Origin of the sequence: Acidovorax carolinensis, from assembly GCF_002157145.1 — a bacterium.
Classification (GTDB): Bacteria; Pseudomonadota; Gammaproteobacteria; order Burkholderiales; family Burkholderiaceae_C; genus Acidovorax; species Acidovorax carolinensis.
Map to the genome: position 1 here is coordinate 1,131,473 of NZ_CP021361.1, position 56,525 is coordinate 1,187,997.

Consider the following 56,525-nt stretch of genomic DNA (forward strand, 5'->3'; position numbering starts at 1 on the left):
AACCCCTACCTCTACAAGACCCTGCCCTACCACCCCATCAACGACTTCATGAACGCCGCGCTGGTGGCCTACACGCCGCTGGCCCTGGTGGTCAACCCGCAGAAGGCCGACGTCAAGACCGTGGGCGAGTTCGTGGCACTGGCCAAGACACGCGAGATGGAAAAGCGGCCGATGGAGTACGCCTCGGGCGGTTCTGGCGGCCCGCATCACCTGTCGATGGAAGCGCTGCGCATGCTGGCCGGAGTGGACCTCACACACATCCCTTACAAGGGCGGCTCACCAGCGTTGGTTGATGTGGTGGGCGGCCAGGTGACGACCATGTTCTCGGCGATCTCGACGGCTGTGCCGTTCGCCAAGGCGGGCAAAATACGCATCCTGGCCACGGGTGGCGCCAGGCGCTCGCCGATGGCGCCTGAGGTGCCGACTTTCGCCGAAGCCGGCTTCCCCGGCTTCGAGGTCGGCGCCTGGGCCGGCGTGGTCACCCCCAAGGGCACGCCGCAGGCCATCGTTGACAAGATCGAGGCTGACGTGCTGAAGATCGTGCGCGACCCGCAGTTCCAGCAGAAGTTGCCGGGCGTCGGTGCCGAGCCCTACCCTGGCACAGCAGCCGAGTTCCGCAAACTCATCGTCAAGGATCAGGCACGCTACAGCAAGCTCATCCGCGACCTCAACATCAAGGGCGACTGAGAGCCGCCGCCGAAAGAGGCAGGACCTGTGACTAAGACACAGAACCAGCCCACCTTGCCGTCGCTGATGTGGATGAACGCCGGAATCGAGCCAGGTCCAGCAGCGTATGCGGCTTGATGGCCGGCCTGCGAACGGCCGCCGCACTGGCCTCGGGAAGCGCATTCTTGTTAACCTGATACCTCGCTTTCACTAACCTACAACAATCGGAGACAAGCCATGAAGACATCCCTCAATTTCAAAGCCGCGCGCACGCGCCTGGCCATTGCTGCCGCCATCGGCGGCATGCTGCTCGCGCCTACCGCCTGGGCCCAGGCGAACGGCTACCCCAACAAGCCCGTCAAGCTGATCGTGCCGTTTTCGGCCGGTGGTTCTGTGGATGCGGCGGCCCGAATTGTTGGTCAGGGCCTGGCTCAGCAACTCGGTCAGCCAGTCATCATCGACAACAAGCCTGGAGCTGATGGCTCAATCGCGACGAACGAGGTGATCAAGTCGCGACCCGACGGGCACACGCTGCTATTTGCGACAAACACCGCCATTCTTGCGGTACCCACTTTGCGGCTCAAGCCCCCTTATGACCCGCTGTCAGCGCTAACACCGGTAGGCTTTTGGAGTCGTCAATCAGCGTTCTTTCTTTTCATGCACCCCAGCGTACCAGCGAATAATCTCAAAGAATTAATTGGTTTTGCGAAGGCCAACCCAGGCAAGCTGAATTACGCCACTGGCAACTCAACTGGGGAGTTAGCATTTGTACAAATGAGGCGCCTTGCTGCTATGCAGGTGACCAAGATCCCGTACAAAGGGGAAGCGCCTGCAGTGCCGGATCTGCTTTCTGGTAGCGTCCAGATCATGCTGGCCTCGACCATCAGCCTCCTGACCATGGCGAAGGAAGGCAAATTAAAGGTGCTGGCGGTCATAGGCGACAAGCGCAACGCATTGGCTCCTGAGGTGCCTACGTTTGCCGAGGCTGGCTTTAGCGGGATCACGGTAATTCCGTGGGGCGGAGTCTTTGCACCGACGGGAACTCCGCGCGACGTAATAGACCGCCTTTCAAGAGAGATGAGTGTGATCCTGCGACGTCCAGAGGTTGTTAAGCAACTGGAACAACAGGGAGTGTCTGTGCAAGATTCGTATCCTGACCCTGACGAAATGAAAAGTTTCGTGAGCTCGCAACTTGATATCTGGAGGCGCCTGGTGGCTGACGAAGGTATCGAACGCGAGTAACTCATCCCGAGTAAGAACTCAATCCTAAATCCGTGACCGCCAAACCAAGCACCGAATATTCATTGAATATCTCCTAGCGCAAAGCCGCCAAGGTACTTGCGAGCTTGCAGCACGTACACGATGGCCTCGAAGACCATGGGTGGGGGGCTTGGCCGGTCGTGACCCGCTTCCAAAATTCATCCTTCACCGCCCACGAGTCCCCGTGCCTGTTGGACATCCATCGCTTCTACCGCATCGATCTGACAGAGTCCACGCAATTTCAACGAGTTGCTGGAACTCACCGCTCGACAGGTTTATCCATGAAACGCATCGAAAAATCAACCGCAGTGATGTCTTTAATCAACGCACCAACAGATATGCGATCAACCCCTGTCTCCGCATAAGTTCTGAGATTTTCAAAGGTCACTCCGCCTGAAATCTCCAGACTACAAAGCCCTCGCGCAAGGTCAACCGCTCTTCGGATTTGATCCAGCGGCATATTGTCCAGTAACACCATGGCGACACCAGCTTCAAGAGCTTCCTCCAATTGGCTGAGCGTTTCGACTTCGACCTGTATGAATTTCGACTGAGCCGACATCCGTTGTGCGGCCTTGAAAGCAGCCGTCAAGCCACCGGCGGCAGCAATGTGGTTTTCCTTGATCAGGATGGCGTCGTAGAGGCCCATGCGGTGGTTCTTGCCGCCACCGCAACGCACTGCGTACTTTTCGGCCACCCGCAGTCCGGGAATGGTCTTACGCGTGTCCAGGATGGCGGCTTGCGTGCCTTCCACTGCCTTAACGTACTTAGCCGTCTTCGTGGCCACCGCGCTGAGGGTCTGCATGAAGTTCAGACAGGTGCGCTCGGCGGTCAACAAATCACGTGCGGGGCCGACGATTTCCACAACTTTTTGATTCGACCCACACCACTGACGGTCCTCGATCATCCACGTGGCAAGCGATGTGGGTGCGACTTGCTTGAGCACCTCCGTCACCCAAGGCTGACCACAGATGACCGCAGACTCACGGCACAAAATGGTCGCCTGCGCCATCTGCTCCGGCGGCACCAGCGCAGCGGTGAGGTCTCCGCTGCCTACGTCTTCTTGCAGCGCGCGGCGAACGTCTTCTTCAACTTGAACGTGAAATTTCTCTGAGTTCATTTTCGATTCGACTTCAGAAGTTATTCCGTTTTCAGATGAGATGCAGTCATGAGGCCCAAGTCGCGACGCAACACCACCGGTTTGCCACCCAGGCGCTGCTTGCAAATCCAGTGCGCCAGCGCCGAATCGAGGTAATCGGCGTGGCCGGGGAACCAGCGCGCCAACTCGTCGGCCAAGCGCCGGCATTCGGCAATGTTGCCCTGGGCCAGCAGTTGCCGCACCTGCTCCACAGAGGCCATCACGGCGGCGTGCTCTTCGATGTGGCATGCGCGCGCCGGGAAGTCGGTCTCGACCATCCAGAGGTCCTCGGTCTCGAAGTGCGAACGGGCGTGCGCGACGAGCGCCTCTAGGCAGCGTGGTAGATCCGCGTCCTGCGCGGTCTGCAACGCCTGCACGGTGTCGACGAATTCGCGGTGCACCGCGTCCATTGGGCCATAGCCGAGCAGCAGGGCATCGCTCCACTGCAGCGGTGCGACCGTTGAAGAATCCAAGTAAGTTTTCGTTTCCATATGCCTATTTCTTTTCTATTTACACACCAAGAGCAGTGCCAGCAACGTCAGAAAGGCCCGTAACAGAGGGCCAAGCGTGAGCAACCAATCGATTTTCAGATCGGCGGCCTTGCCGGCCTTGGACATCAGCGCGCGCGCGATCACCTTGCCGTATTCGGCCGGGGCCCGCGCCCACCGGATCGATCACGGTAGTGTGGAATGTCTTGATGACTTCGGGCATCTTGACCACTTCGGCGATGGCCGGAATGTCGGGCGCCTGGGTGAAGCGGGTGGGTGCGTTGCTGACCAGCACCTTGAACTGACCGCTCTTCACGAAACCTGAAATGGATGGCAGCGCCGCGACCGAGAACTCGACCTGACCACCCACCAACGCGGGGGTGGACTGACCGGAACTGCGGAAAGGCATGTGGCGCACATCCAGGCTCAACGCCGACTTCAAGGCTGCCATGGTTAGGTGGTGGGTGCTGCCAATGCCCGACGAGCCGTAAGTGAACTCACCCGGTTTCTTCTTGAGAAGCGACACGAACGCCTGCAGGGTGTTCACGCCGGTCTTGGGGTGGACCACGATGAAGCGCTGCGCGCGCGCGATCAGCGACACGGGGAGGATGTCTTTGCTCGATCGGTAGTTGGCGCTCGCTTTGAAATAACTTGAGCAATTCAGAGAAAATTTCACAGCGAAATACCTTTGTAAATTGAACAAATTATTTGTTATTGTTAACAATCCTTTGACGGCCTTGTTGATCTGCGGTGTGTGGACAGCATGGAGCCGTCCGAGACGATGAATGCATGCCCATCGGATGGATTGCTCTTCAGCAGTGCCTGGCAGGCAACCACGCCGTTGCCACCGGACTTGTTGTTCACTACCGCGGCCTGTCCCCGCCGATCCGTCAGGCATTGTGCCACCACGGGGGCCACCGTATCGGGAAGGTCGCCAACAGCGTAGGGCGCGATGAACTTGACAGCCTTTTTGGGGTAGGCGCCCTGGGCCATTGCAGCCAAAGGCGCCAATCCGATTACGAGGGCCATGGCGGCTAGGGTTCTGCGTTGCATGTATTGTCTCCATTCACAAAGGATCGAACCCGGTCGGTCGAGGAAAAGCCCATGGTGCGGGTTGCCCGCCACATGCTACAGAAAGCACGGACTGCGACTTACTGCACAACATGATGACTTGATTTTTTCTTAGCCATCTAAGATAATAATTGTCTCAGACCGCTTAATGCTTGTCAAGGTTGAAAACTCTTGGCCCTGATAATTACTTTTCACATCCACCTGGAGACATCCCCATGTCCACCGATACCGCCATGCTGCGCTTGCAGGTCGTCCGTGCTGAACCCGCCGCGCGCGGCATTCAGTTGTTCGAGTTTCGTCACCCAGCCGGCGAGAAACTGCCGGCCTTCACTGCGGGCGCCCACATCAAGCTCAGGACCCCCAGCGGCGCCACTCGCCAGTATTCCCTGAGCAACGACCCGGCCGAGCGCGACCGCTACGTGATTGCGGTCAAGCGCGAGGGCAACGGCCGTGGCGGCTCGCTGAGCCTGGTCGAGGGCGTGAAGGCGGGCGCAACACTGGAAGTGGGCGCGCCCGAGAACCTGTTCGAGCTCGACACCAAGGCCAGCAGCTTCGTGCTGATTGCGGGTGGTATCGGCATCACGCCCATGATAGCCATGGCGCGTTCGCTCCTGACCGAGGGCACACGCCGCTTCAAACTCTATTACCTGACCCGTGATGCCGAAGGCACGGCCTTCCTGGACGAACTGCGCGCTCCCGAATTTGCGTCGCACGTGGTGCTACACCATGACCAAGGTGACCCGGCGCGTGGCTTTGATCTGTGGCCTGTCCTCGAAAAACCCGGCAGCGCCACCGGCCAGCATGTTTACTGCTGCGGCCCCAAACCGCTGATGGATGCAGTGCGCGACATGACCGGCCACTGGCCCAGCAGCGCTGTTCACTTCGAGAGCTTCGGCGGCGACACCGCGCCCCACGCCGACGACCAGCCGTTTGATGTGCGCCTGGCGCACAGCGGCCTGACCCTCACCGTGCCGGTCGGCAAGTCCATTCTTGATATCGTGCGGGAACACGGCGTGAACGTTCCCAGCTCGTGCGAGAGCGGTACCTGCGGTTCGTGCAAGACACGCTTGATCGAGGGAGAGGCCGATCACCGCGACCTGGTGCTTCTGGATGAGGAAAAGACGGACCACATCATGGTCTGTGTCTCGCGCGCCAAGTCGTCCTGTCTGGTGCTCGATCTATGAGCCCCAGCGCCAATCCCGTTCGCCTGGGCGTGCTGGGCCTGGGCCGCGCCTTCACGCTGATGCTGCCCACATTCATGGCCGATTCGCGCGTAAAATTGGTGGCCGCATTCGATCCACGCCCGGACGCGCGCACCGCATTCGCGCAAACTTTTGGCGGGCGAGTCCACGAATCGGCCGAAGCCGTGTGCGCCGACCCCGATGTGGAGTGGGTTTATGTGGCCACGCCGCACCAGATGCATGCCGAGCAGGTGCAACTGGCTGCACGACACGGCAAACACGTTCTGGTGGAAAAACCCATGGCATTGAGCTTGGCCGACTGCGCCAAAATGATCGATGTCTGCGAAGTCGCCGGTACGCAACTGATCGTGGGTCACAGCCACAGCTTCAATGCACCCGTGCTGCTGGCGCGCCAGCTGATAGACAGCGGCGCGTTCGGCCGGGTCTGCATGGTGCACGCCATGCAATACACTGACTTCCTCTACCGCCCGCGCCGACCTGAGGAGTTGGATACTGCGCAAGGGGGCGGCGTGGTCTTCAGCCAGGCCGCGCACCAAGTGGACATCGTGCGCCTGCTGGCCGGCGGCGAGGTGTCCAGCGTGCGCGCACTCACCGGTCGCTGGGACCCGACCCGGCCCACCGAGGGCGCCTACAGCGCGCTGCTCACGTTTGCCAACGGCGCATTCGCCAGCGCCACCTACAACGGCTACGGCTTCTACGACACCGACCTATTGATGGACGGTGTGGGCGAAATGGGTCGACCCAAGAGCCGCGACGCACACTACCAGACGCGCGTACGCATGAAGACTGTGACCGATGAGGCCCAGGAGGCCGCTGTCAAGACCGAACGCAACTTCGGCGGCAGCCTGTTCACGCTCGCTGCAACCGAAGCGCCCGATGCCTGTCAGCATTTCGGCCCGGTGCTGGTGAGCTGCGAGCACGGCGACCTGCGTTTGACGCCGCGTGGCGTGCAGGTGTTCGATGAAAACGGTTCGCGCTTTGTGCCTGCCGTGGTGCCTGCCGTGCCACGCGCCGAGGTGATCGACGAGTTGTGGACGGTGGCGCGTGAAAGCCGTGTGCCGCTGCATGGCGGGCGCTGGTCGCAAGCGACAGTGGAGGTGTGCCTAGCCTTGCTTGAGTCGCAACGTGCGGGGCAGGATATCATGCTCAAGCACCAAGTGGCACTGCCCCGCCACTGAGCGCCAGGCCCCGATGTCACCTACCGAAAAAACCTACCACTACCTGCTGCGCCATTGGCGTGAAGCCGTCCCGGACGATCGTCTCGCCCACCTCATTCGCGATGTGGCGCGCGCACAGATGCGCGCCCTGCAACTGCGACTGGGCGCACACGGGGTGTCATTCGGTCACTGGACCTTTTTGCGCATCCTGTGGATCAAGGACGGGCTAACCCAGCGCGAACTCAGCGAACTGGCCGGCGTGATGGAGCCCACCACCTTCAGCGCCATGAAGACGATGGAAAAAATGGGATTCATTGAACGTCGGCAGTTGCCCGGCAACCGCAAGAACATGCACGTATTCCTCACGCCCTCGGGCCGCGCACTTGAGGGCGTGCTGGTACCTCTGGCCGAAGAGGTCAACCACATCAGTGTGAGCGGTCTCCACGAGAAAACCGTCGCCACGGTACGCAAGTGCTTGCTGACCATGATAGAGAACCTGGCGGCCGATGAGACGGTCGCAGCTGAGCCAGCGGTTGCTTCAGAGGGTGCGATAGGCCGCAGTATTGACGAGGTAAGAAGCCCGCCTGCTCGAACTGACAGTCCAAGCCAGTGACCCGAAGAATGCAGGCGCTGCCACCTTGCAGGAGGTGGCAGCGTGAAACATGAACTCAGTCAGATCGCGTAAGTTTCGTACGTCGCCGGATGGAATATCTCGTCGACTGACAACCGGCGCGATGACAAGCCCTGTGCATGGTGATGATGCAAGAAAGCCTCCAGCGTGGCGCGGTTTTTTTCGACACCGTAAGACCAGTAATCATGGCCCATGGTCTCTCGCGCAGCTTTCAGTTGCTCTTCCACAAACGGCAGCGTGACTTTGGTGGCCGAGGTATCAGACAAGGCTTCGAGCGCAGCCGCCTTGGACTGGCTGAAGGCCTTGAACACCGCGCCCGGCAACCAGGGGTGCCGTTCTGCCAGCGTTTTGCGCACCCCCAGCACGTGCATGATGGGAAACACGCTGGTGCGGCGGTAGTAGTCCTTGGCCACCGCGGTCGGGTCGTCGAACAGCCACCCCACATTCGGGTTGGTCAGCACGTGGGTGCTGGGCGGGCGGGGCGCCATGAAGCCGTCGATATCGCCCCGGTCGAGCAAATCGGAAATAGTCACCCCCTCGGGTGCGCTTTCCAGCTTCACGCCCGGGGGCAACTGCAGCGCAATCTTCTCGGGGCGACCTGGTGTCTCGATGCCGCCGCGCACCCAGGTCACGTCCTCCGGCGCCACGCCATAGTCGTCCTGCAGGATGGCGCGAGCCCACACGTTGGCACTCAACTGGTACTCGGGCAGGCCGATGCGCTTGCCCTTGAGGTCTTCCGGCTTCTTGATGCGGTCTTTGCGCACGTAGATGGACGTGTGGCGAAATGCACGCGACAGGAATACCGGAACAGCCACGTAGGGGCAATCGCCCTTGGCGGTCTTAACGGCATAGCTCGAAAACGACAGTTCACTGATGTCGAAATCTTGGCTACGCATCGCCCGGAAAAACATTTCCTCCGGGTTGAGGGTCATGTAGACCGGATCGACACCGTCAATCAATACGCGCCCGTCTAGCAGTGCACGAGTACGGTCGTAGTCGCCCATGGCGACGGAGAGTTGGAGCTTGGACATGCGTTTCCTGATGCCTCAGGCTTTGACGTTGTAGGAAGATTCGAACTCGCTGCGATCCATGCCATCTGCCCACACATAGGTGGTTTCGTATTCGCGCCAATCGGTGGTCTTTGGTACCACGCCCTGGAACGAACAGACGTTCTTCGGAATCGCCTGATCTCCGGTGCCGATGGCCGACTTGCCTGCCTGGAAATCGCGCACGGCTTCCACCATCTGCTTGCGGAACTCGACAACAGCCATGTCGCTGGCGCCGAGTCGGTCTTTGGTGCGGTCGGCAATCGGGCCCATGGTCAGCCACATCGCCACATCCTGGTTTGGAAATCCGGTGATCCCTGTGAAATTGCCAGCCTTCATGGCCTGACGGTTTTGCCAAAAGTTGTTTTCTTCGTTTCGCAGAGGGCGGTAGTGCTCGTCCAGATCGACTCCCATGGTCTGATGGAGAAATTTGCGCCAGGTTTCAGTCTCGGGTGTCTGCGATGGGTGGCCCCAGCCGATGAAATAAAACGCCGTGTTGGTGTCATCCATGGGGACGTTCACATTGGCAACGTTGTAAAGATTGTTGGGTGGAATCAACACCGTGTAGGGTGCGACAAACACCGTGGATCGGATGTAATCGTGTGTTGCTGCATTGTTGATAGGGCGGCGAATCGCCGCATATCGAAAGCCGTAGCCATCGCGCTGCACTTGCATACGCGGTGCCTTGTCGGTCGATGGACGCAGCCAGATTTGTCCGGTGGCCTCGGCACCGCTGACACGGGCAGGCACCATATCCGACGAGTGCAGGCTAGAGCTATGGGCCGAGTCAATGGCACCTTCCAGAATTTGCGCATAGTTGCAGGGCAGGTGCACCTTGGCGATGGACACGCGGGTGTTTGCGGTGGGGGCCCAAGGCGGCGGCACAAACTCTGGCACCGCATCAGCCGGGCCAAACCAGGCCCACACAAAACCGCCCCATTCCTTCACCGGGTAGGCCTTGTGCTTGACCTTCTCGGCAAAGCCACTGGCTGCTGGCTCGGATACCATCTCCAGCACGTTGCCGGCGACGTCCATCTTCCAGCCGTGATACAGGCAGCGCAGGCCACCTTCTTCGTTGCGGCCGTAGACCAGAGAAGGACCGCGGTGCGGGCATTTCTCGTCGAGCACACCTACACGGCCTTCGGTGTCGCGAAACACAACCAGCTCTTCACCGAGCACACGCGCCCTGACCGGGGTTCCATCGGCCTCAGCGACTTCCTCGATCAGGCACACGGGCGTCCAATGACGTCGCATCAACTGGCCCATGGGGGCATTGCCGCCGACTCGGCACAACAGATTGTTCTCTTCACTCGTCATCATAAAAGCACTCCTCAGAAATGGATGTAAAAAAATCAATTATTATTAGATACCTAAGCAATTTATATAAGGGGTAACCCTAATGATGGAAAATGAATCCGTGCCGATGCCGGATTCTTAGAGCCACCCATGTCTTTGATCTTTCGCCGCCTTGAGTGTGTGCGTCAATGCCGAATTGACCGTTCAGCATTGCATTTACCAACTTTTTGGTGACCACTTAATCTCCTGGTAGACAGGTTGCTGGCTATGGCCATTCGGAGATTTGGCCTGGTCACTTGGAGATCGGCACCCGATCAATTTTGGCTGTGCTGCAAAGCATGCGGACATCTATTTCTGAGACGAGTCGAGGTTTCATGCAGATACGGTGCAAGGCAAGACTTGGGGTGTAAAAGGCAAGGCACGCGCGATTGCGCGCTCTGGTCAATGCCAGTCAATATTGGAGGGTGTCTGCGGTCAAAGCCAACGGCGTCGTTGGATTCTCGTCGATGAACTGCGCTGCGCTACCCCCGCATGGGTGTGCGGCGCGGCTCTCTGAAGCCAGACTCACGTAGACGCTGTCGCTGTCGCTGTGGCATGCGCGGACGTGGAATCAACGTACAAATGGAAAGCATGCCTACAGGGATCAGGTTCGGACAGATTGCGGTAGTGCTCGGTGTCACGCTCGGCGGCATCTGGACAGCTACGCAATGGACGGCGGCGGCGCTGGGTTATCCGGCCCGGCTTGGGCTGCCCTGGGTCGACCTGTTCAGCGTCCGGATCTATCACCCGTGGCGGCTGTTCGAGTGGTGGTACTTCTTCGACGCCTATGCACCTGACGTTTTCCTGCGCGGTGGCATCATCGCGGCATCCAGCGGACTGCTCGCAACCGGTGCCGCCATCGCGATGGCCGTCTGGCGATCACGTCTAGCAAAGCGCGTCACAACCTATGGCTCAGCACGGTGGGCCGAGCCTGAAGATGTTCGGGCGGCGGGCCTGACCCAACCGGCGGGCGTGTTCCTTGGGAGGCTGCGGACCAAGGAAGGTGACTACCTTCGCCACGAGGGTCCCGAGCATGTGATGGCCTTCGCACCGACCCGTTCTGGCAAGGGTGTCGGCTTGGTGGTGCCGACGCTGCTTTCGTGGCCCGGCTCGGCCGTGATCCACGACATCAAGGGCGAGAACTGGACTTTGACGGCAGGCTGGCGATCACGTTTCTCGCACTGCCTGCTGTTCAATCCCACAGATGCACGCTCAGCGGCCTACAACCCGCTGCTCGAAGTACGTCGCGGCATGCACGAGGTGCGTGATGTGCAGAACATCGCCGACATCCTGGTCGATCCCGAAGGCGCGCTTGAGAGGCGCAACCACTGGGAGAAGACTTCGCATGCATTGCTGGTCGGTGCGATCCTGCACGTGCTCTACGCCAGTGACGATAAAACCTTGCGTGGCGTCGCCAACTTTCTGTCCGATCCAGCCCACCCGTTCGAGATCACGCTGCATCGGATGATGACGACGCGGCACCTGGGCGCCGTCACCCATCCGGTGGTCGCTTCGGCCGCCCGCGAAGTGCTCAACAAGAGCGATAACGAGCGCTCCGGCGTTCTCTCCACCGCGATGAGTTTCCTCGGCCTCTATCGAGATCCCACGGTGGCCGAAGTCACCTCGCGCTGCGACTGGCGCATCGCGGACCTGATCTCTGCGAAACACCCGGTATCGCTGTACCTGGTCGTGCCGCCGTCGGACATCAGTCGCACCAAGCCGCTGATCCGGCTGATCCTGAACCAGATCGGTCGACGGCTGACTGAATCACTGGACGGCAGCGACGGCATTGCCAGGAAACACAAGCTGCTCTTGATGCTTGATGAGTTCCCGGCGCTGGGTCGCCTGGACTTTTTCGAGTCAGCGCTGGCCTTCATGGCGGGTTACGGCTTGCGTGCCTTCCTGATCGCGCAGTCCCTGAACCAGATCGACAAGGCCTATGGCCAGAACCATTCGATCCTCGACAACTGCCACGTGCGCATTGCGTTCGCGACCAATGACGAACGCACGGCCAAGCGGATCTCTGAAGCCCTGGGCACTGCCACCGAACTGCGGGCGCAGCGCAACTACGCAGGCCACCGGCTGGCCCCGTGGCTCGGGCACCTGATGGTGTCGCGCCAGGAAACCGCACGTCCCTTGCTCACGCCCGGCGAAGTGATGCAGTTGCCGCCTGATGAAGAAGTCGTGATGATCTCCGGCCATCCACCGATCAAAGCCGCAAAGCTGCGCTACTACCAGGACCGGAACTTTATGCTGCGGATGCTGGCGCCGCCGGTGCTGGCACTGGAGGGCTATGCGGACAAACCCACTGCACGAATGGACGACTGGAGTGAACTGGCGATCCCTGCCATGTCTCAGGCCTTGACTGCAAACCAGTCAGGCGGCTTTGCCGACGAAGGCGGTCACCAGCTCAAGCCTGAATTGGACGTTGCGTTTGATGCCCAGCCCTTGATGGACATCGACGACCTGCTGGTGCTCGATGACGAGGACGACTTGCCGCCGCAACCGCACAGCCTGAAGCGGGATAGGCGGGACATTGGGGATACAGACCCAAGAATGCAGCGCAATGCGCGGCTCGCAGCATTGGATCCGGATGACGGGATTGCGCTATGACTCGGACCCGTCTCAATATCTTCATTGAGCCCGATCACGCGAAGCGGCTGGACCAGCTCGCCGCGCACAAGGGCGTGTCCAAGTCGGCGGTGATTGCCGCTGCTTTGGCTTCGTTCCTTTCACCCGATGCGGCCGACCAGCGCGAGGCGGCCATGGGCAAACGGCTGGACCGCCTCTCGCGCCAGTTCGACCGGCTGGAGCGTGACCAAGGCATTCTGATCGAAACGGTGGCGCTTTACATCCGCTATGTCGGCGCCGATCCAAATCTGAGCCACCGTGCCGACTGAATATTGAGCCAGGGGTGGAAGCCGACGTTTCAAGGGTCGGCTGTGGATAAGTGTAGGTGCTATCCTGGTTTGCTGATCTCCTTGCTGATGTGTTGAAGGCGCTGGGCAAGCCGCGAAGGGCGTAGCCCGTAGCGGCTTGCCCTGCGCGGTGCCTGCTCAGAATGGGTCGGGCTCAGCCTGCGTTGAGGCACTCTTTCGGTCCTGTTCCCGGGCCTTGATCCGCTTCTTCGCAGCGGCCGTGCTGCGGCTGAACCGGATCGACTCGTTGCCCGTCTCCACGATGTGGCAGTGGTGCGTGAGACGGTCCAGCAGCGCGGTGGTCATCTTCGCGTCGCCGAACACGCTGGACCATTCGGCGAAGTCCAGGTTGGTCGTGATCATCACGCTGGTGTGTTCGTACAGCTTGCTCAGCAGGTGGAACAGCAGCGCCCCGCCGGCCTGGCTGAACGGCAGATAACCCAGCTCGTCCAGGATGATCAGGTCCATGCGCAGCAAGCTGGTGGCGATGCGACCGGCCTTGCCCTGCGCCTTCTCCTGCTCCAGTGCGTTAACCAGATCGACCGTGGAGTAGAACCGCACCCGCTTGCCATGGCGGGTGATGCCCGAGACGCCGATGGCAGTGGCCAGATGGGTCTTGCCCGTGCCCGGGCCGCCCACCAGCACCACGTTGTGCGCCTCGTCGGTAAAGGCAGTGCCGGCCAGCGTGGTGACGAGCTTTCGGTCCACCGGCGAGACCGAGAAGTCAAAGCCCGCCATGTCCCGGTGCACCGGGAACTTCGCCGCGTGCATCTGGTGGCTGATCGAGCGCATCGCCCGGTCCGTGCCCTCGGCCTGCAGCAGGTGCTCGATCAGCCAGCGCGAGGTCTCGATGCCCAGGCCGCCGCCATCGCCACCGCCTTGCTCGACCAGATCAGCCCAGGCACCGGCCATGCCGTGCAGGCGCAGCGCCTTGAGTTCGACCAGCACATCAGTCTTCATGGCGGGCTCCTTCGGTGGTGGCGCCCACGGCACTGTCCGCGGTGTCGGCCCGAAGGCTGTCGTAGCGGGCCGTGTTTGCCAGCGGTGGCGTTGTCACCTTCAGCCGTGTGGCCGCCGTGGGAGGTGCCGGCTGCGCGTTGAGCCGGCTCAGCACGTTGACCACATGCTCCACGCTCACCTTGCCTGGCGCACCGCTCTCCAGCGCCAGCTCGATGGCCACCAGCACCGCGTCCAGACCGGCGCCAAGCACAATCGCCAGCACTTGCGCCATCACCCGGTCGCCTCCCGGGTTACGCAATAGCCCGCGGCGCAGCCGCTGCAGTGGCTCGGGCATGTCCGCAAAGGGCGCTCCGTTTCTCAGCGCCCCGGGCTTTCTCTGCAGCAGCGGGATGTAGTGCTGCCAGTCGTACCGGGTCTCGCCCGCGTTGCTCAGACGTTCGTGGCGGGCGATGACCTCATCATCGGCCACGATGACCACGCGGCCCGGGTACAGCCGCGTGCTCACCATCTGGCCCACGCGTTCGCACGGCACCGAATACCGGTTGCGCGCCACAGACACCAGGCAGGTGCTGGAAACCCGCGCGGGTTTCTCGACGTAGCCGTCGAAGGGCAGCGGCATGGGCATGAGGTGCGCCCGCTCGTGTTCGAGCATCTCCGACACGCTGAACTGCTTGTGCTCGGGGTGGCGTACCTCGTCCCACAACGCGCGGCAGCGCTGGCCCAGCCAGGCGTTGAGTTCGGTGAAGCTGCCGAACTTGATCTGCGCCGCGTCGATCCAGATGCGTCGGCGGCTGTCCTGCACGTTCTTCTCCACCACCCCTTTCTCCCAGCCGCTGGCCACGTTGCAGAAGTCCGGGTCATAGAGGTAGTGCGCGCACATGGTGGCAAAGCGCTCGTTGACGATGCGTCCCTTGCCCTTCTTGACCTTGTCTACAGCGGTCTTCATGTTGTCGTAGATGCCCCGGCGTGCCACGCCGCCCAGCGCGGCGAACGATCGGGTGTGGGCATCGAACAGCATCTCGTGACCCTGGCTGGGGTACGCCACCAGCCAGAAGGCCCGCGAAGCACACAGCTTCATATGCGAGACCTGCACCCGGTAGTAGATGCCGCCGATCACCATGCCTTCCTCGCTCCAGTCGAACTGGAAAGCCTCTCCCAGCTCGAAGGCCAGCGGCACGAAGGCATTGACGGCCGCCCCCTGACCCTCGCTCTGGCGCCACGCCCGGATGAAGTCGGTCACCCGCGTGTAACCCCCTTCGTAGCCCGCTTGCCTGATCTCGGCGTACAGCGCCTTGGCCGTGCGCCGCTCGTGTTTGGGCCGCCGTGCATCGGCCTTCAAGGCCAGCATGAGCGCGTCATGAAACGCCGTCAGTTTGTTGGGCTGTTCGCTGCGGCGGTACCTCGGTGGGCCGTCCACCTCGCCGTGCAGCCACTTCGCCACCGTGTTGCGCGATAGCCCTGTCATGCGCGATATCTCGCGCTCCGATTTGTTCTTGCGGGCATACAAATGCCGGATCCTGCCAATCATGTCCATGGTGATCACTCCTTGTCCTCTGCTGCACAAAAAAGCAGCAGATTAAGTTGTTCACCTGGCTCAGTTTTGGGTCGGCACTACCCTCAAAAGTGGCTCAGTTTTCGGTCGGCGCCAACAAGCCAGGTGTCATTTGGGCAGCGGCGGGTGTTGCTGGTGTGGACGCGGTTGATCCTGCCAGATACGTCGTCGATTGCACTGGACCGTTTGCCGGGGATTGACCCTGCGGGTTATGCAGGGCTGGAGGATGGTGTTGATTGGCATTGGGACCGGATTCTTGCGGGTGCGGCGCTGTCCACGCTGCTGGGTGTGGGTGCCGAACTGGCGGCGCCGGATCGCGGTGGTAGCGATGGCAAGGTGATTGTCGCCATACGGCAGGGCGCGCAGGACACGGTGAACCAGGTTGGTCAGGAGATTACCAAGCGGAATATGAGCATTCAACCGACACTGACGATTCGGCCTGGGTTTCCGATGCGTGTGATGGTGAGCAAGGATTTGGTTTTGCGGCCCTATCAGCCTTTGTTCTTTGTGAGAGGGTCTTCGCAATGAGTACGTCTGTCAGCAAGCTGCGGTTGGGGCCGCTGCCCAAGACTGAAACGGTGAAGTTGACCATTGTGCTGACGACGGCATTGAAGGCTGATCTGGAGCGGTACGCCGCGCTGCATGCACAGGCCTATGGTGAGCCGGTCGATGCTGTCACGCTGATTCCGCATATGCTGGAATCGTTCATCATGCGGGATCGAGGATTCAAGAAGCAGCATGCTGCCGGGCCAGACGCCTTGACTCGAAGGCGAGCTGCCAACGGCTCAACTGGCGCAATCAGAGTTGATGCGCTCCCTGAATGAGGTACAAAAAAATAGGCCCTTCCATCGCTGGAAGGGCCTGTGGTGGTGCCCGGGGCCGGAATCGAACCGGCACGCCTTGCGGCGGGGGATTTTCTTACCACTTCGGCTTTCGCCGCCGACGTTCCCAAAGGAACGGCGTTCGTGGTCTGGAGCACGCCTTCACCATAGCGCTTTCGCGCTTTAGGTGCCCGCCGTCTGCTCTCTACACCTTCCGCTTCTTTTTCAAAAAGCGGCTTGGCTCGGTATTAGCTCGGACTTGCGTCCAGGGCCTTCGCCGAGTTTGACGGGCTTCACCTCAAGAATTTCTTCAAGAGGGCTCAAATTTGGTCTGAGTCCCCTGCGTCTACCAATTTCACCACCCGGGCTTTGAATTCTCTGGACTGGGCCAGAATTTTCTGTTCAACCGTGGTTGATCTTCCATCTCGCCGCAGGCTCAATATGTCAGATCAACGTCTCAATTCTACTTGCTGCCTCTTGGCTTTTCGCCGTGGCTCCTATTTGGCTCCTAGGTCTCAACAAGCCCTTTGGGTCTCTATTCGACCAGTCGCCGCAAACCATTATCCCGCCTAGTGTTGCGTGGTGTTCACGAATTTCAAAAAAAGGTACACAAACCTCTTTTTGAGTCCCCTGCGTCTACCAATTTCACCACCCGGGCAGGAATTTGTGAAGACGCAAATTATGGCACAGTAGGGCGCATGAAATATCCGACGATTGAAGACGCGGTGGGCAACACGCCGCTGGTGGCGCTGCAGCGCATTGGGGCACAAGACCATGCCGAGCGTGGCAACGTGGTGCTGGGCAAGCTGGAGGGCAACAACCCCGCGGGCTCGGTGAAAGACCGGCCAGCGCTGTCGATGATTCGCCGTGCCGAAGAGCGCGGCGAGATCCGCCCGGGCGATACGCTGATCGAGGCCACATCGGGCAACACGGGCATTGCGCTGGCCATGGCGGCGGCCATCAAGGGTTACCGCATGGTGCTGGTGATGCCCGAGGATTTGTCGATCGAGCGTGCCCAGACCATGAAGGCCTTTGGCGCCGACCTGGTGCTTACGCCCAAGAGTGGCGGCATGGAGCACGCGCGTGATCTGGCCGAGGCCATGCAAAAACGCGGTGAGGGCAAGGTGCTGGACCAGTTTGCCAACCCCGACAACCCGCGCATCCACTATGAAACCACGGGCCCCGAACTGTGGGAGCAGACGGGCGGGCGCATCACCCATTTTGTGAGCGCCATGGGCACCACGGGCACCATCACCGGGGTGTCGCGTTTTCTCAAAGAGAAGAACCCGGCCATCCAGATCATCGGGGCGCAGCCCGAAGAGGGCTCGCGCATTCCGGGCATCCGCAAGTGGCCGCAGGAATACCTGCCCAAGATTTACGACGCGAGCACGGTGGACGAATTGGTTTACGTGAGCCAGGACAACGCCGAGGAAATGTGCCGCCGCCTGGCGCGCGAGGAAGGCATCTTTGCGGGCATTTCGGCGGCGGGCGCGTGCTGGGTGGCGCAGCAGATCGCGCAGCGTGAGAGCAATGCCACCATCGTGTTCATCGTGTGCGACCGGGGGGACCGTTATCTCTCCACCGGCGTGTTCCCTGCGTGATGCGACCGGGCCTGTTGCTGGTGCCTGGTTTTGATGAAATCGGCTTCTGGCGCTTGATGGATAAGCGCTAGCAGCTATAAAAATAATAGTAAATGAACTACGAAGCCCGCCACTGCACCCACTGCGGCACCGCCCTGCTGCCCATTACCCTGGCCGAAGACGGCGGCGACAAGGAGCGGCTGCGCTGCCCGGCCTGCGGCTGGACGCACTGGAACAACCCCACGCCCGTGCTGGCCGCCATTGTCGAGATCGGCGGCAAGGTGCTGCTGGCCCGCAATGCAGCCTGGCCGGGCAAGATGTTTGCACTGATCACCGGCTTCATGGAGGCGGGCGAGTCGCCGCAGGACGGCATTGCGCGCGAGGTGAAAGAAGAGACCAACCTTGATGTGCGCGCCACCACGCTGGTGGGGGCCTACGAGTTTTTGCGCATGAACCAGATCATCATTGCCTACCATGTGGTGGCCGAGGGTGAGGTGCGCCTGTCGCCCGAGCTGGTGGACTACCGGCTGTACGATCTGCAAGACCTGAAATGCTGGCCTGCGGGCACGGGCTATGCGCTGGCCGACTGGCTGCGTACGCGGGGACACGAGCCCGTGTTTTTTACGGCCGAGGAAAATGCGGAACGGCGGCGCGGGCTGGACGAACAACCGCTGCTGCCAAAAAATTGAAGAAGACCATGGAAACTCACAAAGAAATCGACACCCGGGGCCTGAACTGCCCCCTGCCCATCCTCAAGGCCAAGAAGGCCCTGGCCGACATGGCCAGTGGCCAGTTGCTCAAGGTGCTGGCCACCGACAGCGGCTCGCTGCGCGACTTCCAGGCGTTTGCCAAGCAGACCGGCAATGAGCTGGTGGAGCAGCAGACGGTGGGGGCAGAATACATCCACGTTCTGCGACGCCGTTAGTGAAAATAGCTGCCAGCGCTTATCTGGCGAGCGCCGGCAGCTATTAAAAGTGAAGCGATGAGAGTTACAGCGCCAGTGTCTTGAGGTATTCGCGAAACGAGGCACCCACCTGCGGGTGCTGCAGGGCCAGCTCTACCGTGGCCTCCAGAAAGCCTTCCTTGCTGCCGCAGTCGTAGCGCTTGCCCTGGTATTGAAAGGCGTACACGGCCTCGTTTTGCAAGAGGCGGGCAATGCCGTCGGTCAGCTGGATTTCGCCGCCCACGCCGCGGGGCTGGTTTCGGATTTCGTTGAAGATGCCGGGCGTGAGGATGTAGCGGCCGGCCACGCCCATGCGCGAGGGCGCCACATCGGCCTTGGGTTTTTCGACGATGCGCTCAATGCGGATCAGCGGCCCGCCAGCGGACTCGCCGGCCACGATGCCATAGCGGTGCACCTGGTCGAGCGGCACCTCCTGCACGGCAATCACCGACCGCCCCTGCTGGCGAAACGCCGTAGCCATCTGCGCCAGCACGGGTTCGCCGCCGGGCGGCCCCACCATCAGATCGTCGGCCAGCAGCACGGCAAAGGGCTCGTTGCCCACCAGCGGTTCGGCGCACAGCACGGCGTGGCCCAGGCCCAGCGAGCGGGGCTGGCGCACAAAGGCGCAGTCCATGTCATCGGGCTGGATGGAGCGCACCAGGTCGAGCAGCTCCTTCTTGCCGGCAGCCTCCAGCTCGGCCTCCAGCTCGTAGGCGGTGTCGAAATGGTCTTCGATGGCGCGCTTGCTGCGCCCGGTCACAAAGATCATGTGGCGGATGCCCGCGGCGTAGGCTTCTTCCACCGCGTACTGGATCAGCGGCTTGTCCACCACGGGCAGCATCTCTTTGGGCGAGGCTTTGGTGGCCGGCAGAAAGCGGGTGCCGAGGCCTGCCACAGGAAACACGGCTTTGCGAACGGGGGTGTTGTTGGGCTGGATCATGGTGCTCAGGCAGGGTGGGTGGATTAAGACGCGGCTCAGCCCAGACGGGCCAGCTGGTCGCGCAGGCGGGTGAGGGTGGAGCCAAAGTCGGCAATGCGCTTTTTCTCCTGATCGATCACGGCGGCAGGCGCTTTGGCCACGAAGGCTTCGTTGGAGAGCTTGTTGTTGGCCTTGGTGATCTCGCCGTCGATGCGGGCAATTTCCTTGGACAGGCGCACTTTTTCAGCCGCCACGTCGATCTCCATGTACAGGCACATGCGGGCATCGCCCACCACGGCCACAGGGGCGGCTTGTGCGGCGGCGGCCCAGGCGGCTTCGTCATCAAACACCTTGACCTCGCTGAGCTTGGCCAGGGCCTGCAGCACGGGTGCGACGCCGCGCATGAAGTCGGTGTCGCCCACCACGAACAAAGGCAGGCGGGTGGAGGGCGATACGTTCATCTCGCCGCGCAGGGCGCGGCAAGCGTCCACCAGGGCCTTGACGCGGCCCATGTGGGCGATGGCAGCTTCGTCGATCTTCTCGGGCTGGGCCTCGGGGTAGCGGGCCACGCTGACCGATGCACCGGGCAGGCCGGCGACGGGCGCCACCTTTTGCCACAGCTCCTCGGTGATGAACGGAATGATGGGGTGGGCCAGGCGCAGGATTGCTTCCAGCGTGCGGATCAGCGTGCGGCGCGTGGCGCGGGCTTGCGCGGCGTTGCCGGTCTGGATCTGCACCTTGGCGATTTCCAGGTACCAGTCACAGAACTCGTTCCAGACGAAGTCATAGACCGTGTTGGCCACGTTGTCGAGGCGGTACTCGGCAAAGCCCTTGGCCACTTCGGCCTCGACTTTTTGCAACTGCGAGCTGATCCAGCGGTCGCACTGGCTGAAATCCATATAGCCCTCGAACGCGCCGCCGGGCTGGCATTGCTCCTTGGTGTGTTCTTGCAGGCCGCAGTCCTGGCCTTCGCAGTTCATCAGCACGAAGCGGCTGGCATTCCAGAGCTTGTTGCAGAAGTTGCGGTAGCCCTCGCAGCGCTTGCTGTCGAAGTTGATGCTGCGGCCCAGCGATGCCAGCGCGGCAAAGGTGAAGCGCAGCGCGTCGGCGCCATAGGCGGGGATGCCTTCGGGGAATTCCTTTTGCGTGTTCTTGCGCACCTGGGGCGCGGTCTCGGGCTTGCGCAGGCCGGTGGTGCGCTTGTCGAGCAGGGGTTCGAGCGCAATGCCGTCGATCAGGTCCACCGGGTCTAGCACGTTGCCCTCGCTCTTGCTCATCTTCTTGCCCTGCGCATCGCGCACCAGGCCGTGGATGTAGACATGCCTGAACGGTACGCGGCCGGTGAAGTGCGTGGTCATCATGATCATCCGGGCGACCCAGAAGAAGATGATGTCGTAGCCCGTCACCAGCACGCTGCTGGGCAGGTACAGGTTGAAGTCGTCGGTTTCGGTGGTGCCCTGCTCGGGCCAGCCCATGGTCGAGAAGGGAACCAGCGCGGACGAGTACCAGGTGTCGAGCACGTCCTCGTCGCGGCGCAGCTGCTTGCCTGGGGCCTTGGCCTGCGCCTCGGCTTCGTTGCGCGCCACGATCACGTTGCCGTCTTGGTCGTACCAGGCCGGAATCTGGTGGCCCCACCACAGCTGGCGGCTGATGCACCAGTCCTGGATGTTGTTCATCCACTGGTTGTAGGTGTTGACCCAGTTTTCGGGCACGAAGCTCACCTGGCCGCTGGCCACGGCGTCGATGGCCTTTTGTGCGATGGATTTGCCGGTGGCATCGCCCGTACCTTCTTTTGCCTCCTTGCTCATAGCCACAAACCACTGGTCGGTCAGCATGGGCTCGACCACCTGGCCGGTGCGGGTGCAAATCGGCACCATGAGCCTGTGCTTCTTGGTTTCGATCAACAGGCCCAGGGCTTCGAGGTCGGCCACCACGGCCTTGCGGGCCACGAAGCGGTCCATGCCTTGGTATTTGGCGGGTGCGTTTTCGTTGACGGTGGCTTGCAGCGTCAGCACGCAAATCATGGGCAGCTTGTGGCGCTGGCCCACGGCATAGTCGTTCTGGTCGTGCGCGGGCGTGACCTTGACCACGCCGGTGCCGAATTCCTTGTCCACGTAGTCGTCTGCAATCACCGGAATCTGGCGGTCGCACAGCGGCAGGTTGACCATCTGGCCGATCAGGTGCTTGTAGCGCTCATCCTCGGGGTGCACCATCACGGCCACGTCGCCCAGCATGGTTTCGGGGCGCGTGGTGGCCACCACCAGTTGGCCCGAGCCGTCGGCCAGCGGGTAGGCGATGTGCCACAGCGAGCCGTCTTTTTCTTCGTTCTCGACTTCCAGGTCGGACACGGCGGACTGGAGCTTGGGGTCCCAGTTCACGAGGCGTTTGCCTCGGTAAATCAGGCCCTGCTGGTACAGGCGCACAAAGGTCTCGGTGACGACTTTGCTGAGCTTGTCGTCCATGGTGAAGTATTCGCGGCTCCAGTCCACGCTGTCGCCCATGCGGCGCATCTGCGTGGTGATGGTGTTGCCGCTTTTTTCTTTCCACTCCCACACCTTGGCAACGAAGTTCTTGCGCGCCTCGGGGGGCGTGGGGCCCATGTCGTGGCGGCTGACGCCTTGTTCTTGCAGCTGGCGCTCCACCACGATTTGCGTGGCAATGCCGGCGTGGTCGGTGCCGGGCACCCAGGCGGTGTTGAACCCGCGCATGCGGTGGTAGCGCGTCAGGCTGTCCATGATCGTCTGGTTGAACGCATGGCCCATGTGCAGCGTGCCCGTCACGTTGGGTGGCGGCAACTGGATGGAGAAGGCCGGCTCGCCCGCCTTTGGCGCGCCCGTGCCCCGAAAGCCCGCCGCGCCGTAGCCGCGGCGCTCCCACTCGGGACCCCAGTGGGCTTCCAGGGCGGCGGGTTCGAAGGACTTGGAGAGGCTGTCGAGGCCGGGTTGTGCAGTGGTGTCGCTCATGGCGGGATCGCAAATGAAAACGGCATCCCCAAAGAACGTTTTTACGATCCAAGGATGCCGTCAGGTTGACTGGGGGCGGGATGCAATGATTTTACCGGCCTGCCCGCACAGACCGGCAGCGCCGCGCCATTTTGGGTGTTTTTGGCCGCTGGCGCTTGATTGGAAAGCGCCAGCAGCTATTAAATACGGAGTGTCCAAGTCGTCTGCGGCGCGCTCATGGCACCACTGTGCCTGGCGCGCCGCAGGTGCCTGATCAAAGAATGCTCTCGACAATCCCGCCTTCCACGCGCAGAGCCGCGCCGGTGGTGGCGCTGGCCTGGGGCGAGGCGGCATAGACACACAGGTTGGCCACTTCTTCGGGGGTGGCAAAGCGGCCAATCAGGCTGGACGGGCGGTTTTCGCGGAAGAAGCGCACTTCCATCTCGGCCACCGTAATGCCTTGCTCCCGCGCCAGGTTGGCCATGAATCCCACCACGCCTTCGGTGCGCGTGGGGCCGGGCAGGATGGTGTTGACCGTGACGCCGCTGCCCGCCAGCACCTTGGCCAGCCCGCGCGACAGGCCCTGCACGGCCGACTTGCTCACGCCGTAGTGCACCATGTCGGCCGGGATGTTGACGGCCGATTCGCTGGAGATGAACTGGATGCGGCCCCAGCCGCGTGCCTTCATGCCCTGCGCATAGTGGCGCGACAGGCGCAGGCCGCTCATCACATTGGTCTGGAAAAAGTTTTCCCAGTCGGCATCGCTGATGGCAAAAAAGTCCTGCGTGCCGTAGATGCCCAGGTTGTTGACCAGGATGTCGGTGTCTGGCAGCGCCGCGATCAGGGCCTGGCAGCCGGCTGCCGTGGCCAGATCGGCGGCAATGCCCTGGGCTTGCAGGCCGTCGGCCTGCAAGGCCGCCACGGCGGCGTTCAGGCGCCCGGCATCGCGGGCGCTCAGGGTCACGCGGGCACCGGCCTGGGCCAGTCCGCGCGCAATGGCCAGGCCAATGCCAGCGCTGGCGCCGGTGATGAGGGCGGTTTTTCCGGAGAGATCAATGTGCATGAGAGTGCCTCGAAAGTGAAGAAAAAAGGCGCCCGCCCCGGCGGGGTAGGGCGCCTGCATCAGCCCCACAGGGGGCCGGGCTTATTGCTTGACGGCTTCGATCTGCAGCACAAGGCGCACGTTCTTGGGGAAGCCCCAGTCGATGCCGTAGTTCACGCCAAAAGCCGTGCGGTCGATGGTAGTTTCAAAGTCGCCACCGCACACTTCGCGCTTGAGCATGGGGTTGTCGTAGCAGGCAAACTGGTTGGCCTTGAGCGTGACCGGCTGGGTCTTGCCCAGCAGCGTCAGCTTGCCGTCCACGGCAGTGACCTTGTCGCCGTTGAAATGGAACTTGTCCGAGACAAACTTGGCCGTGGGGTGCTTGGCGGCGTCCAGCAGTTCGGCGCTTTGCAGGTGCTTGTCAAAGGCTGCGGTGCCGGTGTTGACCGAAGCGACGTCGAACGCGATCTCGACCTTGCCGCTCTTGCCCGCCTTGTCGAACTGCACGGTGCCTTCCTTCTTGTCAAAGCGGCCACGGTTCACGGCAGCGCCAAAGTGGCCGATCTCGAAGGTGGCAAAGGTGTGCGTGGGGTCAATGGCGTAGTTGGCGGGTGCTGCGTGGGCGGCAGTGGCCAGAACGGCAGTGGCAGCGAGGGCGAAAAGGGATTTGCGCATCAAAAAACTCCTGGATGAAAAGGACGGAAAAAAGGGGGGGAAGGAAAAAATCGGTCAGAGCTTGCCGACGCCGCTGAGTGCCAGCTTGAACTTCACCTGCACATCGTCGGCCACCATGGAGGTGTCGGCCCACTCGTTCTCGCCGATTTTGAATGCCAGGCGTTTGAGCGGCAGCGAGCCGGTGGCGATGGTGGTGGCGCCGTTTTGCACCAGTGTTACAGGCACGATCACATCGCGGGCCACGCCCTTGATGCTGAGCTTGCCGGCCACTTCAAACTTGCCTGCGCCCAGGGCCTTGATGGCGCTGGACTGGAAGGTGGCCTGCGGGAACTGGGGCACGTTGAACCAGGTTGGCTTGGGCAGTTCGGCGTCGGTTTCGCGCGAGCCCAGGGTGGCGCTGCCGGTGTCCACCGTGAAGGCGATCTTGCTCGTGGCCAGCTTGGCGGGGTCAAAGCTGACCTGCGCATCGAACTTCTTGAAATGGCCTTCCAGGGGTACGCCCATCTGGCGTGCGGTGAATTGCACCGCGCTCTGGGCGGGCACCAGTTTTTGCTGTGCCAGCGCCGGCTGGGCCGCCAGCAAGGCGGCGCTGCCCAAGGCCAGGGCTGAGAAGAAAGAAGCAATCTGCATGGACGAACTCCTGAAAATTGGGGCAATGGCGGGGGGGAAATCAATGGCGGCCTGGCAACATGCGCAGCAGCAGTCCGTCACGGTCAACGAAGTGGTGCTTCACTGCGGCTGCCACATGCACCAGCACGAGAGCGGCCATGGCGAACGCGCTGAGCTTGTGCAGTGGTTTCAGGGCGTCGGCCAGTTCCGGGCTGGCAGCAACGAAGTCGGGCAATTGCCATAGTCCGAAAAACACGATGGGAAAGCCCGCCGCCGAGCTGTAGGCCCAGCCCAGCAGCGGCACGGCGAAAAACAGCAGGTACAGCAGATGGTGTGCGCCGTGGTGCGCCAGTTGCTGCCACCGTGGCATGGCTTTTTTCACCTGTGCCGGCAACTGCGGCGGCCGGTGCGCCAGCCGCCAGACCAGGCGCAGCAACGAAAGTGCAAGGATGCTGACGCCTGCCCACTTGTGCCAGTTGTAGAGCTTCAGCCGCTGGGGTGAGAACGGCAGGTCGGCCATGTACAGGCCGACACCAAACAGGGTGACCAGCGCCATGCCCAGCAGCCAGTGCAGCAGCATGGCGGTGCGGGTGTAGCGCGGGGCGGTCTGGGCCTGGCTTTGATGGGAATGGGGCATTTCGGTGAAGGCGGTGAAAGCGGCCTGGGTTGCCAAGTTGCGGGTTGTGCGCAAGCGGGGCCTTCAGGTGCCGTGAATCGAAGAACCAAGTTTAAGAAGCCACAGCACTTGCGGGCTTCAGGGGAATTGACGGCTCAGTTCAAAATAACTGAATTGAGCGAGTGGCTACGCTCAAAGTTCCCCAACGCTCTGCACACGCGAGCCACGAGGGATAAGGCCGACAACCACGGTGTCGGCCCTTGGCGTCAGCGCTGCGTCAATGCGCGAGCGCGGCCTTTTTCCAGGCTGCTGTTGCGGCCTCGCCGTCATTGCGCTGCTCTGCCAGTTCGGCAAGATGGCGCCAGGCGCTGGCGCGCAGGCTGGCATCGGGCAGATGCGTGGTGGCCTGGGTCAGCAATTGCTGCGATTTGCCCCACAGCTCGCGTTTCAGGCAGGCTACGCCCGCCAGATATTGCAGGCGGGCGTCGCGCGGATTGGCCAGTTGCGCGGATTCGAGGCGGGCCAGCCAGGTGGCGTCCAGGGTGTCCATGCCTGATTCGAGGGTGCGAACCAGCTTGAGTGCCTGGTAGTCGGGCAGGGCGTCGGGCAGCGTCACCATGCGTTCCCACGCCGGCAGCAGCCAGGCCCTCACCTGTGTGGATTCGCCCCCCAAGGCTGCCAGCCGCTGGGCGGCGTGGATGGACAGCTCCGGCATGGTGCGCTCGGATTGCTCCAGTTGCAGCCAGATCTGCTGCAGCTGGGCCGTGTCGTGTGCGCTGCTGATGAGCTCGGTGGCCAGGCCACGTACGATGCTTTGGGCAGCGTCCGCCGAGAAGGCATGGTGCTTGCCGAGCAGGCGCGCGGTGTCCAGCGCGTCGTTTGTCTGCCGTGCCAGGCGGCTGGCCTTGAGCTTGATGCGCAGCGCCAGCGTGCGCCGGGCGGCGCCCTGCGGCAGGGCGGCAAGCCGCTCAAGCGCTGTGCCGGCATCGCGGTCGTCCAGGTGCCATCGCGCAGCACGCATCTGCACGCCTTCGCGCAGCTCTTGCTCCTGGGCGGTGCCGCCTGCCGGGGCCTGGTCCAGGGCCTGCTGCAAATGGCGGTCGCGCGTGGGGCGGTCCTGCAGCGCATGGGAGCTCTCGGCGGCCACCATGTGTGCCAGCGCCCTCAGGTGGTGGCCGTGAGGCACTTTTTCGCTGGCGGATGTGAGCGCTTCTTCCTGGGTCAACGCGGCCAGGGCCGCCTTGCGCGAGCGGATGAAGCGACCGGCAAGCATGTGCGTCAAAGCATCGAGCATGGCGCCGTGCATGGCGCGTTCTTTCTGCTGCACGCGCCACCGGCGGGCCTGGTGGGGCAATTCGAGCATGGCGGCCAGCGCACGCAGCGCCATGTACACCGTAACAAAGCCGCCCACCAGCAGCAAAACGACCATGTTCAGGGACAGGTCGATTCGATAAGGGGGCCAGTACAGCGTGACAGTGCCCTGGTTGTTGCCCGCAAACAGGGCCGCAGCCACGGCCACGCCAAACAACGCCAGAAGCCAGAGTGCAGCGCGCATATCAGTTATCCAATGCTTCTTCGCGTGCACCCGCAGCCGGCGAAACTGGCGCAGCACAGGCCAGGGACGCCGCGCAAGGGCCGCCCTGCAGTGAGGGCGTCGTCTCCCTTTGGGGGAAGGCGCGAAGCGACTCAGGGGGAGTCATCATCTTCCCGCAGCGGCCGTGGCCAGTGCGGAGAGGGTTTCATCCAGACGGGGCAGCTCGGCGGCCTTCATGCTGGCCTGGGCGGTTTGCAGCACGGCGGCTGCCGCCTGGGTGCGGCGCGAGGACGGGTCGAAATACTTGTTGAGCGCCGCCGCGGCAGCCGCCAGGTCGGCGCGGGCCGATTCAAACTGGCGCGCCAGCACGCCCAGGCGGGCGTTGAGCAACTTGAGTTTGAGGTTTTCGCGCAGGAAGAAGGTTTGCTCGGGGCCAGCAAAATGGCCTCGGGCTGGTCGATGCGGCTCACACGCACCAGGTTGCGGGCCTCGTCGCGCACCACTTCCCAGCTGCGCTGCAGCGTGGTTTGCCACCAGGCCTGGCCTGCCTGCGCGGTTGCACCCGATGCGCCCTGTGCACCGGGCCCAGGGGTGGCGGCTGCCAGCCGGCGTGTTGCGGCCGCCTGCGCCACGGCGTTCTGCACGGGCAGCTCGTCCACCTGGCGCACCAGGTCATCAAGACGGGCCAGCAGGCCGGCGGTGTCGGTCACGGTGGCACGGGTGAGGCGGTCCAGGTCGCGGCCGATGGCACGTTGCACGGGGGCCAGGCGGGGCTGTGCGGCGCGCTCGATGCGCTGGTTGGCGCTTTTGAGGGCGGCCACCAGGGGTTCAAGGCTTCCGGTGAGCTGGGTCTGCTGTTGCGCCAGGCGGATGGCCGATTCGATATCGACCACCAGGTTTTCGTCGCGCGAGCGCGACAGGCTTTGCATGAGTTCTTCGAGCTGGCTGCGCTGCAGCGCCACTTCGCCCACTCGTGCTTCTGTGACCGACAGGCGCGCGGCGGTGTCGCGCACCAGTTCTTCCGCCTGGCGCGCCACGGTACGCGCCTCGATGGCCTGTGCACCCGCATCGGCCGACTGGCGCGCGAGCTGCTCCTGGATGGTGTTCAGCTTTTGCCACAACAGCCCGCTGCTGATCAGCGCGGCAAGGGCCACCGCGCCCAGCAGGTAGGTGCCGGTGTGCCGCGGCGTCGCGGTGTGGGCCATGCCTGCCGCCGAGCCTGCGCCGGGCGCGGCAGCGGTCACCGGTGTGCCTGGGGCGGCTGTGACGGACGGGTCGGTATGGGGCTCGGGGCTCATGCCGCCGATTCTATCGAGGCCACCACGTCTTCTAATGCCGGTCGGCATTCCAGTACGTGTCCAAAGCCGGCGGCGCGTGCGGCTTGCGCAATGCGCGGGTGCGTGGCCAGGGCGCGCGCTGCGTGCAGCGGGAGGCCCGGCGCGGCGCTGGCCAGGTGCGTGAGGGCCTCCGAGCTGCTCAAAAGCCACCACGATCCGTCGCCTGCCGCCGTATGGGCCAGCGCGGTCTGTTCGGGCGTGAGCTGCGGGGCGCCGCGGGTGTAGGTCACCACGAAATCCACCGTGGCGCCGGCCTGTTCGATCTGGCGCGCCAGCCAGTCCCGTCCCTGGCCAGGGCCCGGCGTTGCCCCTGCGGCGCAGCCACGCACGATGAGAATGCGGTCGCCGGTGCGCACCTGCGGCGCCACCTGCTGCCACAGGGTTTCCGATTCAAACTGCGGGGCATCCGGCGCCGGGCTGTCGATGCGATCACGGGGAACCCCGGCGCGCATCAGCGCCCGCACGGTTCCGGGGCCGGGTGCCCATGCTCTTGTTTTGATAGCTGATAGCGCTTTATCCGCAAGCGCTACGGCCTCTTTTGATTCTTTTTGTTCAAAAAAGTAATCCACGGCATTGCCGCTGACAAACATGGCGGCACGGTAGCCGCCGAGTTGGGCGCGGGCCTGGGCGAGTGCGGCCTGTGCGGCGGGGTCGGTGCAGGGCCCGATGGCAATCAGGGGCAGTGCCGTGGCGGCAAGGCCGCGCGCGCCCAGTTGCTCGACCCAGTGCGCCGCTTCGCGCGCTGGCCTGGTCACGATCACCCGGGTGGCCGCCACCACGGGCTCAGCCGGTGACAGGGTGCGAAGCGCGGGCGCCACCGGCGCGCAGGCGGGCGGCGATGGCGATACCCAGGGCATCGGCGTCCGCCAGCGTGGCGACCGGGGCGCTGGCGCTGGCGTGAACCAGCGGGGCACTGCCGTCGGGGTCGCCCCAGGCGGCATCCAGATGCAGGGTGCCCTGCACCAGCCGGCCATGCGCGGCCAGCGGCATCGAGCAGCTGCCGCCCATGGCGCGGCTCACGGCGCGTTCGGCCGTTACGGTGAGCCAGGTTTCCTGGTGGGCCAGCGGCGCCAATGCTGCCATCAGGTCCTGCCGGTCGCTGCGGATCTCGATGCCCAGGGCGCCTTGGCCCGCGGCGGGCAGCATGTCGGTGGTGGCGAATTCGGTGCGGATGCGGTCCTGCAGGCCCAGGCGCTTGAGGCCCGCCGCCGCCAGCACGATGGCATCGTACTGGCCGTCGTCGAGCTTGCGCAGGCGCGTGTCGAGGTTGCCACGCAGCGGCTCGATCTTGAGGTCGGGCCGCAGCGCCTGCAGCAGCACCTGGCGGCGCAGGCTCGACGTCCCCACCACCGCGCCCTGGGGCAGGGCATCGAGGGATGCATAGTGGGGCGAAACAAAGGCATCGCGCGGGTCTTCGCGCTCCATCACGCAGGCCAGGGCAAAGCCCTCGGGCAGCTCCATGGGCACGTCCTTGAGCGAGTGCACGGCGATGTGGGCGCGGCCTTCTTCGAGCGCCACTTCCAGCTCTTTCACGAACAGGCCCTTGCCGCCCACCTTGGAGAGGCTGCGGTCCAGGATCTGGTCGCCCTGGGTGGTCATGCCCAGCAGCGATACGCTGTGGCCGCGCGCGCGCAGCAGGGCCTGCACATGTTCGGCTTGCCACAGGGCCAGGCGGCTTTCGCGGGTGGCGATCACCAGGGGAAGGGGTTGTGTCGGGCTCACGTTCGTAACCTATTTGTAATCATTGGGCAGACGGCGATGCTAGCATCGCGCCCGCACCGGTGGCTGGTGTCCGCGATGGCTTGCGCAGTGGGCCGATAGTGGCCGGCTGCCCCCTCAATCCGGAGACACCCGCATGAAACGATCCGACAAGGACCAGCCCCTGATAGACGACATCCGCCTGCTGGGGCGCATTCTGGGCGACGTGATCCGCGAGCAGGAAGGGGTGGAGGCCTACGAACTGGTCGAGCAGGTGCGCAAGCTCTCGGTGGCCTTCCGCCGCGATGCCGACCAGGAGGCCGACCGCGCGCTCAAGAAGCTGCTCAAGTCGCTCTCGGGCGACCAGACGGTGAGCGTGATCCGCGCCTTCACCTATTTCAGCCACCTGGCCAACCTGGCCGAAGACCGCCACCATATCCGCCGCCGCGCCGTGCACGAGCGCGCGGGCGATACGCAGGAGGGCAGCATCGAGGTGGCCCTGTCGCGCCTGCGCTGGGCCGGCATTGCGCCCAAGACCATTGCGCAGACGCTGGCCAGCAGCTATGTGGCCCCGGTGCTCACGGCCCACCCCACCGAAGTGCAGCGCAAAAGCATTCTGGACGCCGAGCGCGACATCGCCCAGTTGCTGGCGGTGCGCGACGACATCCAGGTGCGCGCCCAGCTCTACAACAGCGCCAAGGATGCGCTCACGCCGCGCGAGCTGGCCGCCAACGAGGCCCTGCTGCGCGCCCGCGTGGCCCAGCTGTGGCAAACGCGCCTGCTGCGCTACAGCAAGCTCACGGTGGCCGACGAGATCGAGAACGCCCTGTCGTATTACGAAGCCACCTTTTTGCGCGAGATCCCCAAGATCTACGCCGATCTGGAGCGCGAGCTGGGCCAGTACCCCGTGCACAGCTTTTTGCGCATGGGCCAGTGGATCGGCGGCGACCGCGACGGCAACCCCAATGTGACGGCGCAAACCCTGCAATATGCCTTGCGCAGCCAGGCCGACATGGCGCTGCGCCATTACCTGACCGAAGTGCACTTTCTGGGCGGCGAGCTGTCGCTGTCGGCACGCCTGGTGGCCGTGTCGCCCGAGATGCAGGCGCTGGCCCAGCGCTCGCCCGACACCAGCGAGCACCGGCAGGACGAGCCCTATCGCCGCGCGCTGACCGGCATCTACGCACGCCTGGCGGCCACGCTCAAGGACCTGACGGGAGGCGACGCGGCCCGCCATGCCGTTGCGCCGCAAAACGCCTATGCCGGCGCGGACGAATTTCTGGCCGACCTGCGCGTCATCGAGGCATCGCTGCAATCACACCATGGCAAGGCCCTGGCGGCCGAGCGCCTGCACCCGCTGATCCGTGCCGTGCAGGTTTTCGGTTTTCACCTGGCCACGGTGGACCTGCGCCAAAGCTCCGACAAGCACGAAGAAGTGGTGGCCGAGTTGCTGACCACGGCGCGCATCGAACCGAACTACAGCAGCCTGCAAGAGGCCGCCAAGCGCGCGCTGCTGATCAAGCTGCTCAACGATGCGCGGCCGCTGCGCGTGGTGGGCGCCGCTTACTCAAACCACACCCAGGGCGAGCTGGCCATTTTTGAAACGGCCCGCGTGCTGCGCGAGCGCTTTGGCCATGAGGCGATTCGCCACTACATCATCAGCCACACCGAGGCGGTGAGCGACCTGCTGGAAGTGCTGCTGCTGCAAAAGGAAGTGGGCCTGCTGCGCAGCACGCTGGATGCCGAGGCCCGCAACGACCTCATCGTGGTGCCACTGTTCGAGACCATCGAAGACCTGCGCAATGCCGCGCCCATCATGCGCGAGTTCTATGCCCTGCCCGGCGTGGCGGGGCTTGTGCAGCGCAGCGGCGGCGAGCAGGACATCATGCTGGGCTATTCCGACAGCAACAAGGACGGCGGCATCTTCACCAGCAACTGGGAGCTGTACCGCGCCGAGATTGCGCTGGTGGAATTGTTTGACGAGCTCGATACCAGCCATGGCATCCAGCTGCGCATGTTCCATGGCCGTGGCGGCACCGTGGGCCGGGGCGGCGGCCCGAGCTACCAGGCCATCCTGGCCCAGCCGCCGGGCACCGTGCGTGGCCAGATCCGGCTGACCGAGCAGGGCGAGGTGATTGCATCGAAGTACGCCAACCCCGAGATCGGCCGGCGCAACCTTGAAACCCTGGTCGCCGCCACGCTCGAAGCCACGCTGCTGCAACCCACCAAATCGGCCACCAAGGCGTTTCTGGATGCGGCCGCGCAGCTGTCGCAGGACAGCATGGGCGCCTACCGCGCGCTGGTGTACGACACCCCGGGCTTTACCGACTATTTTTTCAACGCCACGCCCATCCGCGAGATTGCCGAGCTCAACATCGGCTCGCGGCCGGCGTCGCGCAAGGCCAGCCAGAAGATCGAGGATCTGCGCGCCATTCCCTGGGGCTTCAGCTGGGGCCAGTGCCGCCTCACGCTGCCGGGGTGGTACGGCTTTGGTGCCGCCGTGGAAGCGTTCGTCAACCTGGAAGGCAAGGACCCCAAGACCCAGCTGGCGCTGTTGCAAAGGATGTACCGCCAGTGGCCGTTCTTTCGCACGCTGCTGTCCAACATGGACATGGTGTTGGCCAAGAGCGACCTGGCGCTGGCATCGCGTTACAGCGAACTGGTGACCGACACGCGCCTGCGCAAGAAGGTGTTCAGCGCCATCGAGGCCGAATGGCACCGCACGGCCGATGCGCTGACCCGCATCACCGGCGACAAGCAGCGCCTTGCGCACAACACGGCGCTGGCCCGCTCCATCAAGCACCGCTTTCCCTACATCGACCCGCTGCACCACCTCCAGGTGGAGCTGGTGCGCCGCTGGCGCGCGGGCCAGGGCGACGAGCGCGTGCAGACGGGTATCCACATCTCCATCAACGGCATTGCCGCAGGGCTGCGCAACACGGGTTGATGCGGGTGGTGTTGCTGAGATCGTGAACACGTTCCGAGGTGTTCAGTCTCCCAGCAGCTCCCCTACCGCCTTCAAATCCTCCACCCGGTCACACACCGCCTTCACGGCCATCATCACCGGGATGCCTAGCAGCAGCCCCCACAGGCCCCACAGCCAGCCCCAGGCGAGCACGCTCACAAACACCGCCACGGGGCTCATGCTGCTGGCGCGGCTGGTGAGCCAGGGCGTGATGAGCTGGCCCACGATGGTGTGGATGAGCAATGAGGCCCCGCCGATGGCCAGCGCCATGTCCACCGAGCCAAACTGCAAAAACGCCACCAGCGCCGATGCGCCGGTGACCAGCACCGAACCGATGTAGGGCGCGAGGTTGAGCACCCCCGCCAGCACGGCCCACACGGCCGCGTTTTCCAGCCCCAGGGCCCAGAAAGCCAGCCCGGTGGCTATGCCCACAAGAACGCTGGTGAACACCTGCACCAGCAGGTAGCTCTGGATTTGCGCGGTGATCTCATTGAGCACCTGCATGGTGATCTTCTTGCGCTCCAGGCTGGTGCCCGCGATGCGCACCAGCTTGCGCCGAAACAGGTTGCCCGACGCCAGCGAGAAGAAGGTGAGAAACACCACCACGGTGAGCTGCCCCAGGGCCGACATCAGGCCCATGGTGCCGCTCCAGAGGTAGTCGCGGATGTTGAACGAAGGCCGCTCGATCACCACGCGCTGCACACCCCGGCGCGTGGGCGTGGCAGAGCTGGTTTCGGCGGCCGCCTGCTCGATCTGTGTGGCGGCTTTCTGCATGGTGTCGAGCGCGCTGTCGCCACCGGAGCGCTGGCGCAGGCTGTCACGCACCTTCTTGGCGGCCACCGGCATGGAGTTGACCAGCTCGACGGCCCCGTCGCTGAGCGACCAGGCCGCGCTGGCCACACCCGTCAACAGGGCTATCAGTAAAACGCCAGAGCCCAGCCAGCGCGGCACATGCCAGCGCTGCAGGACATCCACGACCGGCCGCAGCGCCGTGGTCAGCAGCAGGCTCAGCATGATGGGGATGAATACCGCGCTCGCCCAATGCAGCAGGGCCACGCTGGCAAACAGCGCCAGCAGTGCCAGCGACAGATTGCGCACATCCACGGGCGTTTGCAGCATCAGCGGAGCGCGCAGACGCGGTGGACTGGATGCCGGCGGCGCGGGCGCCGCGAGGGTGACCGCGGGCCGGCGGCGGCGGGCGGAGGAACGGGGACGGGGGCTGGAGGGGCTCTGTGGGCTCGGTCATGCGCGGATTGTGCGGCAGCCGCCGTGCTTGTCATGTAGGCGGCCGTCGCCTGTCTGCGGGTGGGGCGAAAGTGCGCCCCAAAACCCCTGTTGTTTGTGGGTTGGTCCCAGGGGCTTGTCGCTAGCATGGCCCGATGCAAGCTGACACATGGCGCTCGATGCGTACCCGCGTGAACTTTTTGGCTCTCGTACTTCGTCAAGAGCGGCGACCGGATGCGCCCTCCCGCGAGGCCGCACCCGCTCCAGCCCGTGCCGTTCTGTTCCTGCACGGTGGTGAGGGCATGAAACGCTGGGCGCTGGTGGCCGCCTGTCTGCTGGGCGCCGCCGCCTTGCCAGGTTGCTCAGGCTATTACTACGGCGAAAAATACGGCCCCACGCTGGGCACCACGGTGGACGCCATGCTGCGCGGCAATTTGGTGGAGACCAGCTACCGTGCCACCGATGCGCTGCTGAAGACCGTGGTCCTGGATCCAGCCCAGCCCGTGGTGGTGGGCACGATGGTGAATGTGGACCGGCCTTCCGAATCATCGCGCCTGGGGCGCATCGTGGCCGGGCAGATCGCTGGCCGCATGGTGCAGCGCGGTGTGCTGGTCACCGAGATGGCGTTGCGGGACGCGCCCGTGGTGCCGCGCGATCAGGGCGAACTGCTGCGGCCCCGCGCGTTGCGCGACGCCTTCCGAACCCAGGGGGCGCAGGCCGCGGTGGTGGGCGCCTATGCCGTGTCGGCGCGCCAGCTGTATGTCAGCCTGAAGCTGATCGGCCCGCCAGGCGACGCCGTGCTGGCTGCGCACGACTATGCGGTGCCGATGGATGAGGATGTGCGCGCCCTGCTGGCTGCGCCGTGACGTGGTCGGTCTGTGACTGGATTGCTCATCAATTGATAGCTTCTAACGCTTTATTGGTAAGCGCTATAAGCCAATTTGGCTCGAATTTCAGTGCAGCATCAGCGCGCCAGCGGTCTTGCTCTTGCCGGCGCGTGCGGGTGGGTTGCACAGGCCGCAGGTGAAGTGGCGATTTTCATACAGCTCGGTGACAAACTGGCCGCTGCATTCGGCGCATTTGGTGCGCGTGAGCATGCCGGCATCCACAAACTTCACCAGGCGCCAGGCGCGGGTGAACGACAGCAGGGGCTCGATCTCGGCCGTGGCCACTTGTTCGTTGTAGAGGCGGTAGGCCTTGGTCAGCAACTCCACCGAGTCCAGGTCTACGCCCTTGGACAGGTATTCGTAGATATTCAAAAACAGCGAACTGTGGATGTTTTCCTGCCAGGTGAGGAACCAGTCGGTGGAAAACGGCAGCTGGCCCTTGGACGGCGACTTGCCCGCGATCTCCTTGTACAGGCGGATCAAGCGTTCATACGACAGCGTGGTTTCCGATTCGAGCACCTGCATGCGCGCGCCCATCTCGATCAGCATCGCAGCGCGTGCGATCTGCTTGGATTCGTTCAGAACGCTCTTGGCGGGGGCTTTGGGGGTGGCTGGCGTGGCGGACATGGAGGCTTTCGGTGGCGATCGGCGGGACGCGGGATGCGAGAGAGGCAATGCAGGATCAGAGCACTTCCGACACGCGGCTGGCCATCAGGATGTTGGCGTGCAGCGTGTTGGTGGCTTCGTTGCCCACTTTCTTGGCCGAGTGGTTGGTCAGCAAGCTCCACACCAGGTTGTCGTCCACCCGGAAGCTGCAAAGAAGCGTGTTGCGGGAGGCCAGTTTGAGCACTTGCGCGGCCGACAGCGATGCCAGAATGTCGGCGGCGTCTTCGTTCAGCCCCAAGCGGAACACTGCTTCGGCCTTGTCGTGGCGAATGAGGTTTTGCGCCAGCATCAGGTACGTGAGGTTGGCTTCGCGAATTTCGGCGAGCAGTTGTTCGTTGGTCATGGCAGCTTTCCTTTTCTGGGCCGGTTCTTGCGTTGCCTGCTGACTGCAGGTTTTGCGTGATCCGTTGAAATGGATTGTGAAACTGCCCCAATCAAAAATTAAGTCGGGGTTTGGCTGTGCCGCGCGTCTGGTTTCGGGGTGGGGCTTGTAGGAATTTGCCTTACACGCGCCGCAGCCCCATCGCCCCCTTGGTAGGCCAGCGGCCTGCTGCAAAAAACCGTCGTCAGGCGTTACCCGCGCTCCACCGGGCGCGACGGGTCGCTGCACCATTCGCTCCAGCTGCCCGCAAAAAGCGTGGTTTTTCCGAGTCCGGCCACTTCCATGGCCAGCATGTTGGGCAGGGCGCTCACGCCGCTGCCGCACTGGTGGACCACGGTGGCCGGGTCGCGGCCCGCCAGCAAGGCCTCGAACTCAGCGCGCAACACGGCGGCCGGCTTGAAGCGGCCGTCGGCGCCGATGTTTTCGGTGAACGGGCGATTGAGGGCGCCCGGAATATGCCCGGCCACCGGGTCCAGCGGTTCCACTTCGCCGCGGTAGCGGGGCGCGCCCCGGGCATCAATCAGCGTCTGGCCCGGTTGCTGCAATGCGGCCTGCACATCGGCCGCGCTGGCCAGTGGGCGCAGAGGGGCGCGGAGCTCGAAGTTGGACTGGAATCGTGCGGGTTCGGCGCCACTGGCGAGGGCACCGCCGGCCGCCTGCCAGGCCTGCAGGCCGCCGTCGAGCACGGCCACGGCATCGTGCCCCGCCCATTTGAGCATCCACCACAGGCGGCCACAGTAGTTGGCGCCGTTGCGGTCGTACACCACGGCCTGCATGCCATTGGCAAAGCCCACGCTCGACAGCCACATGGCAAAGCGTTCGCGGCTGGGCAGCGGGTGGCGGCCGCCCGAGGCAGGTTCATCGGCCTCTTGCGCGGTGACGGTGCCCGTGGCGCCGGGCGCGCCATGCCGGGCGCTCAGGTCGGTGTCCAGGTTGGCGTAAGTGGCGCCGGGGATGTGGGCATCGGCGTATTGTTGTGCGCCCGCCGAAGGTTGGGTCAGGTCAAAGCTGCAGTCAAACACCATCAGCGGCGCACCGCTGGCGATCAGGGACTGCAGGTCGGTGGCGGAAATCAGGGTGGTGTAGGTCATGGGCTGTGGGGCGCACGGGCACCCGGTCAAACGGACGGACCCCATTGTGTCAATGTTCCTCGGCCGGCGCCCCTGGCGCGGCGCGGGTGCGCAGCACGGTGGCCACGATGCCGCTGCCCACAATCAGCACCATGCCGATCCAGCCCATGGGCGGAATCTGGTCGCCAAACAGCGCCACGCTGTAAATGGCCGCAAACACAATGCCCGAATACTGCAGGTTGGCCACCACCAGGGTGCCGCGCTGGGTTTTGGCGCTGGCATAGGCGCGGGTCATGCATAGCTGCCCGCCCGCTGCCAGCACCCCGATGGGCAGCAGCCACAGCGCGGGCCAGCCGGGCCAGGGCGACGTGCCGGTGACCAGCAGGGCCGCGCCACCAGCCACGGCCGAGCCCACCGCAAAATAGAACACCGTGCGCGACTCGGGCTCGCCCAGCCGCGACAGGGCCACCACCTGCATGTAGGCAAAGGCGGCTGTCATGCCCGACATGAGTCCGATCAGGCCGGCAAAGGCCTGGTTCTGCTCAAGGCTGGGGCGCAGCATCATCACCACGCCGACAAAGCCGGTCAGCACCGTCAGCACCAGCGGGCCCTGGAACGCCGGGCGCGGCGATGCGGCCGAAGGGCGCCAGGCCAGCAGCGCGCCGCCCACCAGAAAGGCGGCGATCCAGACGCTGCTCATGTAGTTGAGCGTCATGGCGGTGGCCAGCGGCAGGTGGGCAATGGCGTAGAACCAGGCGCCCAGCGACGCCACGCCCACCAGGCTGCGCCAGGCGTGCATGCCGGGGTAGCGGGTGGCCAGCGTCACGCGCTGGGAGCGGGCCAGCAGCCACAGGATCACGATGCCGATGAGGCCGCGATAGCAGACCAGTTCGGCCGCGTTGAAATGGGCCGAAGCGATCTTGACGCATACGCCCATGCTTGCGAACAGGAACGCGGCCAGCACCATCCAGAGGGCTTGCATGGAATCAGGTGAATAAACAGGGTTGAAAAGAAAAAAGCCGCCAGCGCTTGATTGGCAAGCGTTGGCAGCTATTGTAATAAGAGCGAAGAGGCGCTGTCTGGCGTATTGGGCGCGTTTGGGCGCCGTATTCAGCCCTTTGGCGTCGCCGTGCCCATGGCCTCGCGATACCACTCGTGAAAGTGCTGCATGCCATCTTCCATGGGGCTCTGGTAAGGGCCCACTTCGTTGTCGCCGCGCGCCAGCAATGCCTTGCGGCCCGCATCCATGCGTTCGCCGATCTCGTCGTCCTCGATGCAGGTTTCCATGTAGGCGGCCTGCTGCGCCTCGACGAATTCGCGCTCGAAGGCCGCGATTTCCTCGGGGTAGTAGAACTCCACCATGTTCAGTGTCTTGGTGGGGCTGACCGGGTGCAGCGTGGACACGGTGAGCACATGCGGATACCACTCGACCATGATGTGCGGGTACAGCGTGAGCCAGATGGCGCCATGCGATGGCGGCACGCCATTGCGGTAGGCCAGCAGCGCCTCGTGCCAGCGTTCATACACGGGGCTGCCGGCCTTGCCCAGGCGGTTGGCCACTCCCACGGTCTGCACCGAGTAGTTCTTGCCGAACTCCCAGCGCAGGTCGTCGCAGGTGACGAAATGCCCCAGACCCGGGTGGAAGGGGCCGACGTGGTAGTCCTCCAGATAGACCTCGATGAAGGTCTTCCAGTTGTAGTTGCACTCATGCAGCTCGATGCGATCGAGCGCAAAGCCCGTGAAGTCGAGGTCGGCGCGCGGGCCGATGCCTGCCAGGTCGGCCGCCACGTTGGTGCCGTTGTCTTCAAACAGCAGCCCGTTCCAGTCGTGCAACGGGTAGTTGTTGAGGTTCAGGCAGGGATCGTGCGCGAAATGCGGCGCGCCCAGCAGCTCGCCGCTGGCCTTGTAGGTCCAGCGGTGCAGCGGGCACACGATGTTGCCGCCCGCACTGCCCTTTTGCTGGGTGTTGAGCGAGCCGCGGCCCTTGAGCATGACGGCCTGGCGATGGCGGCAGACGTTGGAGATCAGCTCCACGCCGCCCTGGGCATTGCGCACCAGCGCGCGCCCTTCGCCCTCCTGGGGCAGGGCGTGGTAGTCGCCCGCGTTGGGCACGGAAAGCTGGTGCCCCACATAGCGGGGCCCGCGCTGGAAGATGGTTTCCAATTCGCGCTGGAACAGCGCCTCGTCAAAGTAGCTTGAAACTGGTAGTTGGCTTGCGGCCTGCTGCAGTCGAAGACTTAAATCAGACATGGGTGACCTGACCTAAAGACTCCCCACAGGGAGGTGCGCCGGGGCGCATTTGGAAAAAGAAAACCGGCTAGGTGACTAGCCGGCTCGATGGGAATGGGATTATAGGCGGTGGGGTTATTCCCGCACCCCCCATGCGTGTATTGCCAATCACGGTACGGCCGGTGGCCGCTGCCCGGCTGAGGGGGGCGCGCCGCAGATGCGTGCCGCCGCAACGCGGGTGCAAAGCCCCAAGGGGTGAGCTGTATAACTCCCTGCGGTCTGTGACAGCGCGGTCTCGGGCGACCCGCTGCGTTGCTTTTCTTGCCAATAGCCCGGCTATTGGCAGCAAAAAGACGTCTTGCGGCCCATCCCGATCCGCGCTACCAACAGATACGCGAGGGTTATGCAGGTCATCCCTGGCGCGCAGGTGGCTGCACCGTTCCAGGCGCTGCGCCTAAAATCGTTCGTTTCACCCGCGCAACTACTGCCCTCCTGCCCATGCCCAAGGCCTCTGCCTCCAACGCCCCACCCGCCGAACCTGCCAGCTATGAAGCGGCGCTGGAAGAGCTGGAGCAGCTCGTGGGCCGCATCGAGTCGGGCCAGCTGCCGCTGGACCAGATGCTGGCCGGCTACCAGCGCGGGGCCACCCTGCTGGCCTTTTGCCGCCACCGGCTCGACGCGGTGCAGGACCAGATCAAGGTGCTCGACGAAGGCACGCTGCAGCCATGGACGCAGGAATGATGGCCGTGCAGCGCAGCATCCCGGCCGCTTTTGATCTGGCCGGCTGGAGCCGCCATCACCTTGATCGGGTCGAGCGGGCACTGGGCCAGTGGGTGGGCGAGGGCGCCCCTGCCGGCTTGGGCGAGGCCATGCGCTACGCAGTGCTCGACGGCGGCAAGCGCCTGCGACCGCTGCTGGTGCTTGCGGCCTATGAGGCGGTGCATAACGGGGCTGGCCCTACGGGGAGCGACACCGCGCTGCGCGCCGGAATGGACGAGGCGACCCTGCGCGCCGGGATGGATGAAGCGGCGCTGCGCGCCGCGTGTGCCGTCGAGTTGATCCATGCCTATTCGCTGGTACACGACGACATGCCCTGCATGGACAACGATGTGCTGCGCCGGGGCAAGCCCACGGTGCATGTGCAGTTTGGCGAGGCGCAGGCCCTGCTGGCGGGCGATGCCCTGCAGGCGTTTGCTTTTGAATTGCTCACGCCCGACGACGCGCGCATTCCCCCGGCTGTGCAGGCCACGCTGTGCCGCCAGCTGGCGCGCGCGGCCGGTTCGGCGGGCATGGCGGGCGGTCAGGCGATCGACCTGGCCAGCGTGGGGCTGGCGCTGACGCAGGAACAGTTGCGCCAGATGCACCGCCTCAAGACCGGGGCACTGCTCCAGGCCAGCGTGATGATGGGCGCGGCTTGCGGCGGGGCCGGCGCCACAGCGCAAAAGGCGCTGGAGGGCTACGGTGCGGCGCTCGGTCTGGCGTTTCAGGTGGTGGACGATATTCTGGATGTGGTTGCCGACTCGGCCACGCTGGGCAAGACAGCCGGCAAGGATGCCGCGAGCGACAAGCCCACCTATGTCTCTCTGCTTGGGCTGGCGCCGGCGCAAGCCCACGCGCAAGAGCTGCTGGCGCAGGCACAGGCCGCACTGGCGGCATCGGGCCTGGCCGACACGCGTGCGCTGGCGGCACTGGCCGACATGGTGGTGAACCGGTCCTATTGACGAAGCCCCGTTCTGGTCCGATACCGATGCATTGAATGTCAAACTGGCCTCTGGCGCTTGTGTATGAAGCGCCATAAGCTATCAAAATAATAGTAAATGTCCACGACATCCTTCTCCCTGCTGCAGACCATCAACGACCCTGCGGATCTGCGCCACTTGTCGCGCGCCGATCTCAAGCAACTGGCCACCGAACTGCGCGCGTTCGTGATCCAGAGCGTGTCCCAGACGGGGGGGCACCTGAGCTCCAACCTGGGCACCGTGGAGCTCACCGTGGCGCTGCACCATGTGTTCCACACGCCCGAAGACCGGCTGGTGTGGGACGTGGGCCACCAGACCTACCCGCACAAGATACTGACCGGCCGGCGCGACCGCATGCACACGCTGCGCCAGCTCGGCGGCATTTCGGGTTTTCCGCAGCGAGCGGAAAGCGTTTACGACACCTTTGGCACGGCGCATTCGAGCACCAGCATCTCGGCCGCCCTGGGCATGGCGCTGGCCGCGCAGCGCAAGGGTGAAAACCGGCATGCCGTGGCGATCATCGGCGACGGCGCCATGACGGCCGGCATGGCCTTCGAGGCCTTGAACAACGCCGGTGTGGCCGATGCCAACCTGCTCGTCATCCTCAACGACAACGACATGAGCATCAGCCCGCCCGTGGGCGCGCTCAACCGTTACCTGGCCCAGCTCATGAGCGGGCAGTTCTACGCGGCCGCCAAGAATGTGGGCAAGAGCGTGCTCAAGAACGCCCCGCCGCTGCTCGAGCTGGCCAAGCGGCTGGAGCAACAGGCCAAGGGCATGGTGGTGCCGGCCACGCTGTTCGAGAAATTCGGTTTCAACTACATCGGGCCCATCGACGGGCACGACCTCGATTCGCTCATCCCCACCCTGGAAAACATCAAGGGTCTCAAAGGCCCGCAGTTCCTGCATGTGGTCACCAAAAAAGGCCAGGGCTACAAGCTGGCCGAGGCCGATCCCGTGGCCTACCACGGACCCGGCAAGTTCGACCCGGCCGTGGGCCTGGTCAAAAGCACCGCCGCGCCCAAGCAGACCTTCACGCAGGTGTTTGGCGAGTGGCTGTGCGACATGGCGGCGCAGGACGGCCGGCTGGTGGGCATCACCCCGGCCATGCGCGAAGGCTCGGGCATGGTCGAGTTTGAAAAGCGCTTTCCCGACCGCTACTACGATGTGGGCATTGCCGAGCAGCATGCCATCACCTTCGCGGCGGGCATGGCCTGCGAGGGCGTCAAACCCGTGGTGGCGATCTACTCCACCTTTTTGCAGCGCGGCTACGACCAGATGATCCACGACGTGGCGCTGCAGAACCTGCCCGTGGTGTTTGCGCTGGACCGCGCTGGCCTGGTGGGGGCCGACGGCGCCACCCATGCGGGCGCCTACGACATCCCCTTTGTGCGCTGCATTCCCAACATGAGCATGGCTTGCCCGGCCGACGAGCGCGAATGCCGCCAGCTGCTGAGCACTGCGTTCGCGCAGGATCATCCCGTTGCCGTGCGCTACCCGCGCGGTGCCGGTGCTGGCGTGGCACCCCTGCGCGGGCTGGAAGGCCTGCCGTTCGGCAAGGGCGAAATCCGCCGCGAGCGCAAGGCAGGCGGGGCCGATGCAGGGGCTCCGCGCATTGCGATTCTGGCCTTTGGCACCTTGCTGTATCCGGCGCTGCAGGCGGCAGAGGCCCTGGATGCCACGGTGGTGAACATGCGCTGGGCCAAGCCGCTTGACCAGGCGCTGCTGCTCGAAGTGGCAGCGCGCCACGATGCGCTCGTAACGCTGGAAGAGGGCGCCATCATGGGCGGCGCGGGCAGCGCCGTGCTGGAGGCGCTGGCCGCCGCCAAGGTGGTGTTGCCCGTGCTGCAGCTGGGGCTGCCCGATGTGTTCATCGAGCATGGTGATCCGGCCAAACTGCTCGCGCTGCAAGGGCTGGACGCCACCGGCATCGAAAACGCCATTCGCGGGCATTTCAGCCTGGGCTGACCAGCGGGGCGTGGCGAGGCACCGTCAATGGATTCAAGCCCCATGAATCGTCGTTCAGCCCTGCGGAATGCGGGCATTGCCTCTGTGCTGGCGACGGGCCTGGCCCCTGCTGTGCATGCCCAGGCTGCAGTGCGGTGGCGCCTGGCTTCCAGTTTCCCCAAATCGCTGGACACCATTTACGGTGGCGCCGAGGTTTTTTCCAAAGCCGTCAACGCCCTGTCAGCGGGCCGGTTTGAGGTCGTGGTGCATGCCGCGGGAGCGCTGGTTCCGGCGTTCGATGTGCTCGATGCGGTGCAAAGCGGCACGGTGGAAATGGCCCACACGGCACCCTATTACTTCTATGGCCGCAACCAGGCGTTCGCGCTGGGGTCGGCCATCCCGTTCGGGTTCAATGCGCGGCAAATGAATGCCTGGATGCTGCACGGCAATGGGCGGCGGCTGATGGACGACTTTTATGCGGGCTACAACCTGCTCAGCTTTGCGGGGGGCAATACCGGTACGCAGATGGGGGGCTGGTACCTCAAGGAGATCCGGGGTGTCTCGGACTTCAAGGGCATGCGGATGCGCCTGGGAGGTGGGCTGGTGGGCGATGTGATGACCCGGATGGGCGCTGTTGCGCTGGATATGCCGGGTGGCGAAATTTACCAGGCCCTGCACCAGCGCAGCATTGATGCTGCGGAATGGGTCGGGCCCTACGACGACCAGAAACTGGGGTTCAACAAGGTTGCGCCGTACTACTACTACCCGGGCTGGTGGGAGGGTGGGCTGGAGCTGGATTTCTTCATCAATCGCAAGGCCTTTGCGGCGCTGCCGGCCGATTTGAAAGCCATTGTCAACGCGGCCGCTTCATTGGCCCATGCCGACATGCTGGCCAAATACGATGCATTGAACCCCAATGCACTCAAGCAATTGGTCATGGCCAGAACCAAGGTGCTGCCGTTTCCATTGCCTGTGCTGGACGCGGCGTTTCGGGCGGCGATGGAGGTGTTTGCGCAGAACGATACCCGCAGTCCCGAGTGGAAGAGAATCTACGCAGACATGCGCAACTTTCAGCGCGATCAGATCTTCTGGTTTCGCTTTGCCGAGGCGCGCTTTGACAGCTTCATGTCGGCGCAGCGGATCTGACCGTCCCGAGCGCCGCGGCAAGCCCGCGATGCTTGCAAAAGGCTGAAGCCTTGTGCCGCTTGCAGGCCCTGCGGGGGAAAACCCGCAAGAGGTGGGGTGGGCATGTTCTTACAATCGATTTGGGCTCGTTAAACCCTCGGCTTGCAATGCAACCCATATGCTTGTCGAGTTCTGCAAACAATACTTCGGAGAGAACCTCATGGATCGTCGCTCACTTATCAAGCACGCGGGCATTGCCGGTGTGCTGGCCGCTGGCGTTGCGCCTGCTGTACACGCCCAGGCCGCAGTCCGTTGGCGACTTGCTTCCAGCTTCCCCAAGTCGCTGGACACCATTTTCGGCAGCGCTGAATTGCTGTCCAAGAACGTCAAGGCCATGTCGGGCGGCAAGTTCGAGATTTCCGTGCACCCCGCGGGCGAGCTGATGCCCGCTTTCGGTGTGGTTGATGCGCTGCAATCGGACACCATCGACATGGCGCAGTCTGCGGCCTACTACTTCACCGGCAAGGATCCCGTCTTTGCGTTCAGCTGCGCAGTGCCTTTCGGCCTGACGGCGCGCCAGAGCACGTCCTGGAAAAAATACGGCAATGGCGGCAAGCTGCTGGATGCCTTCTTTGAGAAGTACAACTTCCACACCGCCAGCGCCGGCAACACCGGCACGCAGATGGGCGGCTGGTATCGCAAGGAAATCAAGACCGCTGCCGACCTCAAGGGCCTGAAAATGCGCATGGGTGGCGGCGTGTTCGGCGAGGCCATGGCCAAGCTGGGCGTGGTCTCGCAGAACATGCCGGCCGGCGATGTGTACCAGGCGCTTGAAAAAGGCACCCTGGATGCCGCCGAGTTCGTTGGCCCATACGACGATGCCAAGCTGGGCTTCAACAAGGTTGCTCCCTTCTACTACTACCCCGGCTGGTGGGAAGGCGGCGCTGACCTGGAATTCTTTGTCAACAACAAGAAATTCGCCGCGCTGTCCGAAGAAAACAAGGCCATCCTGAAGGCCGCCATGACGGCGTCTGCCACCGACATGACTGCCAAGTACGACGCCTACAACCCGATCGCATTGAAGAAGTTGGTGGCTGAAAAGACCAAGCTCACGGCCTTCCCCAAGGCCGTCATCGACGCCGGCTTCAAGGCCTGCATGGAGGTGTACGCAGAGCACACCGCCAAGTCGCCCGAGTTCAAGAAGATCTACGAAGACATGCGCACCTTCCAGCGCGACCAGATCTTGTGGAACCGCTTCTCCGAGTTCCCTTACAACCAGTACATGAACGGCGTCAAGATCTGACGACCCGTTGATGCATACGGCCCGCAAGGGCTGTCAAATCTCTCCCAGGCCGCGCATGTCGCGGCCTTTTTCATGGGTGCGCCAACTCTGGCTGCAGCAAAGAAAAAGGCCCTCAAAGGGCCTTTCTCAATGGCGGTGGACGACGGCGGGTAGCGGTCGTCCTGACGGGTCAGTTCGTGGGCTTCTTCAATGCGTCTTCCATCGCCTTCAGCGGGTCATCGGCAGGCGCTGGCTCGGCTTGCGGCGCTGGCTCAGGACTGGGCATCGATGCGTCCGGGCCTGGCGCAGGTTCCTCCGGGGTTGCGGACGGTTCTGCGCCATAGGATTCGCCTTCGGCAGGACTACCCAGAGAGCCGCGCATCTGGTCGCCGATGCTTTCCATGTTGTATTCCACCTTGGCGTCCAGCGCACCCGTGACGATGCCGGGGAATGCAATCAGGAGACCCACCATGGTCAGCTGGATCAGCAGGAAGGGAATGGCGCCACGGTAAATCTGCATCGTGGTGACGGGCTCCATGGTCTTGCGCGTGACGCGGTCGATGTAGGGCTTTTCGGGCGCCACCGAGCGCAGGAAGAACAGTGCAAAGCCAAACGGCGGGTGCATGAACGAGGTCTGCATGTTCACCGCCAGCAGCACACCAAACCAGATCAGGTCGATGCCCAGCTTGTCTGCCACGGGTGCGAGCAGGGGCACCACAATGAACGACAGCTCGAAATAATCGAGGAAGAACGCGAGGAAGAACACCATCACGTTCACCGCGATCAGGAAGCCGACCTGCCCGCCCGGCAGTGTCGTGAGCAGATGTTCCACCCAGATGGGGCCGTCAGCCGCCTGGAACACCAGGCTGAACATCGTGGCGCCAATCAGGATGAACATCACGAAGCTCGACAGCTTGGTGGTGGACGCGAGGGCCTGCTTGAGCAGCTTCATGTCCAGGCGCTTGCGTGCCCAGCCCATGATCAAGGCCCCATGGCGCCCATGGCACCGCCTTCGGTGGGGGTGGCAATGCCCAAAAAGATCGTGCCCAGCACCAGAAAGATCAGCAGCAGGGGCGGGATCAGCACAAAGGTCACGCGTTCTGCCAGGCGCGAGAGCAGGCCCAGCTTGAAACCCTTGTTGAGCAGTGCTATGACCAGCGCCACAGCCGTGCCGCCGCACATGGCCACCACGACCTTTTCGTCTGTGGCCACGGACGTGACCAGTTCGCCCTGCCACCAGGTGTGCACTTCGGCCATGTGGCGCGCCAGGAAGATCGACACGGTGGCAGACAGCCCGGCCAGAATGGCCAGCGAGGTGTATCCGCCTCCGCCATTGGGTTCGCGGTAGGTGCGTGCTTCTGGCGGCAGGGCGGGCACCTGGTGGGGCTTGAACACTGCCAGGAACAGCACATACAGCACATACATGCCCATCAGCATGAAGCCGGGCATGAACGCGCCCTTGTACATGTCGCCCACGCTCTTGCCCAGCTGGTCGGCCATCAGGATCAGCACCAGCGATGGCGGAATGATCTGGGCCAGCGTGCCGGACGCGGCAATCACGCCACTGGTCAGCCGGCGGTCATAGCCATAGCGCAGCATGATGGGCAGCGAGATCAGGCCCATGGAGATGACCGATGCCGCCACCACGCCGGTGGTGGCTGCCAGCAGGGCGCCGACAAAGATCACGGCCAGTGCCAGGCCGCCGCGCATCGGCCCAAAGACCTGGCCCACGGTGTCCAGCAAATCCTCGGCCATGCCGCTTCGCTCCAGTATCAAACCCATGAGGGTGAAGAACGGAACGGCCAGCAAGGTGTCGTTGGCCATGATGCCAATGAGGCGCTGGGGCAGCCAGGACAGCACCGAGCTGGGGAAAATGCCCATTTCGATGCCCACGAAGCCGAAAAACAGGCCGCAGGCGCCGAGGCTGAAGGCTACCGGGAAACCCAGCAGCAGGAACATGATCAGCCCCGCAAACATGAAGGGGGCGAAATTGGTCGCGAAGAATTCCATGATAAAGATGCTCCGTGGACTCAGCGTGCGGGCGAGGCGGGTGGGGTGGTGCCCGCAGCAGCAGCGGCGGCTGCTTCCTGTTGCTGGCGCAGGATCTCGACCAGTTCCTCTTCGGACGATTTTTCGACGAGGCGGCCCATGGGGTCGGGACCCTGGCCGCGCAGGAACGCGATGCGCTTGATCAGCTCGGACCAGCCTTGCAGCATCAGCAGCGTGAAGCCCACGGGCAGCGCCGCCCACACGGGCCAGCGGATCAGGCCGCCGGGGTTGCCCGACATTTCGCCGGTCTGGTAGTTCTGGATGACCAGCGGCCAGCTCAGGTACAGCACCAGGATGCAAATCGGCGTGAGGAAGAATGCAAAGCCCACGATGTCGATCCACACCTGGACGCGCTTGGGTAGCCGGCTGTTGACCACGTCAATGCGTACATGCTCGCGGTGCAGCAAGGTAAACCCGGCTGCCACCAGGAAAGACCAGGCAAACAGGTACCACTGCGCTTCCAGGAAGGCATTGGAGCTGACCCCGAAAATCTTGCGTACCAGCGCGTTGACGGCGCTCACGGCGGTGGCCGCGAAAATGAGCCAGATGACGTACTTGCCGACAAAGGCGTTGAGTGCGTCTATGGCGCGTGAAAGTTTGAGTAAGGCCTGCATGGGCGTCTCCAATCAGAAAGCTTTGCGTGCGACATGCCCGCCCGGTCGCCAAGGGGCGCACGGGATCAGCAAATTTTGACAACCGCGCGATTCTACGGAGCACTGTAGGCGGAGGCTGACGGCAGCGTGACGGTGTTATCCCTCGGCAGTGGCTTGTCTGGAAGCTTCCAAAAGCATAGCAATCAGGGTTTCTGCCTAGCGCTGGCGCCCCGTTTGCGACCGCTGAATCGCCACCATGGCAGCACCGTGCTCATGGCCAGCACTTCGCCGCAATGCAAGGGGGTGTAGCCCGGCAGTGCCCGCATGTGCGCCAGCCACTCGGGTGTCTGCAGCAGGTTGCGCAATGCCAGCGTGGCGGGCTGGTCCAGCGTGGACTTGAGGCAGGCGAGGTGGTAGCGCTCATGCACCAGGGGCACAAAATCCAGCCCCGGACATGGGCAGCCAGCGCAATACCCATGCCCACGTCGGCCGCGCCGGCCGCCACGGCCTGCGCCACGGCGCCGTGTGATGGCTCGTTCAGGTCATAGCCGGTGATGTCTTCGGGCGTGAGCCCGGCCATGGCCAGCAGGTCGCCCAGCAGCACCCGTGTGCCGGTGCCCAGTGGCCGGTTGACAAACCGGGCGCCGGTGCGCGCCACGTCGGCCAGGGTGTGCAGTTGCAGCGGATTGCCGCGCGCAACGATCAGCCCCTGGGTGCGCCGCGCAAAGCCAATGATCTTGTGCCGTCCCGGTTGCAGCAGCGGGCGGTAGGTGCGCGCCGCCAGCGAATCGGCAGCGGGGTCTTCCAGCGTGTGGAATCCTGCCAGCGTGCACCGGCCTTCGTTGAGCGCACGGATGGCGTCCACACTGCCGGTGAAGCGGATATCGAGGTGCAGCGCGCCGCCTTCGCCGGGCGTGGCGGCGTGGGCGCGCAGCGCGCCCAGGGCGTCGTCGTGGCTGGCATACATGGTGAGCACATGGGTGCTGTCGTCAAACGCCACGGCAAAGGCGCGCTCGAGGTCCGCGTGCAGCGCGGCAATCTGCGGTGCCAGGCGCGCCTGGGCCTGGCGCTCGGCCCACAGCAGCTTGGTGCCGAACTCGCTGAGCTGCGCCGACTGGCCCTTGCCCCAGGTGACGAGCTCGCCGCCGAGCTGGTCTTCCCAGCGCTTGAGGGCGCCCCACACATGGCGATAGGACAGCCCCAGCGCGCGCGCGGCGGCCGAGATGGAGCCCTGCTGCGCCACCGCCTGCAGCATTTCGGGCAGCGGGTTGCGGATCAGGGCGTCGCCGGCATCGCGGCTGAGCGTGTAGTGAAGTTGGACCCTATGCACAGGTGTTCATATCGCTGGATATTGATTCGGTGCATACGATAGTCGAATCCATGTCCACTCTCTCTGAAAGCGTCATCACGGCGCTGCATCTCACGGTTTCGGCCGACCCTGTCTTGTGGACCATCGTGGGCCGTTCTCTTTCTGTCAGCGGCACGGCCTGCCTGCTGGCCTGCGGTGCCGGCGTGGTGCTGGGCGCGTGGCTGGGCGTAGCCCGGTTTGCGGGCCGGGGCGCCGTGCTGGCCTGGCTCAACACCATGCTGGCCGTGCCTTCGGTGGTGGTCGGGCTGGTGGTTTATCTGCTGCTGTCGCGCAGCGGCCCGTTTGGCGCCCTGGGCTGGCTTTTCACGTTCAAGGCGATGGTGATTGCCCAGACCCTGCTGGTGCTGCCGGTGGTCACGGCCCTGACCTGTCAGCTGGTGGCCGATGCCGAGCGCGGCCATGGCGAGCAGTTGCAGTCGATCGGAGCCGGCCCCGTGATGCGCAGCCTGCTGCTGGCCTGGGACGAGCGCTATGCCCTGCTGACGGTACTGATTGCATCGTTCGGGCGCGCCATTTCCGAGGTGGGCGCGGTGATGATCGTGGGCGGCAACATCGACGGCTTCACGCGCGTGATGACCACCGCCATCGCCCTGGAAACGAGCAAGGGCGATCTGCCGCTGGCCCTGGCCCTGGGCATGGTGCTGCTGGCCGTGGTGCTGGCGTTCAATGTGCTGATCGCTGCGTTGCGGCGCTGGCGCGAAGGCGTGGATGGCACCTCGCAGGGCGCCCTGCCCGGGGTGCTGGCATGAGCGCAGTTCCCGTCGTGAACGCGGCTGAGCCGTGGCCCGACGCGGCGATGGTGGCCCGCGCATCGGTGGTCGCACCCGACCATCCCCCCGTTTTTTCCCTGCGCGGCGTGGGTGTGCGCTATGGCCTGGTGCAGGCGCTCCAGGGTGTGAATCTGACCGTGGCTCCGGGCGAGCGCGTGGCGTTGATCGGCGCCAATGGCTGTGGCAAGAGCACACTGCTGCGCGTACTGCACGGGCTTGCAAAGCCCAGCAGCGGCCAGTTGCTGCGGGGTGAGGGCAGCCGCCAGGCCATGCTGTTCCAGCGCCCGCACATGCTGCGCGCCAGCGCCCAGCACAACGTGGCTTTGGGCCTGTGGCTGCATGGCGTGCGCTGGCGCGACGCGCGGGCGCAGTCGCTGCAGGCCTTGCAGCGCGTGGGGCTCGAAGGCATTGCGGCGCAAAACGCGCGCACGCTGTCGGGAGGCCAGCAGCAACGGGTGGCGCTGGCGCGGGCCTGGGCGCTGCGGCCCGATGTGCTGCTGCTCGACGAGCCCACCGCCAGCCTCGACCCCCATGCCAAGCGCGAGGTCGAGCTGCTGATGGCCGACCTGGCCGCCAGCCATGGCCAGGCGGGCCCGGGCCACCCCGTGACCATGGTCTTCAGCAGCCACAACCTGGGCCAGGTCAAACGACTGGCCAGCCGGGTGATTTATTTGGAACACGGTGCTGTGCTGGCCGACTTGCCGGTGCACGATTTTTTCAACGGCCCCTTGCCCGATGCCGCCCGAATGTTTGTCAAAGGAGAAATGGTATGAAGAATATGAAGCATTTTTGGCCTCTGGCGCTTATTGGTAAAGCGCTTCCAGCTATCGTTTTTGTAGTTGGTGGGGTTGCCCATGCGCAATCCATCACCATGGCATCCACCACGTCCACAGAGCAGTCGGGCCTGTTCGGCTATCTGCTGCCCGAGTTCAAGAAAGCCAGCGGGCTGGATGTGAAGGTGGTGGCACTGGGCACGGGTCAGGCGCTCGACACGGCGCGCCGCGGCGATGCGGATGTGCTGTTTGTGCACGACCAGGTGGCCGAAGAAAAGTTTGTCGCCGACGGCTGGGGCGTGAAGCGCTACCCCGTGATGTACAACGACTTCATCCTGGTGGGCCCCAAGAACGATCCCGCCGGTGTCAAGGGCAAGGACGTCGTTGAGGCGCTGAAAAAGCTGGCCGCTGGCAACGGGGATTTTGTCTCGCGCGGTGACAAGAGCGGCACCCACGCCGCCGAGCTGCGCTACTGGAAGCTGGCCGGCGCCGATGCCGCCAAGGGCAGTGGCTACAAGGAATGCGGCTGTGGCATGGGCCCGGCGCTCAACATTGCCGCATCCAGCGGCGCCTACGCGCTGGCCGACCGCGGCACCTGGCTCAACTTCAAGAACCGCGCCGATCTGGCCGTGCTGGTGGAGGGCGATACGCGCCTGTTCAACCAGTATGGCGTGATGGTGGTGAACCCTGCAAAGCATCCGCATGTGAAGGTGCAGGACGCACAGAAATTCGTGGACTGGGTGGTCTCGCCCGCCGGCCAGACGGTGATTGCCAATTACAAGATCGGTGGCGAGCAGCTGTTCTTTCCCAACGCGGCAAAGTGAGGCCTCGCCATGGTTCGCCGCTCCCTGATGGCCGTTGCGGCCGCCGCAGCCTTGACAACGGTGTTGTCCGCGTGCTCCAGCAACACCAAGGCGCCTTCCATGGCTGACGTCGCGCCGGTACAGGTCTACGCCGCGGGCAGCTTGCGCGAAGCGTTGACCGAGATCGCGCGCCAGCACGAGGCCCGCACGGGGCAACCGGTGGCGCTGACCTTTGGCGCCTCGGGCCTGCTGCGCGAGCGCATCGAAAAAGGCGAGCCCGCGCAGGTGTTTGCTTCGGCCGACACCGACCATCCCCAGCGCCTGGCGGCGCGCGGCGGCTGGCAAACGCCCACGGTGTTCACGCGCAATGCCCTGTGTGCGCTGACCAGCGAGCAGATCAGCGCCACGCCCGAAACCTTGCTGGCCACCCTGCTGCGTGCCGATGTGCGCGTGGGCACTTCCACACCCCGGGCCGACCCGTCGGGGGACTACGCCTGGGCACTTTTTCGCAAGGCCGACGGGGTGCGGCCGGGCGCCTTTGCGCAACTCGATGCCAAGGCCCTGAAGCTCACCGGTGGCGCCGACTCGCCCAAACCGCCGGCGGGCAGGGGAACCTACGCCTGGGTGATGGACCAGCGCCAGGCGGATGTGTTTCTGACCTACTGCACCAATGCCGTGGCGGCGCAGGCCGAGGTGCCGCGCCTGCGCGTGGTGCAGTTGCCGGCTGCGCTGCAGGTAGGCGCGGCCTACGGACTCACGGTGCGCTCCGATGCACCAGCCCCTGCCGCAACGTTTGCGCAGACCTTGCTGCAGCCGTCCGCGCAGGCCGTGTTGCAGCGTCTGGGGTTTGGCAAGCCCTGAGCTGAAGGCAGCGGCGCAAAAAAGCGCGTTGCATGCATTGCATGCCTCACACGCCGTGCCCGCCTGGTGGGGCACGGCGTGCTTTTTTGTGAGGGGGCTGGCGTCGGGCTCAGTCGTCGTCGCGGTGGTGGCTGCTGCGCCAGATGGCGCGCACCAGCCACAGCCCGCAAACCACGGCGCCAAAGAAACCCAGGAAGCCAAAGGCCGGCAGTCCGAACAGCGTGGGCCCGCCCTGCACGGTCATCACGATGGACGAACCGACGATGAGGGCGGCGATGATCAGCGCCATCGACAGCCGGTTGGCAGAGCGGTCGATCTGGTCGCCCACCCGCTTGAGGTGGGCCACTTCGATGCCGACCTGCAGGCGACCCCGGCGCGCGTTGCGCAGCAGGCGCGCCAGGTCGTCGGGCAATTGCTCGATGGTGGCGAGTGCCCGGCCCAGGGTCTGCCAGGCGCGCCCGGCCAGTGCGCGGGGCTGGTAGCGGGCGCGCACCACCTGGCGCAGCAGTGGCAGGGCTTCGGAGGTCATGTGGAATTCGGGGTCCAGATTGCGGCCCATGCCTTCCAGCGAAATGAAGGCCTTGATGAGCAGCGCCAGATCGGGCGGCAGGCCCAGGTGGTGCTCGCGCAGGATGGCGGTCACGTCGGCCAGCATCTGGCCCAGCTGCAGTTGGGCCAGGGGCACGCCGTGGTACTGGTCCACAAAGGCTTCCACCTCCGTTTCCAGTTGCCCGAGGTCCACCCCGTGGGCGTCGCCCGCCCAGTCCAGCAGCACCTCGGCCACCGCCTGCGGCTGGCGCTCCACCAGACCCAGCAGCATGTGTAGCAACTCGTCGCGCCGCCGCTGCGACAGGCGGCCCACCATGCCGAAGTCGATGAAGGCGATGCGGTTGCCTTCCAGGTAAAACACATTGCCGGGGTGCGGGTCGGCATGAAAGATGCCGTCTTGCACAATCATCTTGAGCACGGCCTGCGCGCCGCGCTGGGCCAGCACGGTGCGGTCAAAGCCGGCTTCGGGTGTCAGCGCGTCAAGCTGCCCGCCTGGCACGCCCTGGATGAGCTCCTGCACGTTGATGCGTTCACTGGTGTGTTCCCAGTACACGCGCGGCACCACGATGAAGGGCAGGCTGGTGAGGTTGCCGGCAATGCGCTCGGCGCTGCGGCATTCGCCCGCAAGGTCCAGTTCGCGCCGCAGGGATCGTGCGAACTCGCGCACCAGCTGCTGCGGCCGGTAGGGTTTGAGGGCGGGAAGCTCGGCTTCGGCCAGCGCGGCCAGCCGCTCCAGCAGGCGCAGATCGGCCTCGATCACCCCGCTGATGCCGGGGCGGCGTATCTTCACAATGACTGCGCTGCCGTCATGCATCTGTGCGCGGTGCACCTGCGCAATCGATGCCGCGGCCAGCGGCTCGGTGTCAAAGCGTGCAAACACCTCCTCGGGCTCGCCGCCCAGGTCCTCGCACAACTGGGGGCGCAAAGTCTCCAGGGGCACGGCCGGGACATGGCTGTGAAGCTTTTCAAACTCGGCAATCCAGTCGGGGCCGAACAGGTCGGCGCGGCCTGCCAGGAGTTGCCCGAACTTGACGAACGTGGGCCCCAGTTCTTCCAGCGCCAGCCGCACCTGCACGGGTGGCTCGATGCGGGTCAGGTCGCCCGCCAGGTTCCAGTGCAGTGCCTGGCCTGCGCGCTCCAGCTTGTCGGCCAGGCCGAGGCGGCGCACGGTGTCGCCAAATCCGTGGCGCACCATCACGCCCAGAATTTCTTTCAGGCGGCCCAGATCGTGCGCGGCTCCCAGGGTCTCGATCAGCATGGGGGCATGATAGCCCGGCGCCTGACACGTTTGCCTGCAGCGAGGTCAGCCCGCTGGCGCCTGCGCGGGACTGCGCGGGGAATTCAGGTCCAGCGGTAGCCGCCAGCCGCGTGCAGCGCCCAGCGGCCGTCGCCCGTGAGTTCCAGCACCTGGTGGTGGTAGCCCAGCACGCTCTGGTGGTGGCTGACGCTGACCGGCGTGATCGACAGGCCCGCCAGCTGGCCATACAGCAGCGCCTCGTTGGTGGCATCGAGTGCGCTGGTGGCTTCGTCCAGCAGCAGGTAGCGGGGCTTGGCCAGCAGCGCGCGGGCAAAGGCCAGGCGCTGCTGCTCGCCAACCGACAGCACCTTGGCCCAGTCGAGGTGGGCGTTGAGTCCGCCGAAGCGCTCGGCCAGTGTGGGCAGGTTCACCCGTTCCAGCCATTGCTGCAGTTCTTCGTCGGAGATCTCGCGTTCCGTCTGCGGGTAGAGCAGCTGGCAGCGCAGGTCGCCCAGCGGCAGGTAAGGGTTCTGGGGCAGAAACAGCATGTCGGGGTCGGCGGGGCGCATGACCTCGCCAGAGCCGGTGGTCCAGAGCCCCGCCACCACGCGCAGCAGCGAGCTTTTGCCCGCGCCGCTGGGCCCCACGATGAGCAGGCCCTTGCCCGGGGACACGCTGAGCGTGAGCTCGCGCAGCAGCAGGTGTTCGCGGTTGGGGGTGAGCACGGTCAGCTGCGTCACCCCGAGCTCAAAGCCCGGCAGGGTATGGATCTGCGCCGCGGCCTCGAAGCGGGGCTCGCTGGCGCCGTCATCGTCGGCGCGGATGGCCCCCAGGGCCGGGTCGTCCAGCGTGGCGGAAAACGCATGCAGCCGGTCCACGCCGGCCGAGAAGCGGCTCAGGCTTTCGAAATGCTCGACGATCACCGTCAGCGCGCTCAGGATGGCGGCAAAGGCTCCGGCGGCCTGGATGGCCCGGCCGACCTCCAGCTCGCCCGAAAGCACCTGGTTGGCAATGATCACGCTGGGCAGCACGATGGTCAGAAAGCTGTGGGTGTACTGGAACAGGTTGAGCTTGAATTGCCAGCGCAGCACTTGCTGGTAGTTGGCGTACAGGGCATCAAAAATGCGGCGCAGGGTGGACATTTCGCGCTGCTCGCCGCTGTGAAAGGCGATGGGCTCGGCATGCTCGCGCACCCGCACCAGGCTGAAGCGGAAATTGGCCTCGCGCTGCAGCTGGCGGTAGTTCAGCCCGATCAGGCGCTTGCCAAACACCTTGGCGGTGAACACGGTGCTAAAGATGGCATAGCCGATCAAAAAATAGACCAGCCCTTGCGAAATGGTCCACAGCACGCTCGAAAACGCGATCAACTGGATGACCGAGCCCAGCGCGATCATCGAAAAATACAGCGACTGCTGGGTGAATGCGTTGATGTCTTCCGCGATGCGCTGGTCGGGGTTGTCGATGCCCACGATGGCGTTGAGCCGGTAGTAGGCCCGCTGGTCAAAATAACGCGCCAGAAAATGCTGCGTGAGCCAGCGCCGCCAGCGCAGGCCCAGCGTGTCGCGCACGTAGTAATACAGCGCGTAGATCGGCACGGCCGCCACCAGGATGAGGGTGTAGCGCCGGATCGACGCCCAGAAGCGGTCCGCATCGCCCGCCGCCAGGGCCGAGGTGAATTCGCCGGTTTCGTGGTTGAACCACACGTTGAAGGCGGTTTGCCCCAGCAGCAGCAGCACCAGCAGCGCCAGCAGCCCGCGCGAGCGCCAGCGCTCTTCGGATTGCCAGAAGGGCCGTGCGATCTGCACGAATCGGCGCCACAGGCGGGTGTTGAAGCCTGACGGATCTTCGTGGGACATGGAGTGTTCGGG

The 56,525-nt window shown here is 64.1% G+C and carries 47 protein-coding genes and 5 pseudogenes (1 of these 52 cut by a window edge); 23 read left to right on the forward strand and 29 right to left on the reverse strand.

What is annotated here, in order from left to right; genetic code table 11:
• Positions 1-687 carry the 3' portion of a Bug family tripartite tricarboxylate transporter substrate binding protein gene (locus tag CBP34_RS05325; RefSeq protein WP_086911734.1) on the forward strand. Its footprint begins 327 nt before the window's first position, so 687 of the gene's 1,014 nt are visible here — the last part of the coding sequence; its start codon lies beyond the left edge, outside the window; its stop codon occupies positions 685-687.
• A 216-nt stretch (positions 688-903) separates the two neighbouring features.
• Positions 904-1,908: a Bug family tripartite tricarboxylate transporter substrate binding protein gene (locus CBP34_RS05330; protein WP_086911735.1), complete on the forward strand. Its 1,005-nt coding sequence runs from the start codon at positions 904-906 to the stop codon at positions 1,906-1,908.
• Between the two features lie 277 nt (positions 1,909-2,185).
• Here CBP34_RS05330 and nadC read toward each other — a convergent pair whose 3' ends face one another.
• Genes nadC through CBP34_RS19370 form a run of 4 tightly spaced genes read right to left on the reverse strand, consistent with a single transcriptional unit; the run spans position 2,186 to position 4,602 of the window.
• On the reverse strand, positions 2,186-3,043 hold the full coding sequence (nadC, locus tag CBP34_RS05335) for a carboxylating nicotinate-nucleotide diphosphorylase (protein WP_086911736.1): 858 nt from the start codon (positions 3,041-3,043) through the stop codon (positions 2,186-2,188).
• Positions 3,044-3,063: 20 nt separating this feature from the next.
• Positions 3,064-3,534 carry a bacteriohemerythrin gene (locus CBP34_RS05340; protein WP_257789763.1) on the reverse strand — a complete coding sequence of 157 codons (471 nt, stop codon included), beginning with the start codon at positions 3,532-3,534 and terminating at the stop codon, positions 3,064-3,066.
• A gap of 37 nt (positions 3,535-3,571) precedes the next feature.
• Entirely contained in the window at positions 3,572-4,225 is a 654-nt protein-coding gene (locus CBP34_RS19365; RefSeq protein ID WP_157896435.1) for a Bug family tripartite tricarboxylate transporter substrate binding protein, read from the reverse strand.
• Between the two features lie 41 nt (positions 4,226-4,266).
• Positions 4,267-4,602: a type 2 periplasmic-binding domain-containing protein gene (locus tag CBP34_RS19370; RefSeq protein WP_157896436.1), complete on the reverse strand. Its 336-nt coding sequence runs from the start codon at positions 4,600-4,602 to the stop codon at positions 4,267-4,269.
• A gap of 233 nt (positions 4,603-4,835) precedes the next feature.
• Between CBP34_RS19370 and CBP34_RS05350 the strand changes: the two genes are divergently transcribed.
• The 3 genes from CBP34_RS05350 to CBP34_RS05360 are packed head-to-tail and all read left to right on the forward strand — an operon-like array spanning position 4,836 to position 7,592.
• Entirely contained in the window at positions 4,836-5,804 is a 969-nt protein-coding gene (locus CBP34_RS05350) for a PDR/VanB family oxidoreductase (protein WP_086911739.1), read from the forward strand.
• Complete coding sequence (locus CBP34_RS05355) at positions 5,801-7,000, forward strand: Gfo/Idh/MocA family protein (RefSeq protein WP_086911740.1); 1,200 nt, start codon at positions 5,801-5,803, stop codon at positions 6,998-7,000. Before CBP34_RS05350 ends, CBP34_RS05355 begins: the two co-directional genes overlap by 4 nt.
• 13 nt (positions 7,001-7,013) lie before the next feature.
• Complete coding sequence (locus tag CBP34_RS05360) at positions 7,014-7,592, forward strand: MarR family winged helix-turn-helix transcriptional regulator (RefSeq protein WP_086911741.1); 579 nt, start codon at positions 7,014-7,016, stop codon at positions 7,590-7,592.
• 59 nt (positions 7,593-7,651) lie between these two features.
• On the opposite strand, the gene CBP34_RS05365 is transcribed toward CBP34_RS05360, so the two are convergent.
• Both CBP34_RS05365 and CBP34_RS05370 read right to left on the reverse strand, forming a co-directional pair.
• On the reverse strand, positions 7,652-8,641 hold the full coding sequence (locus CBP34_RS05365; protein ID WP_086911742.1) for a PhnD/SsuA/transferrin family substrate-binding protein: 990 nt from the start codon (positions 8,639-8,641) through the stop codon (positions 7,652-7,654).
• Positions 8,642-8,656: 15 nt separating this feature from the next.
• The gene (locus CBP34_RS05370) at positions 8,657-9,976 is read right to left on the reverse strand and encodes a Rieske 2Fe-2S domain-containing protein (protein ID WP_086911743.1); all 1,320 of its coding nucleotides are present in this window, start codon (positions 9,974-9,976) and stop codon (positions 8,657-8,659) included.
• 606 nt (positions 9,977-10,582) lie between these two features.
• On the opposite strand from CBP34_RS05370, the gene CBP34_RS05375 reads away from it, so the two are divergent.
• On the forward strand, positions 10,583-12,604 hold the full coding sequence (locus tag CBP34_RS05375) for a conjugal transfer protein TraG (protein ID WP_086928645.1): 2,022 nt from the start codon (positions 10,583-10,585) through the stop codon (positions 12,602-12,604).
• Positions 12,601-12,852, forward strand: a pseudogene (locus CBP34_RS05380) (CopG family transcriptional regulator); the annotation flags it as partial. The gene CBP34_RS05375 and the pseudogene CBP34_RS05380, both read left to right, overlap by 4 nt.
• 195 nt (positions 12,853-13,047) lie before the next feature.
• Here the strand turns inward: CBP34_RS05380 and istB are convergent.
• The gene (istB, locus tag CBP34_RS05390) at positions 13,048-13,869 is read right to left on the reverse strand and encodes an IS21-like element helper ATPase IstB (RefSeq protein ID WP_087745763.1); all 822 of its coding nucleotides are present in this window, start codon (positions 13,867-13,869) and stop codon (positions 13,048-13,050) included.
• Positions 13,859-15,403 (reverse strand): IS21 family transposase, encoded by a 1,545-nt coding sequence (gene istA / locus CBP34_RS05395; RefSeq protein WP_087748263.1) that lies wholly within the window; start codon positions 15,401-15,403, stop codon positions 13,859-13,861. Before istA ends, istB begins: the two co-directional genes overlap by 11 nt.
• A 117-nt stretch (positions 15,404-15,520) precedes the next feature.
• On the opposite strand from istA, the pseudogene CBP34_RS05400 reads away from it, so the two are divergent.
• The 5 genes and pseudogenes from CBP34_RS05400 to CBP34_RS05420 form a co-directional block, all read left to right on the forward strand.
• Positions 15,521-15,949: pseudogene (locus CBP34_RS05400) on the forward strand (TraB/TrbI/VirB10 family type IV secretion system protein); the annotation flags it as partial.
• Positions 15,946-16,245 (forward strand): DUF2274 domain-containing protein, encoded by a 300-nt coding sequence (locus CBP34_RS05405; protein WP_086911755.1) that lies wholly within the window; start codon positions 15,946-15,948, stop codon positions 16,243-16,245. The pseudogene CBP34_RS05400 and the gene CBP34_RS05405, both read left to right, overlap by 4 nt.
• A gap of 695 nt (positions 16,246-16,940) precedes the next feature.
• Positions 16,941-17,843 carry a cysteine synthase CysM gene (gene cysM, locus CBP34_RS05410; protein ID WP_094097495.1) on the forward strand — a complete coding sequence of 301 codons (903 nt, stop codon included), beginning with the start codon at positions 16,941-16,943 and terminating at the stop codon, positions 17,841-17,843.
• 92 nt (positions 17,844-17,935) lie between these two features.
• Positions 17,936-18,511 (forward strand): NUDIX domain-containing protein, encoded by a 576-nt coding sequence (locus tag CBP34_RS05415; protein WP_094097496.1) that lies wholly within the window; start codon positions 17,936-17,938, stop codon positions 18,509-18,511.
• Positions 18,512-18,519: 8 nt separating this feature from the next.
• Complete coding sequence (locus CBP34_RS05420; protein ID WP_086926858.1) at positions 18,520-18,747, forward strand: sulfurtransferase TusA family protein; 228 nt, start codon at positions 18,520-18,522, stop codon at positions 18,745-18,747.
• Positions 18,748-18,811: 64 nt separating this feature from the next.
• Here the strand turns inward: CBP34_RS05420 and galU are convergent, their stop codons facing one another.
• From galU to hemC, 10 genes and pseudogenes are all read right to left on the reverse strand, one after another.
• Positions 18,812-19,705 (reverse strand): UTP--glucose-1-phosphate uridylyltransferase GalU, encoded by an 894-nt coding sequence (gene galU / locus CBP34_RS05425; protein WP_086926859.1) that lies wholly within the window; start codon positions 19,703-19,705, stop codon positions 18,812-18,814.
• 35 nt (positions 19,706-19,740) lie between these two features.
• The gene (locus CBP34_RS05430) at positions 19,741-22,647 is read right to left on the reverse strand and encodes a valine--tRNA ligase (RefSeq protein ID WP_094097497.1); all 2,907 of its coding nucleotides are present in this window, start codon (positions 22,645-22,647) and stop codon (positions 19,741-19,743) included.
• Positions 22,648-22,900: 253 nt separating this feature from the next.
• Complete coding sequence (locus tag CBP34_RS05435; protein WP_094097498.1) at positions 22,901-23,689, reverse strand: SDR family NAD(P)-dependent oxidoreductase; 789 nt, start codon at positions 23,687-23,689, stop codon at positions 22,901-22,903.
• Positions 23,690-23,770: 81 nt separating this feature from the next.
• Positions 23,771-24,343, reverse strand: a complete 573-nt coding sequence (locus tag CBP34_RS05440; RefSeq protein ID WP_094097499.1) for a YceI family protein — start codon at positions 24,341-24,343, stop codon at positions 23,771-23,773.
• Between the two features lie 54 nt (positions 24,344-24,397).
• On the reverse strand, positions 24,398-24,973 hold the full coding sequence (locus CBP34_RS05445) for a YceI family protein (protein ID WP_086926862.1): 576 nt from the start codon (positions 24,971-24,973) through the stop codon (positions 24,398-24,400).
• Positions 24,974-25,013: 40 nt separating this feature from the next.
• Complete coding sequence (locus CBP34_RS05450; protein WP_094099073.1) at positions 25,014-25,589, reverse strand: cytochrome b; 576 nt, start codon at positions 25,587-25,589, stop codon at positions 25,014-25,016.
• 256 nt (positions 25,590-25,845) lie between these two features.
• Positions 25,846-27,123, reverse strand: a complete 1,278-nt coding sequence (locus CBP34_RS05455; protein WP_094097500.1) for a heme biosynthesis HemY N-terminal domain-containing protein — start codon at positions 27,121-27,123, stop codon at positions 25,846-25,848.
• A gap of 144 nt (positions 27,124-27,267) precedes the next feature.
• A pseudogene (locus tag CBP34_RS05460) lies at positions 27,268-28,400 on the reverse strand (uroporphyrinogen-III C-methyltransferase).
• Entirely contained in the window at positions 28,397-29,296 is a 900-nt protein-coding gene (locus tag CBP34_RS05465; protein ID WP_086911765.1) for a uroporphyrinogen-III synthase, read from the reverse strand. Before CBP34_RS05465 ends, CBP34_RS05460 begins: the two are co-directional and overlap by 4 nt.
• On the reverse strand, positions 29,223-30,161 hold the full coding sequence (gene hemC, locus CBP34_RS05470; protein ID WP_086911766.1) for a hydroxymethylbilane synthase: 939 nt from the start codon (positions 30,159-30,161) through the stop codon (positions 29,223-29,225). Before hemC ends, CBP34_RS05465 begins: the two co-directional genes overlap by 74 nt.
• 133 nt (positions 30,162-30,294) lie before the next feature.
• Here hemC and ppc point away from each other — a divergent pair, with 133 nt between their 5' ends.
• Entirely contained in the window at positions 30,295-33,084 is a 2,790-nt protein-coding gene (gene ppc, locus CBP34_RS05475) for a phosphoenolpyruvate carboxylase (RefSeq protein ID WP_094097501.1), read from the forward strand.
• Between the two features lie 42 nt (positions 33,085-33,126).
• Here ppc and CBP34_RS05480 read toward each other — a convergent pair whose 3' ends face one another.
• Positions 33,127-34,221: an AI-2E family transporter gene (locus CBP34_RS05480; RefSeq protein ID WP_094097502.1), complete on the reverse strand. Its 1,095-nt coding sequence runs from the start codon at positions 34,219-34,221 to the stop codon at positions 33,127-33,129.
• Positions 34,222-34,628: 407 nt separating this feature from the next.
• Here CBP34_RS05480 and CBP34_RS05485 point away from each other — a divergent pair, with 407 nt between their 5' ends.
• Complete coding sequence (locus tag CBP34_RS05485) at positions 34,629-35,192, forward strand: FlgO family outer membrane protein (protein ID WP_094097503.1); 564 nt, start codon at positions 34,629-34,631, stop codon at positions 35,190-35,192.
• A gap of 87 nt (positions 35,193-35,279) precedes the next feature.
• Here the strand turns inward: CBP34_RS05485 and flhC are convergent, their stop codons facing one another.
• The 5 genes from flhC to CBP34_RS05510 form a co-directional block, all read right to left on the reverse strand.
• Positions 35,280-35,840, reverse strand: coding sequence for a flagellar transcriptional regulator FlhC (flhC, locus tag CBP34_RS05490; protein WP_086926869.1), 561 nt, complete (start codon positions 35,838-35,840; stop codon positions 35,280-35,282).
• Between the two features lie 55 nt (positions 35,841-35,895).
• Entirely contained in the window at positions 35,896-36,222 is a 327-nt protein-coding gene (gene flhD, locus CBP34_RS05495; RefSeq protein WP_086911771.1) for a flagellar transcriptional regulator FlhD, read from the reverse strand.
• A gap of 230 nt (positions 36,223-36,452) precedes the next feature.
• Positions 36,453-37,352 carry a sulfurtransferase gene (locus CBP34_RS05500; RefSeq protein ID WP_086926871.1) on the reverse strand — a complete coding sequence of 300 codons (900 nt, stop codon included), beginning with the start codon at positions 37,350-37,352 and terminating at the stop codon, positions 36,453-36,455.
• A 49-nt stretch (positions 37,353-37,401) separates the two neighbouring features.
• Entirely contained in the window at positions 37,402-38,313 is a 912-nt protein-coding gene (locus CBP34_RS05505) for a DMT family transporter (RefSeq protein ID WP_094097504.1), read from the reverse strand.
• A gap of 128 nt (positions 38,314-38,441) precedes the next feature.
• A complete protein-coding gene (locus tag CBP34_RS05510; RefSeq protein ID WP_094097505.1) occupies positions 38,442-39,581 on the reverse strand; it encodes an aromatic ring-hydroxylating oxygenase subunit alpha in 1,140 nt (379 codons plus the stop codon).
• Positions 39,582-40,058: 477 nt separating this feature from the next.
• Here CBP34_RS05510 and xseB point away from each other — a divergent pair, with 477 nt between their 5' ends.
• From xseB to CBP34_RS05535, 5 genes are all read left to right on the forward strand, one after another.
• Entirely contained in the window at positions 40,059-40,301 is a 243-nt protein-coding gene (gene xseB / locus CBP34_RS05515; protein WP_086911775.1) for an exodeoxyribonuclease VII small subunit, read from the forward strand.
• Complete coding sequence (locus tag CBP34_RS05520; protein WP_208616372.1) at positions 40,286-41,281, forward strand: polyprenyl synthetase family protein; 996 nt, start codon at positions 40,286-40,288, stop codon at positions 41,279-41,281. The genes xseB and CBP34_RS05520 overlap by 16 nt, the downstream gene beginning before the upstream one ends.
• A 96-nt stretch (positions 41,282-41,377) precedes the next feature.
• Positions 41,378-43,267 carry a 1-deoxy-D-xylulose-5-phosphate synthase gene (gene dxs, locus CBP34_RS05525; protein ID WP_094097506.1) on the forward strand — a complete coding sequence of 630 codons (1,890 nt, stop codon included), beginning with the start codon at positions 41,378-41,380 and terminating at the stop codon, positions 43,265-43,267.
• Positions 43,268-43,309: 42 nt separating this feature from the next.
• A complete protein-coding gene (locus CBP34_RS05530) occupies positions 43,310-44,392 on the forward strand; it encodes a TRAP transporter substrate-binding protein (RefSeq protein ID WP_086911777.1) in 1,083 nt (360 codons plus the stop codon).
• Positions 44,393-44,591: 199 nt separating this feature from the next.
• A complete protein-coding gene (locus CBP34_RS05535) occupies positions 44,592-45,674 on the forward strand; it encodes a TRAP transporter substrate-binding protein (RefSeq protein WP_086911778.1) in 1,083 nt (360 codons plus the stop codon).
• Between the two features lie 169 nt (positions 45,675-45,843).
• Here CBP34_RS05535 and CBP34_RS05540 read toward each other — a convergent pair.
• The 3 genes and pseudogenes from CBP34_RS05540 to CBP34_RS05550 form a co-directional block, all read right to left on the reverse strand.
• A pseudogene (locus CBP34_RS05540) lies at positions 45,844-47,663 on the reverse strand (TRAP transporter large permease).
• Positions 47,664-47,683: 20 nt separating this feature from the next.
• On the reverse strand, positions 47,684-48,316 hold the full coding sequence (locus tag CBP34_RS05545) for a TRAP transporter small permease subunit (protein WP_094097507.1): 633 nt from the start codon (positions 48,314-48,316) through the stop codon (positions 47,684-47,686).
• Positions 48,317-48,498: 182 nt separating this feature from the next.
• Positions 48,499-49,625, reverse strand: a pseudogene (locus tag CBP34_RS05550) (substrate-binding domain-containing protein).
• A gap of 50 nt (positions 49,626-49,675) precedes the next feature.
• Here CBP34_RS05550 and CBP34_RS05555 point away from each other — a divergent pair.
• Genes CBP34_RS05555 through CBP34_RS05570 form a run of 4 tightly spaced genes read left to right on the forward strand, consistent with a single transcriptional unit; the run spans position 49,676 to position 52,871 of the window.
• Positions 49,676-50,413 carry an ABC transporter permease gene (locus CBP34_RS05555; RefSeq protein ID WP_094097508.1) on the forward strand — a complete coding sequence of 246 codons (738 nt, stop codon included), beginning with the start codon at positions 49,676-49,678 and terminating at the stop codon, positions 50,411-50,413.
• Positions 50,410-51,207, forward strand: coding sequence for an ABC transporter ATP-binding protein (locus CBP34_RS05560; protein WP_208616373.1), 798 nt, complete (start codon positions 50,410-50,412; stop codon positions 51,205-51,207). The genes CBP34_RS05555 and CBP34_RS05560 overlap by 4 nt, the downstream gene beginning before the upstream one ends.
• Complete coding sequence (locus CBP34_RS05565; protein WP_094097509.1) at positions 51,204-52,031, forward strand: ABC transporter substrate-binding protein; 828 nt, start codon at positions 51,204-51,206, stop codon at positions 52,029-52,031. The genes CBP34_RS05560 and CBP34_RS05565 overlap by 4 nt, the downstream gene beginning before the upstream one ends.
• 9 nt (positions 52,032-52,040) lie before the next feature.
• Entirely contained in the window at positions 52,041-52,871 is an 831-nt protein-coding gene (locus CBP34_RS05570) for a molybdate ABC transporter substrate-binding protein (protein WP_094097510.1), read from the forward strand.
• A gap of 109 nt (positions 52,872-52,980) precedes the next feature.
• On the opposite strand, the gene CBP34_RS05575 is transcribed toward CBP34_RS05570, so the two are convergent.
• Both CBP34_RS05575 and CBP34_RS05580 read right to left on the reverse strand, forming a co-directional pair.
• The gene (locus CBP34_RS05575; protein ID WP_094097511.1) at positions 52,981-54,678 is read right to left on the reverse strand and encodes an ABC1 kinase family protein; all 1,698 of its coding nucleotides are present in this window, start codon (positions 54,676-54,678) and stop codon (positions 52,981-52,983) included.
• Between the two features lie 83 nt (positions 54,679-54,761).
• Positions 54,762-56,513 carry an ABC transporter ATP-binding protein/permease gene (locus CBP34_RS05580; RefSeq protein WP_094097512.1) on the reverse strand — a complete coding sequence of 584 codons (1,752 nt, stop codon included), beginning with the start codon at positions 56,511-56,513 and terminating at the stop codon, positions 54,762-54,764.
• Positions 56,514-56,525 lie beyond the last annotated feature (12 nt).

Bases quoted from the DNA above. Each gene is read 5' to 3' on its own strand.
- CBP34_RS05330 (WP_086911735.1), top strand. From the start codon at position 904: ATGAAGACATCCCTCAATTTCAAAGCCGCGCGCACGCGCCTGGCCATT.
- nadC (WP_086911736.1), bottom strand. From the start codon at position 3,043: ATGAACTCAGAGAAATTTCACGTTCAAGTTGAAGAAGACGTTCGCCGC.
- CBP34_RS19370 (WP_157896436.1), bottom strand. From the start codon at position 4,602: ATGCAACGCAGAACCCTAGCCGCCATGGCCCTCGTAATCGGATTGGCG.
- CBP34_RS05350 (WP_086911739.1), top strand. From the start codon at position 4,836: ATGTCCACCGATACCGCCATGCTGCGCTTGCAGGTCGTCCGTGCTGAA.
- CBP34_RS05355 (WP_086911740.1), top strand. From the start codon at position 5,801: ATGAGCCCCAGCGCCAATCCCGTTCGCCTGGGCGTGCTGGGCCTGGGC.
- CBP34_RS05360 (WP_086911741.1), top strand. From the start codon at position 7,014: ATGTCACCTACCGAAAAAACCTACCACTACCTGCTGCGCCATTGGCGT.
- CBP34_RS05365 (WP_086911742.1), bottom strand. From the start codon at position 8,641: ATGTCCAAGCTCCAACTCTCCGTCGCCATGGGCGACTACGACCGTACT.
- CBP34_RS05370 (WP_086911743.1), bottom strand. From the start codon at position 9,976: ATGATGACGAGTGAAGAGAACAATCTGTTGTGCCGAGTCGGCGGCAAT.
- CBP34_RS05375 (WP_086928645.1), top strand. From the start codon at position 10,583: ATGCCTACAGGGATCAGGTTCGGACAGATTGCGGTAGTGCTCGGTGTC.
- istB (WP_087745763.1), bottom strand. From the start codon at position 13,869: ATGAAGACTGATGTGCTGGTCGAACTCAAGGCGCTGCGCCTGCACGGC.
- istA (WP_087748263.1), bottom strand. From the start codon at position 15,403: ATGGACATGATTGGCAGGATCCGGCATTTGTATGCCCGCAAGAACAAA.
- CBP34_RS05405 (WP_086911755.1), top strand. From the start codon at position 15,946: ATGAGTACGTCTGTCAGCAAGCTGCGGTTGGGGCCGCTGCCCAAGACT.
- cysM (WP_094097495.1), top strand. From the start codon at position 16,941: ATGAAATATCCGACGATTGAAGACGCGGTGGGCAACACGCCGCTGGTG.
- CBP34_RS05415 (WP_094097496.1), top strand. From the start codon at position 17,936: ATGAACTACGAAGCCCGCCACTGCACCCACTGCGGCACCGCCCTGCTG.
- CBP34_RS05420 (WP_086926858.1), top strand. From the start codon at position 18,520: ATGGAAACTCACAAAGAAATCGACACCCGGGGCCTGAACTGCCCCCTG.
- galU (WP_086926859.1), bottom strand. From the start codon at position 19,705: ATGATCCAGCCCAACAACACCCCCGTTCGCAAAGCCGTGTTTCCTGTG.
- CBP34_RS05430 (WP_094097497.1), bottom strand. From the start codon at position 22,647: ATGAGCGACACCACTGCACAACCCGGCCTCGACAGCCTCTCCAAGTCC.
- CBP34_RS05435 (WP_094097498.1), bottom strand. From the start codon at position 23,689: ATGCACATTGATCTCTCCGGAAAAACCGCCCTCATCACCGGCGCCAGC.
- CBP34_RS05440 (WP_094097499.1), bottom strand. From the start codon at position 24,343: ATGCGCAAATCCCTTTTCGCCCTCGCTGCCACTGCCGTTCTGGCCACT.
- CBP34_RS05445 (WP_086926862.1), bottom strand. From the start codon at position 24,973: ATGCAGATTGCTTCTTTCTTCTCAGCCCTGGCCTTGGGCAGCGCCGCC.
- CBP34_RS05450 (WP_094099073.1), bottom strand. From the start codon at position 25,589: ATGCCCCATTCCCATCAAAGCCAGGCCCAGACCGCCCCGCGCTACACC.
- CBP34_RS05455 (WP_094097500.1), bottom strand. From the start codon at position 27,123: ATGCGCGCTGCACTCTGGCTTCTGGCGTTGTTTGGCGTGGCCGTGGCT.
- CBP34_RS05465 (WP_086911765.1), bottom strand. From the start codon at position 29,296: ATGCCCTGGGTATCGCCATCGCCGCCCGCCTGCGCGCCGGTGGCGCCC.
- ppc (WP_094097501.1), top strand. From the start codon at position 30,295: ATGAAACGATCCGACAAGGACCAGCCCCTGATAGACGACATCCGCCTG.
- CBP34_RS05480 (WP_094097502.1), bottom strand. From the start codon at position 34,221: ATGCTGCAAACGCCCGTGGATGTGCGCAATCTGTCGCTGGCACTGCTG.
- CBP34_RS05485 (WP_094097503.1), top strand. From the start codon at position 34,629: ATGAAACGCTGGGCGCTGGTGGCCGCCTGTCTGCTGGGCGCCGCCGCC.
- flhC (WP_086926869.1), bottom strand. From the start codon at position 35,840: ATGTCCGCCACGCCAGCCACCCCCAAAGCCCCCGCCAAGAGCGTTCTG.
- flhD (WP_086911771.1), bottom strand. From the start codon at position 36,222: ATGACCAACGAACAACTGCTCGCCGAAATTCGCGAAGCCAACCTCACG.
- CBP34_RS05500 (WP_086926871.1), bottom strand. From the start codon at position 37,352: ATGACCTACACCACCCTGATTTCCGCCACCGACCTGCAGTCCCTGATC.
- CBP34_RS05505 (WP_094097504.1), bottom strand. From the start codon at position 38,313: ATGCAAGCCCTCTGGATGGTGCTGGCCGCGTTCCTGTTCGCAAGCATG.
- CBP34_RS05510 (WP_094097505.1), bottom strand. From the start codon at position 39,581: ATGTCTGATTTAAGTCTTCGACTGCAGCAGGCCGCAAGCCAACTACCA.
- xseB (WP_086911775.1), top strand. From the start codon at position 40,059: ATGCCCAAGGCCTCTGCCTCCAACGCCCCACCCGCCGAACCTGCCAGC.
- CBP34_RS05520 (WP_208616372.1), top strand. From the start codon at position 40,286: ATGGACGCAGGAATGATGGCCGTGCAGCGCAGCATCCCGGCCGCTTTT.
- dxs (WP_094097506.1), top strand. From the start codon at position 41,378: ATGTCCACGACATCCTTCTCCCTGCTGCAGACCATCAACGACCCTGCG.
- CBP34_RS05530 (WP_086911777.1), top strand. From the start codon at position 43,310: ATGAATCGTCGTTCAGCCCTGCGGAATGCGGGCATTGCCTCTGTGCTG.
- CBP34_RS05535 (WP_086911778.1), top strand. From the start codon at position 44,592: ATGGATCGTCGCTCACTTATCAAGCACGCGGGCATTGCCGGTGTGCTG.
- CBP34_RS05545 (WP_094097507.1), bottom strand. From the start codon at position 48,316: ATGCAGGCCTTACTCAAACTTTCACGCGCCATAGACGCACTCAACGCC.
- CBP34_RS05555 (WP_094097508.1), top strand. From the start codon at position 49,676: ATGTCCACTCTCTCTGAAAGCGTCATCACGGCGCTGCATCTCACGGTT.
- CBP34_RS05560 (WP_208616373.1), top strand. From the start codon at position 50,410: ATGAGCGCAGTTCCCGTCGTGAACGCGGCTGAGCCGTGGCCCGACGCG.
- CBP34_RS05565 (WP_094097509.1), top strand. From the start codon at position 51,204: ATGAAGAATATGAAGCATTTTTGGCCTCTGGCGCTTATTGGTAAAGCG.
- CBP34_RS05570 (WP_094097510.1), top strand. From the start codon at position 52,041: ATGGTTCGCCGCTCCCTGATGGCCGTTGCGGCCGCCGCAGCCTTGACA.
- CBP34_RS05575 (WP_094097511.1), bottom strand. From the start codon at position 54,678: ATGCTGATCGAGACCCTGGGAGCCGCGCACGATCTGGGCCGCCTGAAA.
- CBP34_RS05580 (WP_094097512.1), bottom strand. From the start codon at position 56,513: ATGTCCCACGAAGATCCGTCAGGCTTCAACACCCGCCTGTGGCGCCGA.